Source organism: Streptomyces sp. MspMP-M5 (genome assembly GCF_000373585.1).
Taxonomy (GTDB): Bacteria; Actinomycetota; Actinomycetes; order Streptomycetales; family Streptomycetaceae; genus Streptomyces.
On the sequence record NZ_KB891907.1, the window covers coordinates 280,314 to 327,590 of the forward strand.

Below are 47,277 nucleotides of genomic sequence, written 5' to 3' on the forward strand. Positions count from 1 at the left end.
GGGGCCCGGCGAACTCGCCGCGCTGGTCGAGCAGTCCCGGGCGCGCGCCGTGGTCACCGACCCGACCTTCGCTGGGCGGGCCGCCGACGCGGCCGGCCGCAGCATCCACAACCCCGTACTGCTCAGCCTCGGGCCCTGTGAGCAGCAGTGCCCGGACCTGCTGGCCCTGGCCGCCGACTGCCCGGACGTGCGCCCGGAGGGCGTGCCCGCCCCGGGAGCGGACGAGGCCATCACCGTCCTCTACACCGGCGGCACCCTGGGCCGACCCAAGCTGGCCGCGCACAGCCACCGGCTCTACAACATGCTGGTGGACATGGTGGATGACGCCCAGCAGGACTCCGGCTCAACGTTCTTCCCGGCCATGGACCAGGGTACGGACAGGGTGCTCGCCGCCACACTGCTCACGCACGGCAGCGGTCACCTCACGTCGCTCCAGGCTCTGGTGACTGGCTCCGCCCTCGTCGTGCTGCCCGAGTTCGAAGCGGGCGCGGCGTTGGCGGTGCTGCGCGAGGAGCGCATCACCGCCACCATGTTCGTACCGCCCATGCTGTACGCGGTGCTCGACCACCCGGAGTGCAAGCCGGGTGCCCTGCCCGCGCTGCGGCGGATCGTTGTCGGCGGCGCGGCCACGTCGCCAAGTCGGCTGCAGCAGGCAGTCGAGGTGTTCGGGCCCGTGGTCAGCCAGGGCTACGGGCAGTCGGAGGCGCTCGGAATCACCGCGTTCGGTGCGGAGGATCTCGCCTCGGAGGGAGCCCGGCGTCCCGAACTCTGGCGCAGCTGCGGTCGCGCGATATCCGACGTCGAGATCGAGATCCGTGGTGAAGACAGCACGGAGGCACTGCCCGTCAGGCAGGTCGGCGAAGTGTGCGTCCATGGGGAGCCGGTGATGCTCGGCTACTACGAGGACCCGGAGCGGACCGCGGCGGCACTGCAGGATGGCTGGCTGCGCACGGGGGACATGGGTTATCTCGATGCCGAGGGGTACCTCTACCTCGTCGACCGGGCCAAGGACATCATCGTCACCGGCAGCACCAGCGACAACGTGTACTCGAGGGTGCTGGAGGACTTCCTCCTCACGCTGCCCGGTGTGCGCAACGCGGCGGCGGTGGGGATGCCGGACGAGGAGTACGGGGAGGCCGTGCAGATCTTCCTGGCCACGGCCGAGGGCGCTGACGTCGACCCGGAGGCGGTCGGCGCGGCGGTGACCGCCGAGTTGGGCGAGCTGTACACGCCACGGGAGACAGTGCTGCTGGATCAGCTGCCGACAACCAAGGTGGGCAAGGTGGACAAGAAGGCGCTGCGCGCAGCGTGGACGAGCGGGGCCTTGAGCAAGCCGTAGGTCCACCTCGGCCTTCCGCCCTTTCACCGCGAAAGGGCGGAGGGCCGGCGCCGCTGTCCTGTGGTCTTGTCGGGAGGTCGCTCTTCACCGAGGACCTGTCGACGACTGGTTCCCGTCAAGGGGGCGTGGCTGACGACGTGGAGAGCGAGGGTGAGTGCTGCGCTGGTGGCCGGCGGGAGTTGGCCGCGGAGGGCCTCTGCGGCCGACAACTCGTTTGCGGGGCCGTCCGTCTGAACACGGCGTAGAAGACGGACCCGTGCCGTGAACGGGATCGGCGAGCTGGGCGATGGGCTCTCTGCCCTTAGCCTCTTGCCGTGCTTGGCCGTCACACACGAGGTGGACGAGGCACGATGCGGCGTGACTTCGCGCTTCGACTTGCGCCCTCGCCTGCGACAGGATGGGTGCCATGACCGAGATTCGCACCCCCCGTCTCCTCCTCCGCCGCTGGTGTGACAACGACCTGGCCCCTATGGCGGAGATCCATGCGGACCCGCAGGTCATGCGCTGGATCGGCGACGGTTCGGTTCGCGATCTGGAGCGCACGGCGGAGGACATCGAGCGGTGGGAGGAGGAGTGGGATGAGGAGGGGTTCGGCCTCTTCGCCGTCGAGCTGCTGGCCTCGGGTGAGCTGGCAGGCTTCGCGGGTCTTTCCGTGCCCACATTCCTGCCTGAGGTGCTGCCTGCCGTGGAGATCGGCTGGCGGCTCGGTCGGCAGTTCTGGGGCCAGGGGTACGCGTCCGAAGCCGCTCACGCGGCACTGGAGTTCGCGCTCCAGGACCGCGGCCTCGACGGCGTCATCAGCATCGCCCGAGTGGGCAACGACGCTTCCGAGAACGTGATGCGCAAGCTTGGCATGGTGCCGGAGCGCGAAACCAAGCACCCGGTGTACGGCCACCCGCTGCGCGTTCACACCATCGATCTCTCCGAGTATCACGCGTGAGCTGATCGGGCCGCCCCAGCCGCCGTCGTCCTGGCGTGGTGCAGGCGGCATGGTTAAACGCGGTAGGAATCTGCCGAGTCCGCGGGGGCAGAACGGGGTGCTATCTGACAGACGGGTCGGCGGGCGCGGGCGAGCGAGTGCAGCGTGTCAATGGTGCTCTGCGTCACGGAAACGATGATGCACGGACCCACTGACAACAGGTTGTCGAAAGCGTCTTCTCATGTCCACGGTCTGGGTCGGGGCCGCTTGTGCAGGTGGGGGCCTTGCAGTTCAAGCGCCTCGACGGTGTTGGTGAGACGCCCGTGAGAGATAGTGACAGGTGAGGCACCTCCTGGGCACCCTCGCCGGCCGGCTCAGGGGAGCTGACCGCCGACCGGCTTGCACGGTTGCGTATTTGAAGGTTCAGAGGGGGCGCCGTCCCAAGGCTCCGCCGGGTCCGACGCCGTCGGCTGCCTCCAGCGGGTGGACCCGGTTGCGGGCCGAGCCGGACTGCTCCTTGGCGTCGGACAGCGGGTCGGATGTCATGGCGTTCCCTGGGCCGGCCCGGCCTCAGGGCGTGGCATGGACTTCGGCTTCGGCCAGTGCCGGGTAGTCCGTGTAGCCGCGGTGGTCACCGCCGTAGAAGGTCGTGTGGTCGGCCGGGGCGACGGGGCTGCCGTTGCGGAGCCGTGCCACCAGGTCGGGGTTGGAGATGTACAGGGTGCCGAAGGCCAGGATGTCGGCCAGGCCGTCCTCGATCAGGTGCAGGTCGTCCGGCCCGGAGGGCCAGGAGTCCGGTGTCTCGTGCGGGTTGAGCATGAAGGCCGAGGGCCAGGCGGTGCGCAGGCGGCCGGTGAGCGCGCGGCGCCCGGGGAACTCGAAGACGTGGAGGTAGGCCAGGTCGCCCCGCAGCTCGGACACCAGGGCCGCGTACAGGTCGTCGACGTCGGTCTCGGTGAGACCGTGGGCGGGGCAGCCGGGTGAGATCCGCAGGGCCAGGCGCTGCGGGCCGATCCGGGCGGCCACGGCGTCCACCAGTTCCAGCACGAAGCGGATGCGACCCGCGCGGGAGCCGCCGTAGCGGTCGGTGCGGCGATTGGCGTTGTCGGACAGGAACTGCTGGATCAAGTAACCGTAGGCGCCGTGCAGTTCGACGCCGTTGAAGCCGGCCCGTATGGCGTTGTGCGCGGCCTGCGCGAAGTCTTCGATGGTCTCCTGGATCTGCGTGACGCTCAGTTGGTGTGGCACGGGGAAGGGCTTGCGGACGGCGGGTTCGGCGCCGCTGACGCGCACGACACCCTCGGCTGCCACGGGCGAGGGGGCGACGGGATGCAGTCCGTCGCCGAGGAGTTGGGGGTGACTGTTGCGCCCGGCGTGCATGAGCTGGGCGTAGATCCGGCCGCCCGCCGCGTGCACCGCGTCGGTGACCGGGCGCCAGGACCGTACCTGCCGCTCGTCGTGCAGGCCGGGGGTGTCGGTGTATCCCTGGCCCACCCGGCTGGGCTGTATCGCTTCGGCGACGATCAGGCCCGCGGTGCTGCGCTGCGCGTAGTACTCGGCCATCGACGCCGTGGCGGACAGGCCCTCGCCGTAGGCGCGGCGGCGGGTCAGTGGTGCCATGGCGATGCGGTTGGGCAGTGTCATCGAGCCCACGGAGATGGGGTCGAAGGCGGTGGGCATAGCGCGGGTTCCTTCCCTGGGGGAGTCGGTGTGGACGTCGCCAACCCTGGCCAACGCCCTCCCTCAAAGCCAGTTGACCTGGTACTTCCGGCGATATCCGACGGCGGGCCCGGCACCCTGGCGATTTCTTCCGCACTGTGTGAGACGGGCGTCGATCAGACAGGCAAGGAGGGAGCACCCGGACGCCCCTTCAGGCGATCCGAGCAGCTCAGCGTCGCCGGCCCGGTGTACGCCGGACCGGAACGCCTTGCTGCGGACGGCCGTTCTGTTTGACGGTCCGTGTCACCGGCGCGGTCTCCACCGACCGGATGCCGGGAGCTGCGCCACCGGGCCGGTCAGGTAGGCGTACAGCGCTTGGGCGTCGCGGCATTGCACGCTCGCGTACAGGTTGGTCGGACCGGTCGTCGCGGCGGCGAAGCTCACTTCCGGATGGCCGGCCAGGGCCTCGCCTGCGGCGGACAGCGCGCCCGGTGACACCGACAGCCACAACGAGGCCATCGACCGCAGGCCCGGCAACTCCGCGTCGAAGTCGACGTCGAAGTACACCACCGAGGTGCGACGCGGCTCGGTGAGCCGCCGTCGCACCGAGGTCTGCGACCAGCCCGTGACGGACGCCAGGGCCTGGTAGCCGACGCGGCCGTCCTCTGCGAGCGATTCCAGCAGCGCATGATCCTGGTCCGACAACGTCACGTGCTCGCCGTCCGAGTCGGCCTCCGGCGGCTGCAGCGCGGCGCACTGTGCGACGGTGAGCGGACCGTGTTTCACCAGCGGACCCTAGCCAGCAGTGAGGAGTTCAGCCCGCTCTGGGCCACCCGCGGCGTGACCACCCGCCCCACGGGAGGAGCCGAACTCGCGCACCACCTGTGGCAGGGCCTTGAGGACCGTCGTGGAGTGGTCGAACTGCCCGACATCGCTGAGCTGCTGGTCGGCCCCGTGGGAAGCCGGCTGACGTTGGCAGTACAGGGAATTCGTAAAGGAGACATCCTTGTCGCCCCTGGCGTGAAAGAGGCGCACCGGGACTGCGGGCCGCCAGTCACAGGTGGTATCCATTGCCGCTGCGGCAGGTGGTCCCCGGCGGCGTCACCATCGATGACTTCCGCATCAACCCAGCCGCCGGCACCGCGACCTGCCCCGGCCGGACGCACCGCCAACCTCGGCCAGGTCAAAGGGGATGGCGCCCGCACCGCCCAGTTCAAGCGTCTCTGTGCCGACTGCCCCCTGCGCGGGCGTTGCACCCTCGACCTCCGCCGACTGATCAACCTCGGACTCGCCCAAACCGGCACCACCTGGCACCTCACCCCGGCCACCGCATAGCGAAAAGGGGCCGCCCGGCCCACGGCCGGACAGCCCCAACAACAAGATTTCAGCAGTTTTCTAGGCGGACTTGGCCGTCGCGCGGACACCGAAGTGGACGTACCGGCTACTGTCGGCGAGGGCGTAGAACACGACGGGTATCCAGGCGTCCTTCTCGTTGCGGCGGCCGGCGAACACCGTCTTCACCGGTGTGTGCGAGACCGGGGTCAGGTGCCAGACCAGCGGGTCGAAGGTGCCCGCCAGGCCGTCCGCGCCCTCGTACCTCAGCCGCAGGGTGCCCGGGCCGCCGTCGCCGTCGGTGATGGTCATCAGGAAGCCCTCGCGCTTATAGCTGCCGAGGAACGGCTCCGTCTCCACCGCCACGGGTTCGGAGGCCGGCGCGAACGCGGGCATGGTGACCCCGGCGAGTTCGGCGCACAGCTCGCGGCAGAGTGCCTCGAAGACCTTGGGTGCAGCCCCGCCGCCGTTGGTCAACAGGGCGATGGCGAGGCCCTTCTCCGGGATGGCGCGCAGGTAGGCGAGCTGGCCGAAGGTACTGCCGTCGTGGCCGAAGCCGCGCACGCCGTCCCACTCGTAGGCCGACGGTCTGCGCGCCCTCGATGTAGCGGGCCAGGCAGTCGTCGCCGCGGCCGGTGTCGTTGACGTAGTCACCCTCGATGCCGCTTGTGTGGTTGAGCAGTTGGCGCGGCGTGATCGTCTCGGTGGCCCCGGCGTCGGCGACCGCGAAGTCCGGTAGGACGTCCGCGACGGGCGCGTCGAGCTCCAGCTTCCCGGCGTCGGCGAGCAGCACCACCATGGCGGCGGTGTAGCCCTTGCTGACGGAGCCGATCGGGAACACGGAGTCCGGGGTCACCGCGACGCCGGTGCCGGTGTGCAGGATGCCGGCGGCCACCTCGTGGATCTCGCCGTCGGCGAGGACGGCGAGGGCGCCGCCGGGGATGTGGTGGGCGGCGAGGAGCTCGCCGAGCCGGGTCTGTCAGCGGGCGGTGTCGAACGCCGGGGTGCCGTCGCTCACGCCCAGCGCGCGGTCGACCGTACGGGCCACGTCACGGTCGGTCTGTTCCAGGATCCTGGCCACCTCCTGGTCGACGAGGTTCGGCACCTCCCGGCGCAGGTTTTCCGACATGCTGTCTCCCTCATGGTCACGGTGGACGGGGCGCGGGCGGGGGCCGGCCGGCTAGCCGGCGCTGCGGGACCGTCGGCCGATGAGCCCGGTCAGCGAGGCGAGCGTCGTGCGCGGCGGCTGCCGGAGGTCGCGGTCCGGGTGCAGGACGGTGCGGAATGCCGCCCAGGTGAGTGCGCCGAGGGCGAAGCCGTAGCAGGAGACCAGCCCGTGCCCGTTCTCCTGCGCGAACCACATCGCCAGCCCGAGCACCGGCACGCCGAGCGCCAGCAGCCGGTTCTTGCGGACGGCCTTGCCGCGACGCGTGCCCTCGTCGTCGGAGCCCTCCCCGGCGGCCTTGCCGGAGTTCTCGTCGGCACCGCCGCGCAGCAGCAGGGCCGCGGCCAGCGTCGCGCCCAGGAAGTAGGTGGCACCGGAACTGCCGGCGAAGTTGCGGGGGTCGGTGCTGTGGGTGGTCTGGCCCCACAGTTTGTCGATCTGCTCCGGGAGCAGGATGCCTGCGGCGAACAGGCCGAGCGTCAGCGGCGCACCCCAGAACCAGTCGGCGAAGGCCGCGACGGCGGCGAGGGTGGCGATGTTCCAGGCCGCTCCGCCGAGGCCGCCGTTCTGCATGAAGACCGAGGTGACCACGCGCCACCAGCCGGACTTCGACGGGTCCGCGTCGAGCGCGCCCATCGCCCCCGACCAGCAGAGCTGGAGGGCCACCCCGGCGAGCGCGAGCCCGGTCAGGCCGACGCCGGCCCAGGGGATCCGCCGTCGGCCCAGTGTGTTCTGGCCGACCAGGGCCAGACCGCCGTTGAACATCAGCACCATCAGTGCCGCCGTGGTCACGTTGAACAGCAGGATGTCCATCGTCACCACCCCCCTCCAAGCCGGTGTTCGATTTCGCTGATCACGACATTAGCGCGACCCGGGGCTTTTTCAAACACTGTTTGAAAGCTGGGCGCGGCTCGCTAGACTGCGACCGTGAAGCTGACCGCAGACCTGATCATCGACGCAGGGATGGCGGTGTTCGCCCAGACCGGCTACCACGGATTCTCCGTGCGCCGGGTCGCGGACCGCCTCGACGTGCACGCCGGCAGCCTCTACTACCACGTGCCCAGCAAGGCCGCACTGCTCCAGCTGATGGCCGACCGGGTGGCCGGGCAGGCATACGAGGCCGGTACCGCCGCCCTGGCCGGGCTGCCCGCGCAGGCAGGCTGGCCGGCGCGGATCACGGCGCAGGCCGTCGCCCTGCGGCAGAGCATCCGGCAGCACCCCGGCGGGGCGATCATGCTCGCCGGCAGCCCGAAAACCCTCAGCCCCGGCGCGCTCTCGCTGATGGAACGGCTGCTCGCCACCCTCGCCGAGGCCGGCGTGCCCCCGGAGCACTGCGGCACCGCCGCCGACACCGTGCTCAGCCACGTCACCGGTTACGTGCTCCAGGAGCAGAGCGAGCCACCCGCGGTGCCGGTCACCACCGAGGACGTCGCCGCCCTCCACCGGAACTTCCCCCGGACGGCGACCGCCGCGACCGCGCACGGGCCGGACGAGAAGTTCACCCGCAGCCTGGACCTGCTCTGCGCCGGCATCGGGTCGCTCATCCGGCCACCGTCCGAGGGGCAGCCGCCCGAAGGAACGCCGTCCGAAGAACCGGACGGCAAGAGTGAGTTGGCGGATGCTTGGACCACGTCGACTCGTCGCTGGTGACCTGGTCGGCCGGCGGTGGCCTTCCGTTCGGCCGGCCGATGGCCGCCGGCATCACGGGCGCCAGGCCAGTGGGAACGACGAAGAGGGTGCAGCGCGTCGCCGTCATCCGCAACAGCGACTCCCGCACACTCGCGGAATGTGCCGAAAAGCGCCTGGTCGTACCAGGTGTCGGGACGTGAGGATGCCACGGTGAATGGTGATCACCGTCGTGCCACGAACCGTCGCCGGGCTCTCCGGACCGGTGTGGCCACCCTCAGCATGTTGTCCTTGCTCTCCGCACTGCCCGCAGCCGCGCAGTCGCCCGATTCTCCGCCCCCGACGTCCCGTTCGGCCCGTCCGCCGCAGACCGCGGCCGAAGCGCACACCGCCGCGTACCTGGAGACCATCCGCCAGGATCCGGCCAGGCTGCGCGACTTCTTCCGGCAGCTGCCCAAGGGCGGTGATCTGCACAACCACCTCTCCGGCGCGGTCCCGACCGAGTATCTGGTCACCCTCGCCGCCGAGGACGGACTCTGCATCGACGAGAAGACGATGACGGCGGTTGCGCCGCCGTGCGGGCCCGGCAAGCGGCCCGCCGCGGACGCCCGCACCGACCGGGCGTTCCATGACGCGCTGGTGCGCGCCTGGTCCATGGCGGACTTCCCGGCCGGCCAGTCCGGCCACGACCACTTCTTCGACGCGTTCGGCAAGTTCGGCGCGGTGACGTGGCGGCACCGCGGCAAGCTGCTCGCGAAGGTCGCCGACGGCATCGCCGAAAAGAACCAGTTCTACCTGGAGACGCTGGTCACCCCCGCCTCGGAGCAGGCCAAGAAGGTCGCCGACGAGACCGGCTGGAACGGCGACTTCGACCGTATGCACCAGGCGCTGGTCGCCGACGGCAAGCTCGACCGCCTGGTCGCCGCCGCCCGCAAGGAAGCCGACGACACGGACGCCGAGTTCCGCCAGGTCTCCCACTGCGGCACGTCCCACGCCGCCCCCGGGTGCCGGCTGACGGTGCGGTGGAACTCCCAGGTGTCCCGGGGCAGCACCCCCGAGCGGGTCTTCACACAGATGGAACTCGCCATGCGCCTGGCCGAGCGGGACCCGCGGTTCACCGCGGTCAACCTCGTCCAGCCCGAGGACGGCGAGAGCGCCCTGCGCGACTACTCCCTCCAGATGCGGATGCTCGGCTATCTGCACCGCGTCTATCCGCGGGCCCACATCACCCTGCACGCGGGTGAGTTGTGGCCGGGCCTGGTGAAGCCGGAAGACCTGAAGTTCCACATCAACGAGGCGGTCGACGTCGCCCACGCCGAGCGCATAGGCCACGGTGTGGACCTCGTCCACGAGGACGACTGGCGGCGACTGGCCCGGACCATGGCCGCCCGCCAGGTGGCCGTCGAGGTGCCGTTCAGCAGCAACGCCCAGATCCTCGGGGTGAAGGGCGCCGCCCACCCCTTCACCACCTACCGGGCGTACGGGGTGCCGATCGTGCTGGCCACCGACGACCCCGGCATCTCCCGCGTCGACATCAGCCACGAGTACCAGTACGCGGCCACGACGTACCACCTCGGCTACGGCGACCTGAAGGACCTGGCCCGCGCCTCCCTGCAGTACTCCTTCCTCCCCGGCCGCAGCCTGTGGCAGGGCAACCCGACCCGGAACGGCTACCACCCGGTCGCCGACTGCCGCGGCCGGCTCCCCGGCAGCGGATCGCCTGCCGCCGCGTGCCGGCGCCTGCTCGCGTCCAGCCCCAAGGCGGCCGTCGAGTGGAAGCAGGAGGCCGCCTTCACCTCCTTCGAGCGGGACTTCGGCCACGGCCGCTGACCGCCTACCGGTCCGGCGCACCGGACTGCGAAAGGTCCCTTTCCCGCCGGGGAGAGGGACCTTTCCCTTTCCCGTTCCCGTTCACTGCACTTCGCGTCGGCCCCCGCGCTCCGACGTCTGCGCGCGGAAGTCCAGCATGTAGAAGACCTTGTCCCAACGGCGTTCGCCGATGGCGACGAAGCCGGGGAGGCGGCCGTACTCCCGGAAGCCCAGCGACCGGTACAGCCGCAGGGCGCGCGCGTTGTCGGCGCGGGCGTCGAGGGTGAGGACCTCGATGCCGGCCGCCCGGGCGTCGGCGATCAGCGCGGCGGCCAGCGCCCGGCCGGTGCCGCGGCGGTGGGCGGTGCCGGCCACCGCGAGCTTCTCCAGGTCGGCGTGCGGGCGGTTGGTCGGCCGGGCGTAGCGCAGCCAGTAGCCCAGGCCGATCAGGGTGCGCCCGGCGTACGCGGCCCGCAGCGCCCCGTCGCCGGCCGCGGCGGCGGTCAGCACCCGCTCGACCAGCCCGGCCACCTCGTCCCGCCCCGGCGGATCGACCCAGCCGAGCGGCGCACCCCGGCCGACCAGGTCGGCGAGTATCCGGTGCACCGACTCGGCGAACTCCGCGGCCAGTTCGGGGTCGGCCGTCACCCCGTGGGCATCCAGGAGGACGGTCCCATGGCCGCCACCGGGCTCGTTGATCATGAGGGGTCGCATGGGCGGCAGCCTAGATCGTGACCGCCGCGGCGAACAGGGCCGGCGGGACGGGTCGAGTTGATCGGCCTGGTCGTAGTGACGCCCCATGGCTGCCGGGCCGAACCGTCATTCCGCGGGCAGCTTTCGGACCGCGGTCGTGAGGGAACTGACGATCCGTCGGACGTCGTCGGGGGTGGTGCGCCAGTTGCTGAAGGCGGCGCGGAGGGCCGGGCGGCCGGCGTAGACGGTGGGTGTCAGGAAGACCTCGGTGGCCAGGGCGTCGGCCAGGGCGGCGAGGCGTTCGGCGGTGGGGGAGTGGGCGAGGGTGAAGCAGACGACGTTGAGGCGGACGGGGGCGAGCAGTTCCAGGCCGTCGAGGGCGGCGACCGCCTCGCCCAGGGTGCGGGCGCAGTCGACACAGCGGTCCACGATCTCGCGGTGGCCCTCGCGCCCGTACGCGCGCAGGGTGAACCACGTGGGCAGGGCGCGCAGCCGGTGGGAGTTCTCCGGGGTGAGATGGACCAGGTCGGGGGTGTCGCCCAGCGGGCCCAGGTAGGCGGCGGCGTTCTGGAACACCCGGGTCTGGAGGTCGCGGCGGCGGGTGAACTGGACGGCGCTGTCGTAGGGGACGTTCAGCCACTTGTGCAGATCGATGCAGAGCGAGTCGGCGAGGTCGAGGCCGTCGGTCAGGTGCGCGTGGTGCGGGGAGAGCGCGGCGAAGGCGCCGAACGCGGCGTCGATGTGCAGCCAGCAGCCGTAGCGGTCGCGGAGCGCGGCGAGGGCGCGGAGGTCGTCGAAGTCGACGGTGTTGACGGTGCCGGCGTTGGCCACGATGACGCAGGGGCCGCCGGTCTCCTGGAGGGCGCGTTCCAGTGCCGCCGGGTCCACCGCCTCGCGGCCGGGGAGGGTGGGGACGGTGACCAGCGCGGAGCGGCCGAGGCCGAGCATCGACAGGCCCTTGGCCACGCTGGAGTGCGGGGCGCCGGACAGGACGCGCACCGGGCCGAGGGCGGCCACTCCGTTCTCGGCAGGGGAGACGCCGCGCCGCTCGCCCAGCCATTCGCGGGCGATCGCCAGTCCGACCGTGTTGGACATGGTGGCGCCGCTGACCAACGTGCCCTCATGGGCGTCGGACAGCCCGAAGAGCGTGCGCAGCCAGTCGACCGTCTGACGCTCCAGGTGCTGTCCGGTGGGGTCCAGGGACGAGTTGGAGTTCTGGTCCGCGGCGGCGGTCAGCCAGTCGCCCGCGAGGGCCGCCGGGGTCACACCGCCGGTGACGAAGCCGAGGTAGCGCGGGCCCGCGCTGGCCGAGAGACCGGGCTGCCAGCGCACGGCGAAGTCCCGTAGCGCGTCCTGGAGGCCGGTGCCGCGCTCCGGCAGCGGCCGCGGCTCCGGCGCCGGCCGGGCCGGGACGACGGGCGCCTCCGCGAGGCCGTCGAGGTAGGCCGCGGCCCGCTGCCGGGTCGCCTCCAACAGGTCGGGCAGCGCGGCGAGATCGGCGGCGAGCTGGGGGTGCACGGTGCGCTCCGTTCGTCGGTTCGGTGGTGCCTCGGTTCCGGGACCTTGATCGAAACGACGCTAACGGGGGGCGGGCCCCCGCTTCCTGGTCCAATTCGGGGAAAGTGGACCGGAATCGGGGGCCGGGCACCTACGCCCGCGCGGGGCCCGCCGCCCGGCCCGGGGCGCCGACCGCGTCCGGCACCGCAGACCTCCCACACATCCCGGACGCTGCTTCTGCTTCTGCCTCCGCGGCCCGCCGCTCGTCCAGGAACCGGCTGATCAGGGCCGTGAATCCGGCCGGGTCCTCGGCCGGGGCCCCGTGTCCGGCGTCGATTTCCGCGTAACGGGTGTGCGGGATGCCGGACAGCAGCGCCTGCTGCTGATCGGCGCCCATGATCCGGTCGTGGGCGCTGGCCAGCACCAGCGTCGGCGCCGTGACCCGGCCGAGCAGCGGCCGCAGGTCCACCGAGAGGTCCACCTCGGTCTGCCGGGCGATGCCGGGCGCCAGCGTCGTGGCTAGTGCCCGCACCAGTTCCTCGTTCGCCGCGGTGTCGGTGCGCTCCCAGTACCGGGGGCCGAACGCCATCAGCGGCAGCATCCGGGCGAAGTTCGCGGTGCCGTGCTCGGCGTCGGCCCGCAACAGGTCCAGCCAGTAGGTGAATTCGGCCCGCAGCCGGGTGTCGGTGTGGGCCCACCCGGCGTGCAGGACCAGCGAGCGGACCCGGTCGGGGTGGTGGGCGGCGAGGTGGGTGGCGATCGCGGCGCCGAGGGAGTGGCCGACGAGGTGGAAACGGTCCAGCCCGGCGTGGTCGGCGGCGGCCAGCACCTCGTCGGCGAGGTCGGCGAGGGTGAGCGGGCCGCCGTGGTCCGTGGTGCCGCCGGAGCCGGAGTAGTCGGGTGCGACGACCGTGAAGCGGTCGCCGACCGCTTCGGTCAGCGGCAGCCACTGTTCGCGGGTGGCGCCGGTGCCGTGCACCAGCACCAGTCCCGGGCCGGTCCCGGTGCGGTCGTACTCGACGTGGGCCGTACCACCGCTGAGCGATACCTGGGTGACGGGCATGGGGACTCCTTCGAGGGGGTGGGGAGGGCTGTTCAGGCGTGGGCGTGGGCGGCGGCGGCCGCCGCGATGCGGGTGAGCGCGGCGCGCAGTGCGGCGTTGAACGCGTCGGGGCGTTCCTGGTGCGGCATGTGGCCGGCGCCGGGGATGACGGTCAGCTCGGCGCCGGGGGTGAGGGCGGCGCAGGTACGGGACACCTCCACCGGGATGGAGGTGTCCAGTTCACCGTGGATGTAGTGGATCGGCATCTGGAGTCCCGGGAGGATCGGCCGCGGGTCGTAGGTGCTGGCCACGGCGAAGTGCTCGTCGATGTAGACACTGGAGTCCAGGATCTGCCGGATCGTCCAGTCGATGAGCGCGGGCGAGGTGTCCGGCGCGTACCACCCGGGGACCCAGCCGGCGACGGTGCCGGCCCGGTCCAGGCGCAGGCGCTCCATCAGCTCGGTGATCGGCATTCCCGTGGACGGCCAGTACGCCGGCCCGTCCACCGAGACCACCCCGCGGATCAACTCGGGCCGCCGGACGCCCAGTTCGGTGGCGAAGGCCGCGCCCACCGACGAGCCGACGACCACCGGCCGGTCCAGCCGCAGCGCCCCGATCAGCGCTACCAGGTCGTTGACGACCCCGGCGGTGGTGTTGCCCCGGACGGGACGGGCCGACCGCCCGCAGCCCCGCCAGTCCAGCGTGACCACCCGGTGGTCCCGGGTGAAGTCGGGCAGCTGGGCGCCCCAGGTGCGGCCGCTGGTGCCCCAGCCGTGCAGGAACAGCAGCGCGGGGCCGGTCCCCTCGTCCTCGTAGTAGAGGGTGGTGTCGTTGACGTCCAGGTGGGGCATGGCGGTCTCCTCCGGCCTAGGGGCCCCTGCGGGCCCGCGGTGCGTGATGACCTCAGCCAACCGCGATCACGCCCGCCGACCAATGGGCGATCCGCGCCTACACTGATCGCGAATGGTGATCAGTGTGTGGTCACGACGAACGGGGGGCCATGGAGATCCGACAGCTGCGCTACTTCCTCACGGTGGCCGAGGAGCTGCACTTCGGCCGCGCCGCCGAGCGACTGCACATCGTGCAGTCGGCGGTCAGCCAGCAGCTCCGCCGGCTCGAACGCGAGCTGGGCACCGAGCTCTTCGCCCGCTCCACCCGCGTCGTCCGCCTCACCGAGGCCGGCGACCGGCTCCTGCCGTACGCCAGGGAGATGCTCGCCCTCCAGGCGCGCGCCCGGGAGGCCATCGACGAACTCCGCGCCGAGCAGGCCGCGACGGTGCGGCTGGGCACCAGCTCCGGACTGGGCGAGCGGCTGGACACCCTGCTCGCCACGTTCGCCCGGCTCACGGACCAGGCCCAGCTGGAACTCGTCACCGGTACCACCGAGGAACGCCTGGCGAAGGTGCGCGCCGGCGACCTGGACGCCACCCTGCTGCGCGGCGAACGCACCGACCCCGGGCTGGAGTTCCTGCCGCTGTGGCAGGACGCGCTGATGGCGGCCCTGCCTGCGCGCCACGAACTCGCCGCGCGGGAGACCGTCGAACTGTCCGGGCTCGCCGGGCTGCCGCTGCGCCTCTCCCCGCACTCCCGCAACCCCGCCCTCCACGACCTGGTCCTGCACTCCTGCCGGGAGGCCGGCTACGAGCCCGTCTGGGGGCCGGAGTTCACCAACGCCCAGGACACCCTCGCCGCCATCGGCTACGGCAAACCGTCCTGGACGGTCTTCTACGCGGCGCACGCCGACCAACTCCCCGTCCCGGGCGTGGTGTTCCGCCCGCTGACCCGTCCCACGCCCCTCATGCGCGCCTACCTCGCGGTGCGCCCCGGCCCGCCGCGCCCCGCCCTGCGCGCCCTCATCGAGGCGTGCTACGCGGCGGGCGCCGACGAAGCCGAGGCGCCCTGACCGCCCTGGCCGCCGTACGCGCAGCTCATATCCGCTCGTAGCCGCTCATATCCGCCAGGTACGCAGGCGTTCGGCCGCGTGGAAAACGGTGATTCTCCCTGCCCGGACATCGCGGACGAGCTCGACCAGGGCGCCGTGCGGCGGATCGATGCCTTCGCCGGAGGCGTGCATATAGGCGACGGTGACCTGGCAGGCGTACAGCGCATTGCGGTGCGGCAGGGGTTGCAGTCGCACCAGGGTGTCCAACAGCGCCGCGGCGCGCCAGGCGGCGTCGGGCTCGGCGGCACTGGCGCGCGGGATACGGGTCCGGTGCCGGGCGACGGCCGCTGTCAGTGCGGAGTAGTCGGCCACCGAGACATCCTCGGGTACGGCCTGCTCCTGGACGTCGAGAAGCCAGGCAACGTCGATGTGCAGAATCATCGGGCAGCGCGGACCTCGTTCATGCCGTCGTCCGTCAACGCCACACTCACCGCAGGCATAGCGGCAAGGTACCTGATTGGTACCTTGCTGTGCATCCCCGCCGTCTCCGCAAGTGCGTGACGAAGAGGGCGCTGGGCGCGCCTAGCTCGCCCGGGTCCAGGTGTAGCGGTGCTCTGGACGGCCGGTGTCGCCGTATTTGAGGGTGAGGTTGATGTGGCCAGTGCGTTCCAGGTGTTTGAGGTAGCGCTGGGCGGTGGAGCGGCTGACACCGGCGCGTTCGGCCACCTGGTGGGCGGAGAGGGGGAGTCCGGCCTCGTCGAGGGTGCGGCGGATCAGGTCGACGGTCGCGGCCGAGTGGCCCTTGGGGAGTTCGGTGCGGGGGGAGTCCGGGGTGCGGAGGGCGGCGAAGATCCGGTCGACCTGTTCCTGGCCGGCCTCGCCGCGGCCGCCGACGCCCTCGACGGTGCGGCGGAGGGCCGCGTAGGCGTCCAGCTTGGTGCGGAGCCCGGCGAAGCCGAAGGGTTTGACCAGGTATTGGAGTGCGCCGTAGCGCATGGCCGCCTGCACGGTGGCGACGTCGCGGGCCGCGGTCACCATGATCACGTCGGAGTGGTGGCCCATCTGGCGCATCCGCCGTACCAGGGTCAGGCCCGTCTCGTCGGGCAGGTAGTGGTCGAGCAGCACCAGGTCGATGTGCCGGCGCTCCAGTGTGGCCAGTGCCTGGGCCGCGGTGTGGGCGCGGCCGGCGACCCGGAATCCGGGCACCTGGGACACATACGCGGCGTTGATCTCGGCGACGCGGAAGTCGTCGTCCACGACGAGGACATCGATCACGGGGAGTCTCCTGTGGCCGTGAGGTGAAGGGCTTCGGGCAGGACGACGGTGAAGAGCGCGCCGCCGCCCGCGCGGGCGGTGACCCGGGCCATCCCGCCGTAGCGCTCGGCCAGCCGGCGCACCAGCGCCAGGCCGATGCCCCGGCCGCGGGAGGCGGCGGTGGCGCTCTTGGTGGACCAGCCCTCGGCGAAGATCCGGTCGCGCAGTTCGGGCCGCACACCGGGTCCGGTGTCGCCGACCCGGACGACCGCGGTGGTGCCCTCGGCGCGCAGCTCCACCTCGACGAATGGTTCGGCGGCGCGGCGTTCGGCGGTGGCGTCCAGCGCGTTGTCGAGGAGGTTGCCCAGGACGGTGACCAGGTCGCGCGGGTCCACCACCGCGTCCGGCAGCAGCGTGGTGTCCGAGATCCGCAGGGAGACGCCGCGCTCGGCGGCGATCGCCGCCTTGCCGACCAGCAGTGCGGACAGCAGCGGGTCGTGCACCCGCTCGGCGATCTGCTCCGCGGAGGCCCGGTGGGCGCTGGCGACCTCGGCGACGAACTCCACCGCCATGTCGTAGCGGCCCAGTTCGAGCAGTCCGCGCACGGTGTGCAGCTGGTTGGCGTGCTCGTGGTCCTGGGCGCGCAGCGCATCCAACAGGCCCTGGGTGCTGTCCAGTTCGCGACCCAGCAGCTCCAGTTCGGTGCGGTCCCGCAGGGTCACCACCGCGCCGCCGTCCCGGGTCGGGACGCGGTTGGCCACCAGCACCCGGCCGCCACTGATCGCCAGCAGGTCGCCGCCGGCCACCCGGCCGGCCAGTACGTCGGTGGTGCGGCCCGGCGGCAGGACGTCGTCCAGGTCCCGGCCGGCGGCGTCCGCGCCGAGGCTCAGCAGCCGCTGCGCCTCGTCGTTCACCAGCCGGATCCGGCCCCGCGGGTCGAAGGCCACCACGCCCTCCCGGATGCCGTGCAGCATCGCCTCCCGCTCGTCCAGCAGCGCCGAGATGTCGGCGGTGGCCACGCCGTGGGTGCGGCGGCGCAGGCTCCGGGCGACCACCACCGCGGCCAGTACGCCGGCCGCCAGCGCCGCGCCCGCGTACCGCAGCAGTCCCGGGATGGTGCCGAGCAGCAGCCCGTGCACGCTGTCGTAGGCGATACCGACCGAGACCGCGCCGACGATGGTGCCGCCGGCGTCCCGCAGCGGCACCTTCGCGCGGGCCGAGCGGCCCAGCGTGCCGGTGTCGATCTGGCGGACCTCCTGGCCGGCCAGCGTCCGGCTGGGGTCGGTGGAGACGTGGTGGCCGATCTCGGCGGCGTTGGTGTGCGACCAGCGGACCCCGCGGGTGTCCATCACGACGACGTACAGCGCGCCGGTGGCCCGCCGGATCCGTTCCGCGGCGGACTGGACCGGGCCGCGCGGGCCCGGGGTGGTGGCCTGCACGTCGTGGGACAGTTCCGGGTCGGCGGCCGCGGTCTGGGCGATGGCCAGCGCCCGGCGCATCGCCTGGTCGTCCAGGGCGTGGCCGAGCGGGGCCAGGAACAGGCCGGTGGCCAGCACCATCACGCCGGTGGTGATGGCCAGTTGGGTGGTCAGGACCTGTGCGAAGACGCGACGGGGCCAATGGATCCGCATGCGGTGGTGGTCCCCCTTGTCTCGGCCGCCCTCCGCACGTTGCGGAATCGACCTTTCCGGTTGATCTCGTGTCAACGCAACGTATGCCGCCGTGGCCACGCTGCCCAGCCCCCGCCGGACTTCTGTTGTTCTAGCGTGAGCAAAATGGGCACAACAGGGTTTGCGCACAGAAAGGCAGCTTGCGCCCACAAGGCTGCCGCCGTGGCCCGGCTCACTCCTAGCCTCCCGGTCCATGAACAGCCACACGAGCCCCGCCATCGAGCTACGGGGAGCGAGCAAGACCTTCCGCACCCCCTCGGGAGGTCTGCACACCGCCGTCCGGGACCTGGACCTGACCGTCGGCCGCGGTGAGTTCGTCGCCGTGGTCGGGCCCACCGGATGCGGTAAGTCCACCACCCTGACGCTGGTCAGCGGCCTGGAGGAGCCCACCGAGGGCGAGGTGCTGGTGGCCGGCGAGCCGGTCCGCGGCATCGGCGACAAGGTCGGCTTCGTCTTCCAGCAGGACGCCGTCTTCCCCTGGCGCACCGTGCTCTCCAACGTCATGGCCGGTCCCCGCTTCCGCGGCGCCCCCAAGGCCGAGGCCAGGGAGCGGGCCCGCGAGTGGCTCGCCCGGGTCGGCCTCGCCGCCTTCGAGGACCGCTATCCGCACCAGCTCTCCGGTGGCCAGCGCAAGCGCGTCGCGCTCGCCGCGACCTTCGTCAACGACCCCGAGATCCTGCTGATGGACGAGCCGTTCTCGGCGCTCGACGTGCAGACCCGGGCCCTGATGTCGGACGAGCTCCTCGACCTGTGGTCCGGCACCGGCGCCTCCGTCGTCTTCGTCACCCACGACCTGGAGGAGTCCATCGCGCTGGCCGACAAGGTCGTGGTGATGACCGCCGGCCCCGCCACCGTCAAGGAGGTCTTCGCCATCGACCTGCCGCGGCCCCGCCGGGTCGAGGCGGTGCGGCTGGAGCCGCGCTTCGTCGAGATCTACCGGGAGATCTGGTCCTCGCTCGGCGAAGAGGTCCGCATCACCCGCGAAAGGGGTGCCGCCCATGTCGCCTGAGACCGTCACCGCACCGGCAGCCGCCAACGGCCTCGCGGGCGGGCGCAGCCAGGCCCGCGCCCGCGCCGCCCGCAACCACCGGCTCGTGGTCCACGGCACCCGGGTCGCCCTCCTGGTCGGTCTGCTCGGTCTGTGGGAGTGGCTGGCCCGCGCCGCCGTCATCGACCCGTTCTACTTCTCCATGCCCTCGAAGATCTGGGGCCAGATCACCCAGTGGGCGGTCAACGGAACCCCGCAGGGCCCCCTGTGGGAGCAGGTCTGGTACACGCTCTACGAGGCGCTGCTCGGCTGGGTCCTGGGCGTCATCGGCGGTGTCGTGCTGGGCATCGCGCTCGGCCGGATCCGCTTCCTGGCCGATGTGCTCGGCCCGTACATCAAGGTCCTCAACGCGCTGCCGCGGATCGTGCTGGCCCCGATCTTCCTCATCTGGTTCGGCCTCGGACCGGCCTCCAAGGTGGCCTCCGCCGTCGTGCTGGTCTTCTTTCCGGTCTTCTTCAACGCCTTCCAGGGCGCCCGCGAGGTCGACCGCAACCTGGTGGCCAACTCCCGCATCCTGGGCGCGAGCAACCGCCAGGTCACCTTCCAGGTCGTCATCCCCGCCGCCACCTCCTGGATCTTCACCAGCCTGCACGTCAGCTTCGGCTTCGCGCTGATCGGCGCCATCGTCGGCGAGTACATCGGCGCGACCAAGGGCCTGGGCCTGCTGGTCTCGGCCTCCCAGGGCACCTTCAACGCTCCCGGTGTCTACGCGGCCATGGTCATCCTCGCCGCCATCGCCCTGCTCGCCGAGGGACTGCTGGCCTTCCTGGAGAAGCGGCTCTTCCGCTGGAAGCCGGCCGACGCCGGCGACGGCCGCTGACCCCGCTGCCCCGCTCGCCCCATCCGCTTCCGCACCGCCCACCTCACAAGGACGTGACCATGCGCACTCCGCTCAAGATCTCGGCCGCGGTCGCCGCCACCGTGCTCGCCCTCACCGGCCTCACCGCCTGCGGCGGCCCCTCCGGCGGCGCGTCCGCCGGCGGCGACGACGGGCGCCTGCAGATCATGGTGGGCGGCCTGGACAAGGTCATCTACCTGCCGGCCCGACTCACCGAGCAGCTCGGCTACTTCAAGGCCGAGGGCCTCCACGTCACCCTGCTCACCGAGCCCGCCGGCGTCCAGGCCACCACCTCCCTGCTCTCCGGCGACGTCCAGGGCGTCGTCGGCTTCTACGACCACACCCTCGACCTCCAGGCCAAGAACAAGCAGGTCGAGTCGGTGGTGCAACTCGCCCACGCGCCCGGCGAGGTGGAGGTGGTCGCCGACAAGGCCGCCTCGGACATCACCTCCGCCAAGGACTTCAAGGGCAAGAAGCTGGGCGTCACGGGTCTGGGCTCGTCCACCGACTTCCTCACCAAGTACCTGGCGGTCAAGAACGGGGTGCAGCCCGAGGAGATCACCCCGGTCGCGGTCGGCGCCGGCCAGACCTTCCTCTCCGCCCTGCAGCAGGGCTCGATCCAGGCCGGGATGACGACCGACCCGACCGTCGCCCAGGTCGTCGACAAGAACATCGGCAAGGTGCTCGTCGACATGCGCACCCCCGAGGGCTCCCGGCAGGCGCTCGGCGGCCTCTACCCGTCGTCCAGCCTCTACATGAGCACCGACTGGGTCAACGGCCACAAGGGCACCGTCCGCAAGCTGGCCAACGCCTTCGTCAGGACCCTCAAGTGGATGTCCACCCACACCGCCGAGGAGATCGCCGCGAAGATGCCCTCGGACTACGCGCAGGGCGGCAAGGAGCTCTACGTCAAGGCCATCAAGGACACCCTGCCGATGTTCACCAAGGACGGGGTGATGCCGGCCGACGGCCCCGCCACCGTGGAGCGGGTCCTCAAGGCGTTCAACCCCAACCTCAAGAACGCCACGATCGATCTGAAGAAGACCTACACCACGGAGTTCGTGCAGAAGTGACGGTGCGTCAGGGGTCGTCGGAGACGTCGGCGGCTTGAGGCCGGCCCGCCGGGATCAGGTGCGGAAGCCCAGGTGCACATGGTCCCGGTGGGTGGCGTCCGAGAAGAACTGGCCGGCCGTTCCGCCCGAGAGCAGGAACGGCCCGCCGACGTTGTAGGAACCGGCCGCGGCCGCCGCCCGCATCACCGACTCCACCAACTGCCGCGGCGTCGCCGGATCGACCACCGGATGCCCGTCGATCCGCCAGACGTCGACCGCCCGCCCGCGCGGATGATCACTGGGCCGGTCGGTCCCGAACACCTTCAGCGGATGCCCGGACCGCACCACGCTCACCGCCAGCCGGTGCTTGCGCGCCAGCTCCGACAGCGCCTCCAGCACACTGGTGTGCACCGCACCGCTGCGTACGTCCGCGGCCGCCGCCGGCGGCAGTTCGATCGCCGGGCCCGCGGCCAGCACCCGCCGCGCCGCCTCGCTCGGCGCCGCCGCCGGGGCCCCGGGTGCCGCCGGGTGCAGCGCGGTCACCGTCCACCGCGGGTTCGCCCGGCGCAGCCGGACGTCCACCGTCGTCCCACCCGCCAGCACCGTGCCGTCGGCCCGCCGCACCCACTGCCGGCACACCACCAGCACGCTGGCCGCATCCGCCAGGATGCCCCCGTACTGCGCGTCCACCACCTCCAGCACCGCCTCGGTGCCGCCGGGCCGGAGCGCGTCCGCCTGGTCGACGAGGGCCGGTGGCAGCCCCAGTGCCCCGACCCGCGCCATCGCCGCGTCCCGCTCGCCGGTGGGCCACGCCCCGATCGCCCGGACCAGCTCCACGGCCCGCGTCTTCACCTCGGGCCGCACCTCGCCCGGACTCGGCCGCCAGGCACTGACGGTGGGCAGTTGCCGGGCCGTCTGCGACGCGCTCGGCCGGGCCGACGACGGTGCCTTCGCCGGCTCCCCGTCCGCACACCCGGCGACGCCCAACAGGGCCACGGGCGCCGCCTTGAGCAGGGCCCGCCGCCGGAGCCGGCCGCCGGCCGGCACCCGCTGTGCCCCCTCCGCACCCTCCGCTTCCTCACGCAGCAGACTCATACGAAGTTGACCTCCCCCCGCACCAGCAGCGGATCCTCCACCAACTGCCACAACGGCACGGCGTAGTTGCCCAGGCCGTACCGGCCGCCGAAGTGCAGGCCGAGGACGCGGTGGTCGGTGAGGTCGATGACCGGGGAGCCGCTGTTGCCCCCCAGGGTCGAGCAGTCGTGGCGCATCACATTCCCTTCCGCCTCCAGGCCCGTGGTCGTACCCGGCTGGAGGCGCTTGACGTTGTAGACGTCCATGAAGATCCGGCGCATGGACTCGGGTTCGTTGCGGCGGCCGTCCCAGGCCGGATAGCCGACGCAGTAGACGGGGCGGCCCGGCAGGTCCGCGGGCGCGTCCGCGGCGACCGCCAGGGGAGTGGGCAGCGCGCTGCCGCCGAGGTACGGGGCGATCCTCAACAGGGCCAGATCGGCGTCCTCGTGGATGCCCAGGACCCCGGTGACCTCGTAGGACGAGCCGCCGTCGACGGGCTCCGGGCCGGTGTCGTACTCCTCGCCCACGTCCAGCGCGGCGCCCAGCCCCTGCTGGAACACCCAGCCCTCGCCGGCGCTGCGGGCGAACTCCACCGCCACATGGCGGTTGGTCATCACCGTCTCCGGACCGACCAGGAAGCCCGTCCCCAGCCAGTCCAGGCTGAGGTGCCCGGAGACCTCCACCCGGCCGACCCGGGCCAGCGAGTCCCGGATCGCCGCCCGGTGGGCGTCCAGCACCGCCCAGTCGCCCTGCTGCGTGGGGAAGTCGTGATGCCGGACGAGGATGGCCGGGCGCCCCTCCAGCAGGACGATCGCCTCCATCCCGAAGGACTCGTCGTCGCTGATCTCGTCCGCCCGGCCCTCGGCGAGCTTCTCCAGACCGCCGGCGCCGGCCGCCAGCACCCGGGTGCGCTCCTGTCGGGCGTACTGCGAGATCTGCCCGGCCGGCTGTTCCTCGGCGGGCAGCTCGACGGCGGATTCGGGCTCCTCCCAGGACAGTTGGTCCCGCACCCGCGCCGCCACCGCGCGCAGATCGGAGAAGACCCGCTCGGGCCCGGTCGCCACCGGGGATCGGCTCCGCTTTTCCATCTCGTCCTCCTCGGTCGGGTCGGCCGGGCCGCGGCGCCGGTCGGCCGGGCTCAGCCCCGTCCGTCGCCCTGCGCCGCGGTGATCTCGGCGTGGACGTCCGGGGCATGGGTCTCCAGGTGGCGCAGCACGCTGGTCATCTGGGTGCCGACGTTGACGAACGCGGTCGTCCGCCCCTGGAACAGCACGTTCTCCACCCGCCGGGCCCCTCGGTGCAGCGCCACCACCCGCCAGTCGTCGGTCAGGACGGGGGAGCCGGAGGAGCCGCCGCGGGTGTCGGTGAAGTAGCGGACGTCCTGCTCGTCCGCCTCGTAGACCAGGTTGTTGCGCAGCGCCACCCGCTTCGACCGGCCGCCGGGGTGCTGGATGATGTTGACCGCCACACAGTCGCCGTCGGCGACCAGCAGCGGCCGCCGGGCCAGCTTCAGCACCGGGCGGTCGGGCGGGGCGGACAGCCGCAGCACCGCGTAGTCCAGTTCCGGGTCGGCGGCGGCGAGTTCGGCCACCTCGGCCACCTCGGCGGCGGAGTCGGCGGTGTCGTCGAGGTAGCCGGATTCGCTGTCGTAGCCGAAGCGGGCGAGGGTGTGCCGGGCCTGGAGCCGCAGGTCCTCGGGGGCGGCCAGGGGGCGGTCGGCGCCGGTTCCGGTACGGGCGTTGACCACATGGTGGTTGGTCATCAGCAGGGTGGGGCCGATCAGCCAGCCGGTGCCGGCGTGCGGGAAGCCGTTGGGCTGTAGCGGCGCGCCGTCCTGGTACGGCGGCACCTTCAGCCGGGCGACCGCGGTGCCGGCCAGGTCGCCGCCGCGCAGAAAGCCGATCGGGACGGTGTCGTCGCGGTGGACGATCTGCTCCTTGAGCTCGGGCGCCGGGCGGTCGGCCAGCACGTCGGGTTCGCCGCCGGCGCGCCGGGCCACCTCGTCCAGGGCGTGCTGGAGGACCTTCAGCGGCTCGGCCTCGGTGGTCTGCGCCACCGCGTTGCGCAGCCAGATCTCCAGCGGGACCGAGCCGTCCACCAGCCGTTCGACGGCGTTCATCCGGGCCAAGTCGGAGTGGAGTTGGTGCATCGGGGCGGGCAGCATCGGCAGGGTCGCGTGGTACTTGCGCATGATGCCGTCGAACAGCAGCGGGCGGACGGTGGGGTCGGCCAGCCCGCACTCCAGCGCGGCGTCCAGCAGCCGGCGCAGCTCGTCCTGGGAGAGGTAGGCGGTCATCGGCGCTCCGGCCCGGGCGGGCCGCTCCCTTCGTCCGGCCCCCGGTGCCCGCTCCGCGGTGTCGTACGGGCATGGGTCCCGACGCCCATCGCCGCGGCCACCCCTGCCGTGATCTCACCGCTGTGGTCGGGGACGGCCAGCAGGCGGTGGGCGAGCGTGTCGAGGGTGCCGCGGTCCCGCGCCAGGCGCAGGATGCCGGCGATGCCGGAGGGGCGGGCGGACGGACTCGCGGCGGGCGCCGGGACCCGGCGGGCACGGCTCACGGCCCCGACCCCGTCTGCGGCCCCGCCCCCGGCTTCTTCGCGGCGTGCCGGTGCCGGCGGGCCCGCGGGCGCGGCGGCCGACGGAGCCGGCGGCGGTCCCGGAGGCAGGCCGGCGCGCGTCGGCGGCGGCACCGGGACGGGCTCCGGCTCCGGCGGGCCCGGCATCACCGGTGCGGCCCAGGCCGGCCGCCCGGCCGGTCGCGCGGCCTCGTCCAGGATGCCCAGCACCGCCCCCAGCAGCGCCGGCTGCCGGCGGGTCGCCCGGCGCATCGCCGTCCCCAGGGTGTCCAGCGTCGCATCGTCCGTCGGCAGCCCGACCACGTCGAGGGCGTGCGTCAGCGCCCCGGGGTCCTGACCGTAGATCTGCGCCGCGACCGCGCGCACCAGCACCGGCTGGTCGGCCAGCACCTCGTCCGGCAAATCCCGTAGCTGAGTGGCGAGTTGGCGACCGGCCTGGGCGCCGGAGAACGCGGTGCCGCCGGTGGCGGGCAGCCGCGCCCGGGCCAGTCGTGCGCCCATCGCCTCCAGGTCCTGCTCGAGGCCGACCGCGACGTCCTCCGCCACCCGCAACTGCCGGTCTGCGTCCGGCAGGTCGCCGGCCTCCTCGGCCAGCCGGGCGCCCAGCAGCAGCAACTCCAGCCGCCGCTCGGCACATCCGGCCCGCTCCGTCTGCCCGATCGCCTCCGCCGTGGCCTGCCGGGCCTCGTCGCACCGCCCGAGCCGGTTCAGGGCCTGCGCGCACAGGACGTGCAGCGGGCTGCACGGCGTCCACGGCCGCCGCTGCCCCAGCCGGGACAGGGCCGCCTCGGCGAACCCCTGGGCCAGCAGGCCCTCCGCCTCGCGGGCCGCGATCCGCTCCCAGTCCTCCTGGTCGGCGTCGGCCGTCACCCGGTCCGGCGCGTTGCCGCCGAGCCGCGCCGTCAGCAGCCCCGCGGCCCGCGGCGGCACTTCCTTCTGGGCGTCGGCCAGGAAGCGCTCGACGCCGGGCAGCCAGCGCTCCTCCACCGCCCGCGGGTCCTCGTCCAGCCGCAGCCGGTGGTAGATCTCCTCGGCACGCGCCGCCACCCCCTCGCGCGCCGCGTAGTAGGCCACCGCCCGCCGCTCGATCCGGCGCATCACCTCGGTACGGTCCCCGCCGGGCAGCCGCAGCATGATCGTGCGGACGTCGGGCCGGTAGCGCACCGTCTCCGGGCCGATCGGCTCCACCATGTCCAGCCGGCGCAGCTCGTCGAACAGCCGGCGCGCCGCCCGCTCGTCGGCCACCTCCAGACCGCACGGCCCGGCCAGCACCTCCTGGACGATCCCGGGCGTGATCACCCGCAGCACCAGCCCGGGATGGGCCAGCCGCCGCACGTCCTCGTCGGCGATATGGCTGAGGATCCGGTCGTAGAGGATGCCCTGCACCAGCATCTCGTCGACGCGGCGGAAGACCTCCCGGCGGCGCTCGGGCAGATCGCGGATCAGCTCGCCGGTCCGCTCGCTCCCGCTGCCGGCGACCGCGGCGGCCCGGGCGGCCAGCCGCAGGCTGAGCGGATGCCCGCCGACCCGCTCGGCCAGCGCCCCGGCCACCTCGGGGTCGTCGACGCCCAGGGAACGCAGCATCGCCACGGCGGCCGGCCGGTCCAGCTCCCGCAGCTCGATCTCGCTCGGCGCCACCTTGTAGGACGGATGGCCGACCGGCGCCCGCCCGGCGATCAGCATCCGGAAGTGCGGATAGCCGCTCTGCAACGCGGTGCAGATCGCCCACATGCGGCCCAGCACCGGGGAGCCGCGGTACTGCGCCTCCTCGAAGGTGTCGACGGCCAGCACGAACGGCGCACCCGGCCGGCCGGCCGCGGCCACCGCGCGCCCCAGGACCTCCGCGACCCGCCGGACGAGCCCGGTCTCCCGCGCGGTGGCCACCCGTTGGAACTCCTCCGACGAATCGCTGCCCAGCACCCGGGTGGTGGCCAGCTGGTGCAGCTGGGTGACCCGTTCCTGCTCCTCGCGCTGGGTGGCAGCCGCCCGCTGGCACTCGTCCGCCAGTGCCTCCAGCTCGGTGCCGAACTCCGGGTATTGCACGGCCAGTTGGCGCGCCATTTCGGCGATCAGGGTGACCGGCTCCCGGATGGAGAGGGTGGGCCGCCCGAAGTCGATGTACGCGAACGGGAACGCGGCCACGCTGCCGTCGGCCGACCCGGCCAGGCCGTCCAGCAGGAACTTGGCCATCAGCGTGCTCTTGCCCATGCCGCCCGGCCCGTGGATGACCAGTGGCGGTACGAAGGCCGGAGGGGCGCCGGAGCCGGTCGGCGCGGAGTCCCGGCCGGCTCCGGAACCGCAGACATAGGCGCGCAGGCGCGCCAACTCCTCGGCGCGGCCCTGGAACTGCGGCGCGGCCAGGTGCCGGAGCGGCTCCAGCAGCCTGGCGCGGGCCAGCGCGGTCCGGAGTTCGGCCGGGTCCGGGAGGCCGCCGACGCCGGGGATCTCGGACAGCCACAGCACCGCCTGGAGCGCGTCGCCCAGTTCCTCGGCCGACCAGCGGGCCCGGCGGTCCGCCGACCCCGGCAGATTGCCCTGGAGCAGGGCCAGGCAGAGGGCCTCCGGTCCGCCGGGTTCGGCGGGGAACTGCGCCCGGTTGGCCTCCAGGGCCGCCCGGGCAGCGTCCGGCCCGGCCAGACCGCGCAGCGCGGCCTCCCTGGCCTCGGGCTTGAGCACCCAGCGGGCCGACCCCGCCTGCCCCAGGGTGGTGCAGTCGTCGAGCAGCGCGAGGACCGCGCCGCCGGCCGGCCGGTCCTCGCCCGGCAGCTTCAGGGTCCGCGGGTCGAAGCCGGAGAGCAGGCAGGCCGCTTCGCGGTAGGCCCGCCGGACATCCGGGACGGCGCCGGCATCCGACTCCGGCTCCTCGGCACGCAGTTCCTCCCGCAGCCGGGCGGCGAACTCCTCGCGCAGCCGGGAGCGGACGGGACGGGCGGGGTCAGAGGGAGCGATAGACATGGATCGCCTTCTCCGTCGCCCTGCGCACCCTGCGCATGTAGTTCTCGCCGTCGTCGTCCGGGGACCGGGCGGCGTACAGCACCTGAGCCACCGCCTCGTCGACGAGGCCGTCGATCTCCGCGGGGTCGGCGTCGTCGAGGCGGGCCGGCGGCGCCTCGCGGAAGCACTGGTCGAAGAAGCGGCGCAGCTCGGGCGGGTCGATGATCCGGGCGGTGTCCCAGCACAGGATCCCCTGCAGCTCATCGGGCAGTTGGTGCATCGTGCGGCCGTAGCCGAGCAGCACCAGCCGGGGCGCCCGCTCGTGGTCGGCGTACTCGTAGATGGCCTTGGCCAGCTCGTTGATGACCTCCCAGACGTCGGAGAGCGGATCGAGCGTGTCGCAGTCGTCGAGGACCAGCCAGTAGCGGATCTCGGCGGTGGCGGCCAGGGTGATCACCCGGCGGGCGACCTCGGCCAGGGTCGGCGGACCGTCGCCGGGCAGGGTGGGGCCGAGCCACTGCGCCCCGGCACGCGGATCGACGACGTACTCGGCCAGCCGCCGGAGCACCTGCCCCCCGGTGTAGGTGTCCGACAGGGTGACCCGGGCCGGGCGGAATCCCTTGTGCGACCCGAGGTGGCGCAGGAACTGGTAGGTGTACGACCGCCCGCTGCCCGGTACGCCGTCCACCAGCAGCACCGACTTCCCCCGGGCCGTGACGAAGCCGCGCAGTGTCTCCCTGAGGTCCTCGCGACCGATGAAGGCCCCGGTGTCCTGCTGGAGGACGCAGGTGCGGAAGACGTCCTGTTCGTTGTGGACCCGAAGGTCCTCGCGCAGGCGGGCCAGAAAGTCCCGCGCGTCATCGATGGCCGGGAGGGCGCGGAGGTCGTCGAGCTGGTTGACCGCGTCGAGGAGCTGCACCTCCCACTCCAGGGTCCGACGCGAGACGCGCACCAGCGTACGGGCGTTCTGCGCGATGACGTTGGTGAGCGGGACGACCTTCAGGAACTCGTGGGGGAAGTACAGGGCGAGGCGGGCGTACGGGTCGGCGACGTTGAGGAGGTACTTCTCCAGCCACTCCGTGACGAGTTCCCAGTCCTGCTCGCGCAACGACATGCCGCACCTGCCCGGCCGGCCCGCGGGGGAACGCCCGGCCGACCCCAGTCCGTCCTCCTGTTTGTCATGCTTGCACCCGCTTCGGGCCTCTGCAAGACGCCGGCCGGGCACCGGAAATCCCTGCTCAGGCGAGCTGACCGACGAGCCGCTGCACCGGCTCCCGGACCGCGGCCTGGGCCAGGTACTGGCTGATTCCGTGGTGGTTGCCGCTGTTGTTGGTGACCAGCGCATCGGTGATCAGCTCCGCCGGGGCGTACTCCGGGCGCAGGGTGTGCCCCAGCGCGACGAGATCCCGCAGGTCGGAAACGTTGCGCCAGGCCCGCACGCCCGACGGCACCGCGGGCGGCCGCGCCAGCTGGCCCCGCACCTCGTTGATCGCCAGCGGCGACCCCAGCGTCACCAGCAGCTCCACCTCCTGGCCGCGCTCCCGCAGCACCTCGTAGGCGGCCACCGACCCCAGGCTGTGGCCGACGACCACCAACGGCCCGTCCGCCGGCGGCAGCGCCTCCGCGACCACCTGCCGGATCGCCGGCCCCCTGCCCCCGAAGAAGTACGCGTGGAGGTCCCGGAACGTGCGCCCCACCAGCTCCCGGAAGCGCGCCGTCCGCAGCGGCCGGGGCAGCGGCAGCACCTCCAGCGGCAGCGCCGCACCGTCGCCCGGCTCCTCGTTGCCGGCCTCCGCCTCGCCCAGGGTCTCCGCCAGGTACGTCATCTCGCGCAGCCAGCCGACCAGCGCACCCTCCACCGGCACCGCGTCCGGGCCCCCGGACGCCCGGCCCTCCAGCCCCGCGGCCCCCGACTCGTGCCACGCTTCCGCGACGGTCCGCGCCACGAACTCCTCCGGCGAGTCGAACACCCCCGACTCGGCCGCGGCCGCCGGGCCGCCGTCCAGCGCGTCCACCCGGAAGTCCGGCAGCGGATGCGCGTACTGGAGCGGCGCCCAGTAGGCCATGCGGGACAGCTCCGCCATGTCCCGGCCGAAAAGCGCCTGGTCCCACTGCGACTTGAGCAGGTCCGGACGGACCTTGTTCCCGTTGCCGTGGACATAGACCACGGTGGGCCGCATGCGGTGCATTCCGCCTCCTGCCGCCGTTCCTCCGCCGCAGCTCCTTCCCGGCGGCGCGCACGGCCCACCGGCGCCCGGCCGTAAGCCACTCCAACGGCCGGGCGCCGGACCGTGCCGGGGTTCACTGCGAGGGGTAGATGTCCCCGGCCCGCATGGCGCTCTCCTGCTCGCTCCTGCTTTGCAGCCGGCGGGACTTCTCCTGGAGCCGCTTCCGCTCCTTGGGATCGCTGGTGTGCTCCGCGGCGTCGGCCAGCTGCCTGGCCTTCTCCCGCATCTGCTGAAGGCGTTCGCGTGTCTCGTCCGCTCCCATGACCGTTCCTTCTCGTCCCGTGTCGGTACCCGGCGCCGCCGGGCGGGCGCCGTGGCCGGTGTCCGCCCGGGAAGCCGCTGCTACCAGCGAATCAGGACCCGCGGCCGACGGCACCTCGAAGCCTCACGCTGCGGCGCTGACCAGGCACGGAAACGAAGAAGGGGCGGCCGGCCGACCCCGAGAGCAGCCGGCTTCGGAAGCGCATAATGGGGGCCAGTAGGGAACCAACCTGTCCGGAGGTGGATCCCGATGGCCCGCCTGTTCCTCGTCCCGGTCGCCGGCCCGCGGGCCGGCCTCCTCCGCTCGTCCGGCCCCTGTCGCCGGTGGGCCCGCTGCCCCGGTGGGTAGGCGGATTCCGATGCCCGCCACCAAAATCCGCAGCGCCACCGCGGCCCTCGGCGGCGCGCCGTGCTGGGTGAGCCTGATGACCCACGACCTGCGCGGCGCGCAGGACTTCTACGGGAAGGTCCTCGGCTGGCAGTTCCGGCCCGGCGCCGTGGGGAGCGCGTTCGCCGTCGCCCTGTCCGGGGGCCAGCCCGTCGCCGGGATCGGCAACCTGGCGCCCGAGTGGCACGTCGCCGTCGCCTGGACCCCGTACTTCGCCGTGGAGAGCGCCAACGACGTCGCCGCCCGGATCCGCGAACGCGGCGCCACGGTCGCCGTCGGCCCGCTCGAAGTGGGCAAGGGGCGCGGGGCGCTCGCCGCCGACCGGGACGGCGCGGTGTTCGGCCTCTGGGAGGGCCAGACGCTCTCCTGGGCGGTCGGGCAGGGTGAGGCGCCGATGTGCCTGGAACTGCGCACCCGCGACGCCTTCGAGGCGGCGATCTTCTACGGCGAGGTCTTCGGCTGGTCCCCCGACCGCCCCGGCGGCTGCGACATCACCTACGAGCACGACGAGGTCGTGGTGCGGGACGAAGGCGGGCACACCGTGGCCGCGCTGCGCGGCGGCGCCGTCGAGTCCGCCCCGGACCCGCATGTCCGCCCCCGCTGGCACGTCTACTTCCCCGTGCACGACATCGAACAGGTCACCGCCGCCGCCGTGGCCGCGGGCGGCTTCGCGCTGCCGGTGACACCGATGGTGGACGGCGACGGCTGCGAGGCCGTGATCGGGGATCCGCAGGGCGGACTGTTCACCGTCGCCACCGCGCAGAGCTGACGCGGACCGGCCGACACGCCCGGTCGTTCTCCCGCCCGCGGCGTGTCTCCACCGGATGGCCCGCCAGCACTGGCGCCCGCGGCCAAAAGGGACGTTGGCTGAACGGAAACAGGTACGAACCAGTACGCACAACGCCCGATGGGCGCCGGCACCCCCGGTGCGGACGCTCTCACCTCGTTCAGTGGAGTCCCTACATGTCATCTGAACCAGCTCCTCGTGGGGGCCAAGCCGATCCGTCCCCGACCGACCACGGCGAACACGTTCCACCCAGCAGCCAAGAGAATGTCTCGTTCCGCACCCTGGTGTGGACGGCGGCCACCACGAGGCCGGTGGAGGAAGTCGCCGCCCTTGTGGATCTGCTCAAGCGCACCGGCGAAGACCCCAACCCGGGCGACGAAGCGCTGCGGGTGGCGGCGACGACCCGCCCGGTGAGCGAGGTCGGGCCGCTGCTCGCCCTGCTCGGCGAGTCCCCGCACACCGCGGAGGCGAGTTATGAGGCGCTGCGTGCGGCGGCAGTGGAGAGATCCGTCGACGAGGTCGTCCAGCTGATCAAGCTGTTCGACCGCGCCAAGGCGGGGCAGCTCCCCACCGGGGCGCCGTCCGACGGCGAGGGCTACCCGGACGGCTACTCCGACGGCCATCCCGACACCGCGGGCATGGGCACCACGGCCCTGCCCACCCTCAGCGACCCGTTCGCCGAGCCCTATCCCGACCCCTACGCCCACCAGGTGCCCGACCTCGCCTACCCGGGGCAGGGCCCGGGCGGCGCCCCCGGCCACGGCGACCCGGCGATGCGGGACGCCCCGCCGCGGCCGCAGCGCGCCCCGTGGCCGGCGGCCGGCGCACACGGCGGCCATGACTGGCAGGGGCCCGGGGCGCCCACGCCCGGCCAGGCGGTCGGCGGCGTCCTGCGGTCCGTCCTGCGCTGGCCCGCCGCGGTCGCCCTGGCCCTGTGCGGGCTGGGCCATCTGCCGGTGGGAACGGCGGTGACCCACAACCCCTCCTCGGACGCCATCTCGCTGATCATCGCCGTGGTGTACCTGCTGCTGGCCGGCTGCCTGGCGATGCGCGACACGGCCGCCATCTGGACGGCCAGCGCCGCGGCCGCGGTCACCGTGATCGTGCTGCACGCACTGTCCCGGGCCGGGGTCCTGGTCCCGCTGCGCAGCAGCCTGGGCGACGCCTCGATGTGGCCGGAGCTGCTGGCCGTCGGACTGGCGATCCTCAGCGCCGGACTCGCCGGCGCCGCGCTGCTGCTGCGTCCGCGCCGGGTGAGCCCCGCGCCGGCCGGTGCGTGAGCGGTGCGCGGATGCGGCGGCCGTCCCCGCGGGGCGGCCGCCGCAGCATGTGTCCCGACGTCACGCCACGCTGTCGGCCAGCTCCTTGACGCCGCGCATCCGCGCGCAGTGCGCGCAGCAGAAGAAGCGCTCGCCCTCCGCCTCCAGCCCGTGCCCGAGGATCCGGCACTGGCAGTTCTCGCAGGTCGGGGCGAGCAGATGGGCCGCGCACTCCACACAGTCGAAGGAGTGCACCGCGCCGTCGATGTGCACCTCGAAACCCCGCGGGTAGTCGTTCCCGCAGACCTCGCAGACCGTCATGGTGATCCCTCCATCCCTGCGAATCCGTCGACGGCGCCGGGCGTGCGGAGCCGCCCCGCCGGCTGCCCGGCGCGCCCCGCACCTTCCCTCCATCGTCGCACCGGCCCCGCCGCCCCGCAGTCCGCCCGGTCCGCGCCGTCCGCTGCTCAGTCCGTTCACTCCGACGACGAGTAGCGGCGCAGCACCCACGCCGGCAGGACGAACCAGCACCCCACGAACCACGCCACCAGGACCGCCACCACCCACGGCGCCGCCTCGGCGTTCAGCGCCAGCCGCAGGATGAGCAGCAGCGCGGAGGCGACCGTGGCCAGCAGCAGCACCACCCCGACCAGCGCCAGCCGCGCCGCCCACAGCACGGTCTGCGGTTTGAGCCGGTGCCCGGCCACCAGCCGGTGGAAGGTCACCGTCCCCACCAGCGCACCGGTGGTGGACGCCCCCAGCAGCAGGGTGATCACGTAGATGGTCCGGTCCGCCGTGCTGAGCGAGGCGAACCGCTGGGTGAAGACGACGGTGAGCAGAAAGCCGAACAGGATCTGCACCCCGGTCTGGATGACCCGCACTTCCTGCAGGAGTTCGGTCCAGCGCCGGTCGGCGCGCTCCTCCTCGGTCTCGTGGCGGCCCCGCGGCCAGATCAGCTCCGACTCGCTCCCGTCATCCGGCTGACCGTTCAGTTCGACTCCTCCCGGTCCCCGCGGCCGTGCCGCTCACCTGGTGTGCTCCGCCCGGTCGGCCTGGAAGGCCAGCGCGTCGTCGGCGACGTCCACCCGCACCCGGTCCCCGCTCGACAGCGCCCCGTCGAGCAGCATCCGCGACAGCCGGTTGTCGACCTCGCGCTGAATGGTCCGGCGCAGCGGCCGGGCCCCGTACTCGGGCTGGTGGCCGCGGCGGGTGAGCCAGTCCACGGCGGCGGGGGAGAAGTCGACGGCGATGTCCTGAGCGTGCAGCCGGCGGCGGGTGCCGTCCAGCAGCAGCCCGGTGATCTGGTGCAACTGCTCGTCGGTCAGCTGGCGGAAGACGATGATCTCGTCGAGCCGGTTGAGGAACTCCGGCCGGAAGTGCCCCCGCAGGGCACTCAGCGCCCGCTCCCGCGCGCCGTCGTCCGAACCCCCTTCGGCCGGCCCGAAGCCGAGCACCCCGCGACCGCCGCTGAGCGCCTCCGAACCGAGGTTGCTGGTCATCACGATCACGGTGTTCTTGAAGTCGATCGTGCGGCCCTGAGAGTCCGTCAGGTGCCCGTCGTCGAGCACCTGCAACAGCATGTTGAAGACGTCCGGGTGCGCCTTCTCCACCTCGTCGAGCAGCAGCAGCGAATACGGGTGGTGGCGGATCGCCTCGGTGAGCTGGCCGGCGTCCTCATGGCCGACGTACCCGGGCGGGGCGCCGATCAGCCGGCTGACCGTGTGCCGCTCCTGGTACTCGCTCATGTCCAGCCGCACCATCCGGTCCTCGCTGCCGAACAGCGCCTCGGCCAGCGCCCGCGCCAGCTCGGTCTTGCCCACCCCCGTCGGGCCGAGGAAGAGGAAGCTGCCGATCGGCCGGTTCGGGTCGGCCAGGCCGGCCCGGGACCGCAGCACCGCCTCCGACACCGCCGCCACCGCGTCGTTCTGCCCGATCACGCGGTTCTGCAGCCGCCCCTCCAGCCCCAGCAGCCGGTCCTTCTCCTCCTCCGTCAGACTACTCACCGGCACCCCGGTCTGCCGCGACACGATCTCCGCGACGTCCTCGGCCGTCACCTCCACGATCCGCCCGTCGCCCCCCATCGGCCGCTCGCCCGGCGTCTCCTGGACGGCCCTGATCTGCTCGGTGAGCGCCGCGATCCGGTCCCGCAGCTCGGTCGCCCGCTCGTACTGCTCCGAGGCGACCGCCTGGTCCTTGTCCCGCCCCAACTGCTCCACCTCGCGCTCCAGATCACGCACGTTGGGCGTCTTGGTGGCCGACCGCAGCCGGACCCGGGCCCCCGCCTGGTCCAGCAGGTCGATCGCCTTGTCCGGCAGGAACCGGTCGGTGATGTAGCGGTCCGACAGCTCCACCGCCGCCAGCACCGCCTCCTTGGTGTACCGCACCTGGTGGTGGGCCTCGTAGCGGTCCTGGAGCCCGCGCAGGATCTGCACCGTGTCGGGCACCGTCGGCTCGGGCACCAGGATCGGCTGGAAGCGGCGGGCCAGCGCGGCGTCCTTCTCGATGTACCGCCGGTACTCCTCCAGCGTGCTGGCCCCGATCACATGCAGCTCCCCGCGCGCCAGCGACGGCTTGATCATGTTGCTGGCCTCCAGCGCCCCGCCCTCCCCGGTGCCGCCGCCCGCCCCCACCACGGTGTGCAGCTCGTCGATGAAGACGATCAACGAGTCGGAGTGCGCCCGGACCTCCTCGATGATGTTGTTCATCCGCTCCTCGAAGTCGCCGCGGTAACGGGTGCCGGCCACCACCGCGGTCAGGTCCAGCGCCACGATCCGCCGCCCCGACAGCGTCTCCGGCACCTCCCCGTCGGCCAGCCGCTGCGCCAGCCCCTCCACGATCGCGGTCTTCCCCACGCCCGCGTCGCCGACCAGCACCGGATTGTTCTTCCCGCGCCGCGACAGCACCTCGATGGTCTGCTCGATCTGCTCCTCCCGCCCGATGACCGGATCGATCCGGCCGGCCCGGGCCAGGTCCGTCAGATCCCGGCTGTACTTGTCCAGCGTCGGCGTGTCGTGATGCGGTACGGGGCCGTGCTCGGCGCCCGACCCCGACGGCTGGTGCGCCCCGGCACCGCCGTGCCCGCCCGCCGTCGCCTGCGGATCGAAGTGCGCCAGGTGCAGGATGCGCCCCGCCGCCGAGTCCGGATTCGAGGCCAGCGCCTCCAGCACATGCTCCGGCCCGATGTACGACGCCCCCGTGCCCCGCGCCAGCTCGTGCGCCCCCAGCAGCGCCCGCTTGACCGCCGGGGTCACCGCGACGCTCTTCTGCAACGGCCCCGACCCGGCGTTCCGGTCGATCTCGGCCGCCAGCACATCCGGATCCGCCCCCGACTGCCGCATCAGGCTCCGGGTCGGCTCGGTGCTCAGCGCCGCCCGCAGCAGGTGCTCGGTGCCCAGCTCGGGACTGCCGTGCTCGGCGGCGTACGCGGCGGCGGAGGTCACCAGATCCCGGGCGGGCCCGCTCATCAGCCGGGCGATGTCGGCCTGCCGCGGCATGGCGGTGCCCCCCTCCTCACCCGGCGACTGCGCGGAACGCCCGAAGAAGCGCGCGAGAAAGTCACCAAACGAGTCCGGGCCATAACCCTCCGGACCCATGAATCCATCGGTCATGTGCGTCCGTTCCGCTGTCACGACGGTGCCGCGACACGCTGCCTAATCAGGTACGTACTGTGCCTTCCCGGTACTGTCGCCCGGTGCGTCGTCGCCGCGACGTGCGACTCCTCTGTTCAGGATCGGCGCCACCGGGACCGTTCGCACCTCCGGCACCCCCCACCCGGGCCCGCACCGCCCCGCCGACGCCACCCTCCTCCTCATCGAAGGGCACCCCGGCGCTGACCCTGGGACGCGCCCTGACTCTGCGTGGCACGGCTCCGCCGCCCCGACCGCCACGCATCCACAAGCCGCACGCACCGCCTCCCCGGCACCACCACCGTCTCCCCGCAATTCGCCCCTTCGGGTTGCGGCGGGTGAAAACGCACGCCACGACCCGGCCGGCCCGCTATCTTTGACGGCTTCACAACGCTGGAAAGGGAGGAAGGCATGAGCACCCTGCCATGGACCGTCGAGCGTATTCGTGAGGCGCTCGCCAGCCCGTCCCTCGCCCGGCGCTTCGACGACGAGATGGACCGGGCGCAGCCCGACGAACGGCCGGAGATCTTCGCCAAGTGGCAGCGGATCGCCGGCGGCCTACGGGCGGCCGGCGATCACTGAGGGCCACGGCCCCCGGACGGACGTCCCGCCGCCGACGCAGACGAGTTGACGACCTTACGCTTCAGGACGCGTGGCGTCCCCCGCCGCCCCGCCGCCGCACCGCGCACGGCCCGCAGCACCGGAATCGCGGTCGCGAGGACGAACACCCCGAAGAGCGTGATGGGGAGCAACCCGACCGGGCGCAGCAGCCAGGCCGGATCCGCCTGCAACTGCGGCCAGTTGACGATCCAGTTGGCGAACACATCCAGCGCTATCACGCCCGCGCCCAGCCGAACCCCCGCCGGCCGCACCAACCCCACCAGCACCACCACCAGCGGATCGAGCACGACCAGACTCACGAAGAGCACCTGCAACGGCAGCGGAGCGAAGGCCGCGTACACATGGATCCCGCCGCGCGCGAGATCCAGCACATGCCAGCACGCCCCCTCCACGAACCCGATCACATACACCACGAGCACCCAGCGCACCCACCGCGCCAACCCGCGCCACCGCTCCCGCGTCCCACCCCGCAGCTCATCTCTCATCAGGCCAACGTACGTCAGCTCGGGCACCAGGAGCCGGTCGGTGCCTGGGGGAGTGGCGGCCCTGCCACGATGCCTGGGGCTGGGCAAGTCCCGGCCCTCGGTGTTGCACTGGATGACGCAACGGATGACGCGGCCGGCGAACGGAGCGGTCGCCGTCGGGAGTCGATGTCCGGAGGTGCCGGTGGAATCCCCTGCAGCGGGTCGGCAGTCGGAAGAGGCGGCCGCGAGCATTCCCGGTCCCGAGCCCCGGCCGGACGGTGGGGCCGGAGCCATTGCGGCGGCCGGCGGGCTGCACACCTACCAGTTACAACTGCACGCCGCATACGGGCCCGTCGTACGGTTCCAACTGCCGGGTGTGGAATGGGCCGTGTCGGTCGCCGACCCCGTGCTGCTGGAGGCCACGGCGCGGCTCGACGAGCGTCCGGATGCGCTGTTCGCGTTCCTGGATCCGCTGTGCGAGGCGGGCAACATCCAGGTGATGCCGGCCGCCGAACACGCTCCCTGGCGGCGCCTGCTGCTGTCGGTGCTGGCCGGACGGCCGTCCCACGAGCGGCACTTCGCACGGTTCACCGCGCTGACGACGCAGCTCGCGGACCGCTGGGCGGAGCGGGCCGACCGCCGGCCCGTCGAGCTGCAGAAGGACCTGACCGCGCTGTCCCTGCGGATGATCTGCGCCTACGCACTGGGAAGCGAGATCGCGGACCCGGAGAGCGTGATCGCCGCGTTCGAGGAGGTGCTCACCGAACACCTGGGACGACTCTACGAGACACCGGGCGGCGACGCCCAGGAGGGCCGTGCCGAGCAGGCCGCGGGAGGTGTGAAGGCTGCGAAAGCCGCGAGGGCCCTCGCTCACCTGCGTGCGACGGTGGACCAGGTCGTGACCGCGCACCGTACGGTCGACCGCACCGGCGCCGGCACCGGCAATGGCACCGACCGCACCGACAGGAGCGATCTCATCGGGGTGCTGCTGGCGGCCGGTGAACGGCCCGCGCGGATCCGCGACACCGTCATGATGACGATGCTGGCCGCCCACCACACGACCGGCGTGGCCGTCTCCTGGACCCTGTATCTGCTCGGGCGCCACCCCGAGGTGGCCGCACGCGTCGCCGACGAGCTGGACCGCGTACTGGGCGACCGCGCGGCGCCCGATTACCCCGACCTGCGACGCCTCACCTACCTGGAGATGACCCTCAAGGAAGCGATGCGGCTCTACCCGCCCGGCCCGTACGGCGCGCGGGAGGCCGTCGAACCCCTCCTGCTGGGCGGCCACCTGATCCCGGCCGGGGCCACGGTCTTCTATCCGATCTGGGCCGTCCACATGAACCCCGACTACTGGCCCCAGCCCGAGAAGTTCCTGCCCGAGCGGTTCGCCCCGGACGAGGTGGCCAAGCGGCCGCGGCTGGCCCATATCCCCTTCGGCTTCGGGCCACGCAGCTGCGAGGGCGCCGGACTGGCCATGATCGAGGCCGAGTTGGTCCTGGCCGTCCTGCTCAAGCGCTTCCGCTTCCGGCCCGCCCCGGGGCACCAGGTGACCCCGATCGAACGCTTCGTGCTCTGGGCGGCCGACGACATCCGGATGAACGTGAGCCGCAGGAGCCCCGGGTAGCCCGCCGCCCGCCCATCGCCCCCTCTATCGGCCACCGGCCACCGGCCACCGGCCACCGGCCACCGGCCACCGGCTATCGGCCGTCGGCTTTCGGGCCGGGCTGCACCACCCGGTGCCGTACCCACACATTCGGCTCGACGTAGACGGCGTGGTCCTGCGCGATGTCGCAGTGCACCGGCACGAGGGCGCCCGGGACCTCGATCCGGCCGTCGCGATCGAACGGCAGGCCGGTCCACCGCCGCCACTGGCCCAGCGAACCACTGACCGTCATCGAGGCCGGCGCGATCCTCTCGACGGTGCCGCCGGCCTTGACGTGCACCCGCAGCCACGGATCGGCCGGCAGGCCGTCGGCGCGCCGCCGACGGACGTACTCGGCCATGGGGACGCGCGGTTCGAGGTGCTTGGCCGTCGGCCGCACTGGCGCGAGCAGCGTGTCGTGACCCTGCCGGCCGACGGCGTCACGCAGCCCGGCCAGCATGCGGGAGGAGAGCCCACGCGAGGTCAGAACACGACCCCACCCCCGCTCCGGCATCTCCTCGCGACCCTCGGCACCGGTATCGAACGGCACGCTCAGCCCGCGGGCCACGACGCGCTCGCCATCGGTCGCCACCACGCAGTAGTGGGGGGGGGAAGTCCTCCGGGACGCGGCCCAAGAAGGCGGCCGCGACCGGGTCGTGCGGGATGAACGCCGGCCAGGTCTCGTCGATGTCGTAGATCCGCGCGACCAGCGACGGCCGCTCGGCGAGCGTGGTGATGGCGATGCTGTCGGCGCTGTCGGTGTTGTCTGTCACGGCCGGTCACCCTGCCAGCGGTGAACGATCCCGGCCGGCGCTTTTGCCGGAGCCCCGCGACGTACGTGGCCCTGCGGTCACAAACCGAGCAGCTCCGCGAGAGTGCCGCCCAGGACGCGATCGCGCAACTCCCCTGGTGAGGTGACGCGTTCGACCGTGGCACGGGCCCGGTGGGCCGGTGCCTCACGGCGCTCCGCCGCCCGCCTTGGGCACCCGGCCGCACGGCCTGTGAAATTTCCCGTCCGGGCCGGCCCCGCACTCAACCGACGGCAACAGGCTGCTCCTTTTCCCGCCGCCCCCGTTCACACCCGGCCACCGGATTCACATCCCCGACCTCCTCGGCGTCGACCCATCGATGCACCGGGCGATCCGTGCCATCGTTGCCTGGCACCACAACTGGCCATGACCATGCCAGCAGTGCAACCAGCCACCCACCGACTCCCCACCAACCCCCCCACCCTCCAGGAGAAGTTACGTGCGTCTGCCCGTCCTCCCCCCACCCGCCATACGTCGCCGCCGGAGAGTGATCCCCACCATCATCGGCGCCTGCGCCCTGACCCTCCCCCTCGCGCTCGCAAGCCCCTCCGGCCCGGCCGCGGCCGCCCCCGCCCCCACTCCCGCCCCGCAAGCCCGCGTGGAAGTCCCCGGCCCCGCCGGCGGTGCGGCCGGATCCGGCTACCGCTCCGTCCTCCGTACGTTCCCCCACGCCCCGAAGTCCGTCCTGACGGCCGCCGGCCGGGCCGCGGACGGGCAGGTCACCAAGGTGATCGACAACGGCGACAGCAAGGACCGCCTCGACGTCGTCGTCATCGGCGACGGCTACACCGCGGACCAGCTCGACCAGTTCCACCAGGACGTCAAGAACAAGTGGAACGACTTCCTGGGCGTCGAGCCCTACCGCACGTACCAGAAACTCTTCAACGTCTGGAGCGTGGACGCCGTCTCCACAGAGAGCGGAGTCAGCGGCGACCCCGACAAGGGCGTCGTCCGCAACACCGCCCTCGGCGCGCACTTCTGGTGCGACGGCACCGAACGGCTGCTCTGCCTCGACCAGCAGAAGGTCGACGCCTACGTCGCCAAGGCCCCGCAGGCCGACCTGGTGATCGTGCTCGCCAACAGCGCCAAGTACGGCGGCGCCGGCTACAACGAGCCCAGCCAGACCCTCGGTTACGAAGGCATCGCCACCGTCTCCGCCCACAACGAGGCGGCCAGTCAGGTCGCCGTCCACGAGACCGGCCACTCCCTCGGCAAGCTCGCCGACGAGTACTCCTACCCAGGCGTCCCGGAATACGAGCAGTACACCGGGCCCGAGAAGCCGGAACCCAACTCGTCCGTACTGACCGCCGACGCCATGGCCGCCGCCCGCACCAAGTGGTACCGCTGGCTGGGCGCGACCTCGCCGGACGGCGGGCCGGTCGGCGCCTACGAGGGCGGCAACTACTACGTCAAGGGGCTGTACCGCCCCACCGAGAACTCCCTGATGCGCACCCTGGGCAAGCCGTTCAACAGCCCCGGCGCCGAAGCCATGATCGCCGGGTTCTACCGACACGCCACCCCCGCCGCCCCGGCCGACCACGCCCGGACCTGGAGCACCACGGCGCGCCTCGCCCTGCCCCGCCCGAACGACGCCGCGCACGGCAAGGTGGCGACCCGCTGGTACCTCGACGGGCACGAACTGCGCCGCTACCGGGACCGCGACCACGTGGCACTACGCCAACTCGCGCCGGGCCGCGGCACCCACCGCCTCACGGCGACCGTCACCGACGCCACCTCCGCGGTACGCGACCCCGCCGTCCGCGCCGCCCTGACGCGCTCCACCACCTGGACCGTGCAACACGGCCGCGGCACCGTCCCGGACCCCACCGCCCCACTCGTGGCGCGACCGGACCAGCGGCCCGGTGGCCGCCCCTGACCACCCGCCACCGAACTCTCGGCGCCGCCCCACCTCACGGAATCGGCGAGAAGTCCGTCGGCGCGAGGATCCGGTTCTCGATGTTCAGCAGCAGGCCCTCCTGCTTCATCTCGGCGACGTACGCCTGCCAATCCGGGTCGGCGTACAGGGCGGTCCGACGACGTTCCCGGTCGGCCTGATCCTCGTAGGCCCACAGGTGGACGACCTGGTCGAGTCGCCCCTCCACCGGGACATACCAGCCCACACACCGTCCGAGATACCGCTCCTGCAGCGGATAGCCCTTCTCCCGGTAGAGCGCCACCCAGTCCGCCACCCGGGTCGGCTGGATGGTGTAGACACGGTGATCGACGATCATGACTCTCCCTCGCATCGTGCGCAGACTCCAACGTCGTCCGCCAACGTCGTCCTCCGACATCGTCCTTCGACGTCCGCATCCAACGTCCGCGCCCCTGTTGCGTGACCCTACCTCCAATATTCGATATTCGTCGATTATCGATGAACTACTCAAGTCTGCCTACACTGACGCCATGCGCTCTCTCGACCATCCGGAGCTCTCCGCGGTGTCACTGTCCGACGCCCTGGCGGCGCTGGCCGATCCGACCCGCCGCGCGATCGTGCGCGTACTCAACGACGGCCAGGAGCACCTCGCCGGCGACTTCACCCTCGGCGTCGCACAGTCCACGCTCAGCCACCACATGAAAAAGCTCCGGAGCGGCGGTATCGCGCGCAGCCGCCCGGAAGGCACCCGCTGCTGGGTCTCGCTACGCCTCGAATTCAACGAGCGATTCCCCGGCCTCCTGCAAACCGTGCTCAACCTCGACACGGACACCTGACCCCACACGCCAACCCGGAATCACGGCATGAGGGCCCCCGCCAGGTTCGGTGGGGGCCCTTTGTGTCGTCAGGCCGCGTCGGCCGCCGGTGGCCGGTCGTCGATGATGATGCGGGTGACGGGTGGGCACTCCTTGCCGGATTGGTAGTGAGCGGAGGATTTGTCGGTATCGACATTGCGTAGGGCGATGCCGATGCGGGCGTAGATCTCGCGGGCGAGTTGTTGGGTTCCGGGGGTGGCGGCGAGGTCCTGCTGGGTGGTGCGTAGGGCGTCGAGTACGGCGATGAGGGCGCGGCCGGAGATCTCGGCTTGGATGAGCCCGTTGGCCTCCTTGACGCCGGCCGGAAGTCGGAAGTGCTGGCCGCGACTGGACTGGCCGACGAGGAAGTCCCAGTGGTCTCGGTGGCAGATGATCTGCGCGTATGCGATGCCGGCGGCAAGGGTGAGGAAGTCGTCGAAGTCGTCCGGCTCACTGGGGCGTTGTTGTTGCTCCTTGGTGACCGGATTTGTGGCCGTTTCAGGTGCCTTGGCGGCTGTGAGATCGGCGCGTAGCCCCTCGACGGTGGTGCGGAGTTCGGTGAGCTGGGTGAGGATCTGTTGATCGCGATGCGGGTGTGGGGGTGCGGCGGGTTGCAGGCGTTGGGTGTCGTTGCGGATGCCTTGGAGTTCGCTGTGAATGGCGTCCGCTCTTGCCTGTGCGCCGACTGCTGCGTCGCGTGCGTTCTGGGCTGCGGTCATCGTCGCTTCTACGGTGCTCCGCATGCCGGCAAAGCTTCGGTCCAGCGCCGCGGTGATCGCTTGCTGTGCCTGGGCGATTGTTGTGACGAGTTCTCCGATGCTTCGTCCGATGCCGAATGTCACATGCCCCCCTGGTGTTGGTGGCCGGTGTTGCAGCGGGAGGCTCCCCGCTGATTGCCGGGGTGACGCGGCGAGTTTTGGACGCGGTGATCGCTGGGGCGTGTTGGCGCACGGGGCGTTGCGTGAGGAGCCTTCCTGGTGTGCCTGGGCGGTGCCCACGCCGTTTCCCTGCGCTGCCCCGCGCTGCGCTGCACCTCCGCGCGACCCAGCTGAATTCCGGGTACCGAGAGTGAACCTTGGCCATGGGTTCATGTCATGATCCCGGATGGGCCAATCCCTCTCCGACAGGACCCGTGCATGCGAACCATCAGCGTCATCACCGCCGTACACGAAGGTGGCCACCACTTCATCGGTGACACCTATGAATCCCTGCGCGAACAAAAGCTCCCGGCTGACTGGCAATGGGAGTGGTGCGTGCAGGAAGACGGCACCTCGGGCATTCCGGCCAAAAGCCTCCCAAATGACCCCAGGATCACCCTCGGGTCAGGACAGCGAGCGCGCATAGCGGTCACCCGCACCCACGCCCTCGCACGTGCGACGGGAGATCTGGTTCGCACGTTGGACGCGGACGATGTACTGCTGCCGGGCGCGCTGGAGCGGGACATCGAGACCCTGGAACGTGTTCCTTGGTGCGTATCCGCCTGCGTCGACCTGCACGAGGACGGGAGCACGGCGCCAGGCCCGTGCGACCCTGCCGGTGGCCCCGTGGAGCCCGCGCGCTTCTATCGCGAGGTCCTGGAGCAGCGCCTGTCCGTTCAGGCCACCACATTCGCCGCACACCGTCGCCTGGTACTGGCGCTCGGCGGCTGGCAGGCACTCTCCGGAGCCGAGACAGTTGCGCTGCTCCTTGCCGCGGAGGCGGTGGCACCCGGTGAGTTCATAGCCGAGCCGAGCGTCCTCTACCGCAAGCATCCCCACCAGACGACCGCATCCGACCACTACTGGGAACCGGCCGAGGCGGCCACCCGGATCGACGCGCTGGTGCAGCGCGCCACCGCCCTGCGGGAGTCAGGCTGGAAGTGGAAATAGATACCGTCGGAGCCACGGCTCACCCCAGGCGGCGGTGAGGTGAGCGGGCGCGAGCTCGTATCAGGCGGCGTGCGGCGTGAGGTCGGGCGCTCTCCTCACTGATCGGAACGGGCAGGGAGCAGACCGTCCGTGACCAGCCCCGCGAGGACCGCCTCGCCCAGGGCCTGGACGGCGGACTGCGGCCGGACCATCACCGTGAACTCCTTGACGCGACCGTCGTCGTCGAAGTGCAGCAGGTCGATGCCGTGGATCTGCCGGCCGTTCACGGTCGCCCGGAACACCAGGATCGCCGAGGGGGACTCGGTCCCGTCGGCGGTCGTCTGCGAGGCGCCGTCGTACTGCCCGATGTAACGGAAGTCCTCGAAGGTGCGCAGGAGGACGCCGAAGAGGCCCATCACCATGGGCTTGCCCTCGAAGGGCGTGAACTTCACTGGGCTGTAGAGCCGGATGTCCTCCGTGAACAGCTCGTCGAGGGCGGCGAGGTCACGGTCGTCGACGGCGGCGCGGAAGCGGTCTGCTGTGGTCATGGCTTCTGGCTTCTCCCTCGTAATCACGGATGAGATTAGTCATTTTCTTGAGTACCATGAGCGACGCCCCTGCGGGAAGAGCGGAAAGAGTCGGGGAGGGCGGACCGGGGGGCACGAGAGGTGACAAGGTGCAGCAAAGTGCAACAAGGGGCAAGCAGAGGAGGGCGATTCGATGGCCTTGCGTCATGCCGTGCTGGCGGCGCTGCTCGATGAGGAGCTGAGTGGGTATCAGCTGGCCAAGGCTTTCGACCTGGGCGTGGCGAACTTCTGGTACGCCCAACCACAGCAGGTGTACACCGAGTTGGCCAGGCTGGAAAAGGACGGGCTGATCACGGGCCGCGAAGTGGTCCAGGACACCCGGCCCAACAAACGCCTGTTCCAGGTCACCGACGCCGGCCTGGCGGAACTGGAACGCTTCACGGCCACCGCCACCAAACCCTCGTTCATCCGCGACGACTTGGCCGTCAAGGTGCAGGCGGCCGACCACGTCGACACCGAGGCGCTGATTGCGCAGCTCACCGAGCGCGCCGCCTTCGCCCAGGCCAAGACCGACCTGTTCGGCCGGCTGCTGCACACGATGCGCGGAGAGCGCAGCGAAGAGGAGTTCCTGCGCCACGGCGAGCGCATCGGCCCGTATCTGACGTGCCTGCGCGGCCTGGCTTTCGAGCAGGGCAACCGCGACTGGTGCGAACGCACCGTCGCGATCCTGCGGGCCAGGCAGGTGGCCCGTGCCAGGCACTGACCCGACCCATACCCGCTACGTCGCCTTGGGCGACAGCCAGACCGAGGGCCTCGGCGACGGCGACGACACGGTCGGCCTGCGTGGCTGGGCCGACCGGCTCGCCGAACACCTCGCACAGCACGACTCCGGTCTGCGCTACGCCAACCTGGCCGTACGCGGCCGGCTCGCCGGACAGGTACGCGCCGAACAGCTCGCCCCGGCCCTGGCCCTGCAACCCGACCTGGCCACCGTGGTCGCTGGTGTCAACGACCTCCTGCGTCCGCGATTCGACGCCGACGAGGTCGCCGGCCACCTGGCGGCGATGTTCGCCGCGCTCACCGCCCAGGGCGCCAGGGTCGCCACCCTCACCTTCCCCGACATCGCCCGCATCACCCCACTCGCCCGGCCGCTCAGCTCCCGCGTCACCGCACTCAACGACCGCATCCGTCAGGCGGCCCGTCGCCATGGAGTCACCGTCGCCGAGACCAGTCACCACGCCGTGGTCACCGACCCCCGCCTGTGGAGCCCGGACCGGCTGCACGCCAGCCCCCTCGGCCACCAGCGGATCGCCGCCGCCGTGGCCCATGCTCTCGCCCTGCCCGACAGCGACGACACCTGGACCCATCCGCTGCCTCCGCCGCAAGACACCTGCCCCCGTCGGATGGCGCGCGGCCACGCACGAACTGCGCTGGGCCGCGGCCTTCCTCGGCCCCTGGCTGGGCAGACGCCTACGGGGCCGCTCGACCGGCGACGCTCGCACCGCCAAACGCCCCCACCTCGCCCCCGTACAGACACCTATGGCGTGACATACGGCTGTTGGGGAACCTGGAAAGTCCAGTCCCTTGCGGCGAACGGCTGGTGTCGGACCGGCGTCGGACGGTCCGCGCGCCCGCGCGCCCGGTGGGGCGAGGGCCCACCGGGCGCGTGCGGGGTATGGCGTGTGGCGTGTGGCGCGGAGATGCAGCCGCATGCCGGCGCTTACGGGTGGTACTTCTCCTCGACGGTCTCGGCAGCGCCGGACTTCGGGTTCATGGTGACGCGGACGGTCACACTGCTGGTCTTGGCGGCCTTCTCCAACTGCTCCACGGTGCACTTGGAGGTGCCGTAGCCGTCCTTGCCGACGGTCACGGTACCGTCGTCGACCGAGCAGATCGCGGCCGCGCCGAGGATCCGTGTGGCGTTGGAGATCAGGAACGCCTGCTCCATACCGCCGCCCTGCGGCTTGACGGTCAGCTTGCCGGGGGCGAGGTACGTCAGCGTACCGATGATCGTGCGGTGGTTCCCCGCGTGGGCGACGCCGCTCCCGGTGCCGCGGCCGGCCCCGGCGTGCGTGCCGGAGCCCGAGCCTCGGGCAGCGGACGGTGCCGTACCGGTCTTGCCGCCGTTGTGGCCCTGCGAGCCGGAGTTGTCCGAGGAGGCGCCGCTCGTGGACTGGGGCGGATTCGAGGCGTTCTGAGAGTCGGCCGCGGCCGACGGGCTCGACGAGCCGGCGGGGCGCGCGGCCCCGGAACCCTGACCACAGGCCGTGACCCCCAACCCCAGTGCAGCGGCGGTGACTACGGCGGCGGCGATGCGGCGTCCGGCGCGTCCGCGGAAGCGGCTGGTGGTGGCGGTGTTCATGGTGGTTCCCTAAGAATGTGAGGCGGTCCGGGAGGACCGGGTGTGGCTGATGGTGGGTTGCCCTTGAGGGCTCGAGAGGAATGGCCGCCCGGTCCTCCGGGACGCTCCGACCACTGATTGAGAACTGCGGTCATCGCTGGTTAGGGACCTGTCGGCGGAGTGTTCTACGGACCACGGGAGTGTTGGTCACGGTGGAACGGAGCAACGCGGTTGAGCACGCGGCAGGAGCGGATATGGGTCGGCATCGACGCCGGTAAGGGGCACCACTGGGCGGTGGCCCTCGACGCCGACGGCGAGACGCTGTTCTCGACGAAGG

At 72.2% G+C, this 47,277-nt stretch carries 46 protein-coding genes and 2 pseudogenes (1 of these 48 cut by a window edge); 18 read left to right on the top strand and 30 right to left on the bottom strand.

What is annotated here, in order from left to right; translation table 11 throughout:
- Window positions 1-1,339: the 3' portion of a class I adenylate-forming enzyme family protein gene (locus B073_RS0126090; protein WP_234025166.1), read on the top strand. The gene continues 287 nt to the left of window position 1, outside the view; the window shows 1,339 of its 1,626 coding nt (coding positions 288-1,626); its start codon lies off the left edge, out of view; the stop codon is at window positions 1,337-1,339.
- Between the two features lie 406 nt (window positions 1,340-1,745).
- Window positions 1,746-2,279 carry a GNAT family N-acetyltransferase gene (locus B073_RS0126095; RefSeq protein ID WP_018541040.1) on the top strand — a complete coding sequence of 178 codons (534 nt, stop codon included), beginning with the start codon at window positions 1,746-1,748 and terminating at the stop codon, window positions 2,277-2,279.
- 402 nt (window positions 2,280-2,681) lie between these two features.
- On the opposite strand, the gene B073_RS48835 is transcribed toward B073_RS0126095, so the two are convergent.
- The 3 genes from B073_RS48835 to B073_RS41205 all read right to left on the bottom strand — a co-directional run bounded on the left by B073_RS48835 (window position 2,682) and on the right by B073_RS41205 (window position 4,703).
- The gene (locus B073_RS48835; RefSeq protein WP_018541041.1) at window positions 2,682-2,804 is read right to left on the bottom strand and encodes a hypothetical protein; all 123 of its coding nucleotides are present in this window, start codon (window positions 2,802-2,804) and stop codon (window positions 2,682-2,684) included.
- Between the two features lie 24 nt (window positions 2,805-2,828).
- Window positions 2,829-3,938 (bottom strand): alkene reductase, encoded by a 1,110-nt coding sequence (locus B073_RS0126105; RefSeq protein ID WP_018541042.1) that lies wholly within the window; start codon window positions 3,936-3,938, stop codon window positions 2,829-2,831.
- 282 nt (window positions 3,939-4,220) lie between these two features.
- Window positions 4,221-4,703 (bottom strand): Lrp/AsnC family transcriptional regulator, encoded by a 483-nt coding sequence (locus B073_RS41205; RefSeq protein WP_051094194.1) that lies wholly within the window; start codon window positions 4,701-4,703, stop codon window positions 4,221-4,223.
- Window positions 4,704-5,027: 324 nt separating this feature from the next.
- Here B073_RS41205 and B073_RS46675 point away from each other — a divergent pair, with 324 nt between their 5' ends.
- The gene (locus tag B073_RS46675) at window positions 5,028-5,252 is read left to right on the top strand and encodes a hypothetical protein (RefSeq protein WP_018541044.1); all 225 of its coding nucleotides are present in this window, start codon (window positions 5,028-5,030) and stop codon (window positions 5,250-5,252) included.
- A gap of 60 nt (window positions 5,253-5,312) precedes the next feature.
- Here B073_RS46675 and B073_RS48195 read toward each other — a convergent pair whose 3' ends face one another.
- The 4 genes and pseudogenes from B073_RS48195 to B073_RS42985 form a co-directional block, all read right to left on the bottom strand.
- Window positions 5,313-5,903, bottom strand: a complete 591-nt coding sequence (locus B073_RS48195; RefSeq protein ID WP_234025167.1) for a hypothetical protein — start codon at window positions 5,901-5,903, stop codon at window positions 5,313-5,315.
- 13 nt (window positions 5,904-5,916) lie between these two features.
- Window positions 5,917-6,192, bottom strand: a pseudogene (locus B073_RS48200) (serine hydrolase domain-containing protein); the annotation flags it as partial.
- 36 nt (window positions 6,193-6,228) lie between these two features.
- Window positions 6,229-6,378, bottom strand: coding sequence for a hypothetical protein (locus tag B073_RS48205; RefSeq protein ID WP_018541047.1), 150 nt, complete (start codon window positions 6,376-6,378; stop codon window positions 6,229-6,231).
- Window positions 6,379-6,429: 51 nt separating this feature from the next.
- Window positions 6,430-7,227, bottom strand: coding sequence for a hypothetical protein (locus B073_RS42985; RefSeq protein WP_018541048.1), 798 nt, complete (start codon window positions 7,225-7,227; stop codon window positions 6,430-6,432).
- A 114-nt stretch (window positions 7,228-7,341) separates the two neighbouring features.
- On the opposite strand from B073_RS42985, the gene B073_RS0126140 reads away from it, so the two are divergent.
- Window positions 7,342-8,064 carry a TetR/AcrR family transcriptional regulator gene (locus tag B073_RS0126140; protein ID WP_018541049.1) on the top strand — a complete coding sequence of 241 codons (723 nt, stop codon included), beginning with the start codon at window positions 7,342-7,344 and terminating at the stop codon, window positions 8,062-8,064.
- Window positions 8,065-8,322: 258 nt separating this feature from the next.
- Window positions 8,323-9,870, top strand: coding sequence for an adenosine deaminase family protein (locus B073_RS0126145; protein ID WP_078508193.1), 1,548 nt, complete (start codon window positions 8,323-8,325; stop codon window positions 9,868-9,870).
- A gap of 81 nt (window positions 9,871-9,951) precedes the next feature.
- Here B073_RS0126145 and B073_RS0126150 read toward each other — a convergent pair whose 3' ends face one another.
- The 4 genes from B073_RS0126150 to B073_RS0126165 form a co-directional block, all read right to left on the bottom strand.
- On the bottom strand, window positions 9,952-10,563 hold the full coding sequence (locus B073_RS0126150) for a GNAT family N-acetyltransferase (RefSeq protein ID WP_106731956.1): 612 nt from the start codon (window positions 10,561-10,563) through the stop codon (window positions 9,952-9,954).
- Between the two features lie 105 nt (window positions 10,564-10,668).
- A complete protein-coding gene (locus B073_RS0126155; protein ID WP_018541052.1) occupies window positions 10,669-12,060 on the bottom strand; it encodes a pyridoxal phosphate-dependent decarboxylase family protein in 1,392 nt (463 codons plus the stop codon).
- A gap of 130 nt (window positions 12,061-12,190) precedes the next feature.
- Window positions 12,191-13,102, bottom strand: coding sequence for an alpha/beta fold hydrolase (locus B073_RS0126160; protein ID WP_018541053.1), 912 nt, complete (start codon window positions 13,100-13,102; stop codon window positions 12,191-12,193).
- Window positions 13,103-13,134: 32 nt separating this feature from the next.
- Entirely contained in the window at window positions 13,135-13,932 is a 798-nt protein-coding gene (locus B073_RS0126165) for an alpha/beta fold hydrolase (protein WP_018541054.1), read from the bottom strand.
- Window positions 13,933-14,081: 149 nt separating this feature from the next.
- On the opposite strand from B073_RS0126165, the gene B073_RS41215 reads away from it, so the two are divergent.
- A complete protein-coding gene (locus B073_RS41215) occupies window positions 14,082-14,984 on the top strand; it encodes a LysR family transcriptional regulator (RefSeq protein WP_018541055.1) in 903 nt (300 codons plus the stop codon).
- Between the two features lie 45 nt (window positions 14,985-15,029).
- Here B073_RS41215 and B073_RS0126175 read toward each other — a convergent pair whose 3' ends face one another.
- The 3 genes from B073_RS0126175 to B073_RS41220 form a co-directional block, all read right to left on the bottom strand.
- Window positions 15,030-15,404 (bottom strand): hypothetical protein, encoded by a 375-nt coding sequence (locus tag B073_RS0126175; RefSeq protein WP_018541056.1) that lies wholly within the window; start codon window positions 15,402-15,404, stop codon window positions 15,030-15,032.
- Between the two features lie 141 nt (window positions 15,405-15,545).
- Complete coding sequence (locus B073_RS0126180) at window positions 15,546-16,238, bottom strand: response regulator (protein ID WP_018541057.1); 693 nt, start codon at window positions 16,236-16,238, stop codon at window positions 15,546-15,548.
- On the bottom strand, window positions 16,235-17,848 hold the full coding sequence (locus tag B073_RS41220; RefSeq protein WP_018541058.1) for a sensor histidine kinase: 1,614 nt from the start codon (window positions 17,846-17,848) through the stop codon (window positions 16,235-16,237). The genes B073_RS0126180 and B073_RS41220 overlap by 4 nt, the downstream gene beginning before the upstream one ends.
- Before the next feature lie 232 nt (window positions 17,849-18,080).
- On the opposite strand from B073_RS41220, the gene B073_RS0126190 reads away from it, so the two are divergent.
- The 3 genes from B073_RS0126190 to B073_RS0126200 are packed head-to-tail and all read left to right on the top strand — an operon-like array spanning window position 18,081 to window position 20,846.
- The gene (locus B073_RS0126190) at window positions 18,081-18,896 is read left to right on the top strand and encodes an ABC transporter ATP-binding protein (protein ID WP_018541059.1); all 816 of its coding nucleotides are present in this window, start codon (window positions 18,081-18,083) and stop codon (window positions 18,894-18,896) included.
- Entirely contained in the window at window positions 18,886-19,755 is an 870-nt protein-coding gene (locus B073_RS0126195) for an ABC transporter permease (protein WP_018541060.1), read from the top strand. The genes B073_RS0126190 and B073_RS0126195 overlap by 11 nt, the downstream gene beginning before the upstream one ends.
- Window positions 19,756-19,814: 59 nt before the next feature.
- Window positions 19,815-20,846, top strand: coding sequence for an ABC transporter substrate-binding protein (locus B073_RS0126200; RefSeq protein WP_018541061.1), 1,032 nt, complete (start codon window positions 19,815-19,817; stop codon window positions 20,844-20,846).
- Window positions 20,847-20,900: 54 nt separating this feature from the next.
- Here B073_RS0126200 and B073_RS0126205 read toward each other — a convergent pair whose 3' ends face one another.
- The 7 genes from B073_RS0126205 to B073_RS0126235 all read right to left on the bottom strand — a co-directional run bounded on the left by B073_RS0126205 (window position 20,901) and on the right by B073_RS0126235 (window position 29,900).
- A complete protein-coding gene (locus B073_RS0126205; protein WP_018541062.1) occupies window positions 20,901-21,920 on the bottom strand; it encodes a hypothetical protein in 1,020 nt (339 codons plus the stop codon).
- Entirely contained in the window at window positions 21,917-22,987 is a 1,071-nt protein-coding gene (locus B073_RS0126210; protein WP_018541063.1) for a trypsin-like serine peptidase, read from the bottom strand. Before B073_RS0126210 ends, B073_RS0126205 begins: the two co-directional genes overlap by 4 nt.
- 50 nt (window positions 22,988-23,037) lie before the next feature.
- Window positions 23,038-24,195, bottom strand: coding sequence for a trypsin-like peptidase domain-containing protein (locus tag B073_RS0126215; protein ID WP_018541064.1), 1,158 nt, complete (start codon window positions 24,193-24,195; stop codon window positions 23,038-23,040).
- On the bottom strand, window positions 24,192-27,431 hold the full coding sequence (locus tag B073_RS41225) for an ATP-binding protein (RefSeq protein ID WP_051094196.1): 3,240 nt from the start codon (window positions 27,429-27,431) through the stop codon (window positions 24,192-24,194). Before B073_RS41225 ends, B073_RS0126215 begins: the two co-directional genes overlap by 4 nt.
- Window positions 27,412-28,524 (bottom strand): ATP-binding protein, encoded by a 1,113-nt coding sequence (locus tag B073_RS42990; protein WP_018541065.1) that lies wholly within the window; start codon window positions 28,522-28,524, stop codon window positions 27,412-27,414. The genes B073_RS41225 and B073_RS42990 overlap by 20 nt, the downstream gene beginning before the upstream one ends.
- 124 nt (window positions 28,525-28,648) lie before the next feature.
- Window positions 28,649-29,599 carry a hypothetical protein gene (locus B073_RS0126230; RefSeq protein ID WP_018541066.1) on the bottom strand — a complete coding sequence of 317 codons (951 nt, stop codon included), beginning with the start codon at window positions 29,597-29,599 and terminating at the stop codon, window positions 28,649-28,651.
- Between the two features lie 112 nt (window positions 29,600-29,711).
- Window positions 29,712-29,900 (bottom strand): DUF6381 family protein, encoded by a 189-nt coding sequence (locus B073_RS0126235; RefSeq protein WP_018541067.1) that lies wholly within the window; start codon window positions 29,898-29,900, stop codon window positions 29,712-29,714.
- 358 nt (window positions 29,901-30,258) lie between these two features.
- On the opposite strand from B073_RS0126235, the gene B073_RS0126240 reads away from it, so the two are divergent.
- Both B073_RS0126240 and B073_RS0126245 read left to right on the top strand, forming a co-directional pair.
- On the top strand, window positions 30,259-31,056 hold the full coding sequence (locus B073_RS0126240; RefSeq protein WP_018541068.1) for a VOC family protein: 798 nt from the start codon (window positions 30,259-30,261) through the stop codon (window positions 31,054-31,056).
- A gap of 194 nt (window positions 31,057-31,250) precedes the next feature.
- Window positions 31,251-32,354, top strand: a complete 1,104-nt coding sequence (locus B073_RS0126245) for a hypothetical protein (protein ID WP_026247741.1) — start codon at window positions 31,251-31,253, stop codon at window positions 32,352-32,354.
- A 60-nt stretch (window positions 32,355-32,414) separates the two neighbouring features.
- Here B073_RS0126245 and B073_RS0126250 read toward each other — a convergent pair whose 3' ends face one another.
- The 3 genes from B073_RS0126250 to B073_RS0126260 form a co-directional block, all read right to left on the bottom strand.
- A complete protein-coding gene (locus tag B073_RS0126250; RefSeq protein WP_018541070.1) occupies window positions 32,415-32,654 on the bottom strand; it encodes a hypothetical protein in 240 nt (79 codons plus the stop codon).
- A gap of 155 nt (window positions 32,655-32,809) precedes the next feature.
- Window positions 32,810-33,325: a DUF6328 family protein gene (locus B073_RS0126255; protein ID WP_051094198.1), complete on the bottom strand. Its 516-nt coding sequence runs from the start codon at window positions 33,323-33,325 to the stop codon at window positions 32,810-32,812.
- A 33-nt stretch (window positions 33,326-33,358) separates the two neighbouring features.
- Window positions 33,359-35,941 (bottom strand): ATP-dependent Clp protease ATP-binding subunit, encoded by a 2,583-nt coding sequence (locus B073_RS0126260; protein WP_026247743.1) that lies wholly within the window; start codon window positions 35,939-35,941, stop codon window positions 33,359-33,361.
- Window positions 35,942-36,370: 429 nt separating this feature from the next.
- Here B073_RS0126260 and B073_RS47305 point away from each other — a divergent pair, with 429 nt between their 5' ends.
- Window positions 36,371-36,541, top strand: coding sequence for a hypothetical protein (locus B073_RS47305; protein WP_018541073.1), 171 nt, complete (start codon window positions 36,371-36,373; stop codon window positions 36,539-36,541).
- On the opposite strand, the gene B073_RS0126270 is transcribed toward B073_RS47305, so the two are convergent.
- Window positions 36,535-37,065, bottom strand: a complete 531-nt coding sequence (locus B073_RS0126270) for a hypothetical protein (RefSeq protein ID WP_037812808.1) — start codon at window positions 37,063-37,065, stop codon at window positions 36,535-36,537. The two genes, B073_RS47305 and B073_RS0126270, sit on opposite strands and share 7 nt — an antisense overlap.
- A 181-nt stretch (window positions 37,066-37,246) precedes the next feature.
- Here B073_RS0126270 and B073_RS0126275 point away from each other — a divergent pair, with 181 nt between their 5' ends.
- Window positions 37,247-38,671: a cytochrome P450 gene (locus tag B073_RS0126275; RefSeq protein ID WP_234025168.1), complete on the top strand. Its 1,425-nt coding sequence runs from the start codon at window positions 37,247-37,249 to the stop codon at window positions 38,669-38,671.
- Window positions 38,672-38,744: 73 nt separating this feature from the next.
- On the opposite strand, the gene B073_RS41230 is transcribed toward B073_RS0126275, so the two are convergent.
- The gene (locus tag B073_RS41230; RefSeq protein ID WP_420706458.1) at window positions 38,745-39,281 is read right to left on the bottom strand and encodes a hypothetical protein; all 537 of its coding nucleotides are present in this window, start codon (window positions 39,279-39,281) and stop codon (window positions 38,745-38,747) included.
- 656 nt (window positions 39,282-39,937) lie between these two features.
- Here B073_RS41230 and B073_RS0126285 point away from each other — a divergent pair.
- Window positions 39,938-41,374, top strand: a complete 1,437-nt coding sequence (locus tag B073_RS0126285) for a M64 family metallopeptidase (protein ID WP_234025169.1) — start codon at window positions 39,938-39,940, stop codon at window positions 41,372-41,374.
- Window positions 41,375-41,408: 34 nt separating this feature from the next.
- Here the strand turns inward: B073_RS0126285 and B073_RS0126290 are convergent, their stop codons facing one another.
- Complete coding sequence (locus B073_RS0126290) at window positions 41,409-41,729, bottom strand: NIPSNAP family protein (RefSeq protein WP_018541078.1); 321 nt, start codon at window positions 41,727-41,729, stop codon at window positions 41,409-41,411.
- A 172-nt stretch (window positions 41,730-41,901) separates the two neighbouring features.
- Between B073_RS0126290 and B073_RS0126295 the strand changes: the two genes are divergently transcribed.
- A complete protein-coding gene (locus B073_RS0126295; protein WP_018541079.1) occupies window positions 41,902-42,207 on the top strand; it encodes an ArsR/SmtB family transcription factor in 306 nt (101 codons plus the stop codon).
- Between the two features lie 68 nt (window positions 42,208-42,275).
- On the opposite strand, the gene B073_RS0126300 is transcribed toward B073_RS0126295, so the two are convergent.
- Window positions 42,276-43,067: a hypothetical protein gene (locus B073_RS0126300; protein WP_037812691.1), complete on the bottom strand. Its 792-nt coding sequence runs from the start codon at window positions 43,065-43,067 to the stop codon at window positions 42,276-42,278.
- Between the two features lie 294 nt (window positions 43,068-43,361).
- On the opposite strand from B073_RS0126300, the gene B073_RS0126305 reads away from it, so the two are divergent.
- Window positions 43,362-44,093 (top strand): glycosyltransferase family 2 protein, encoded by a 732-nt coding sequence (locus B073_RS0126305; protein WP_026247746.1) that lies wholly within the window; start codon window positions 43,362-43,364, stop codon window positions 44,091-44,093.
- A gap of 95 nt (window positions 44,094-44,188) precedes the next feature.
- On the opposite strand, the gene B073_RS0126310 is transcribed toward B073_RS0126305, so the two are convergent.
- Window positions 44,189-44,620: a nuclear transport factor 2 family protein gene (locus tag B073_RS0126310; RefSeq protein WP_018541082.1), complete on the bottom strand. Its 432-nt coding sequence runs from the start codon at window positions 44,618-44,620 to the stop codon at window positions 44,189-44,191.
- A 172-nt stretch (window positions 44,621-44,792) separates the two neighbouring features.
- Here B073_RS0126310 and B073_RS0126315 point away from each other — a divergent pair, with 172 nt between their 5' ends.
- Both B073_RS0126315 and B073_RS44455 read left to right on the top strand, forming a co-directional pair.
- Window positions 44,793-45,362, top strand: a complete 570-nt coding sequence (locus B073_RS0126315) for a PadR family transcriptional regulator (RefSeq protein WP_018541083.1) — start codon at window positions 44,793-44,795, stop codon at window positions 45,360-45,362.
- A pseudogene (locus B073_RS44455) lies at window positions 45,349-46,147 on the top strand (SGNH/GDSL hydrolase family protein). Before B073_RS0126315 ends, B073_RS44455 begins: the two are co-directional and overlap by 14 nt.
- A gap of 172 nt (window positions 46,148-46,319) precedes the next feature.
- Here the strand turns inward: B073_RS44455 and B073_RS0126325 are convergent.
- A complete protein-coding gene (locus tag B073_RS0126325) occupies window positions 46,320-46,961 on the bottom strand; it encodes a hypothetical protein (protein WP_018541084.1) in 642 nt (213 codons plus the stop codon).
- Window positions 46,962-47,277: the final 316 nt, after the last annotated feature.

Excerpts from the sequence above, each read along its gene's own strand:
- B073_RS47305 (WP_018541073.1), top strand. The coding sequence starts at position 36,371 with ATGAGCACCCTGCCATGGACCGTCGAGCGTATTCGTGAGGCGCTCGCC.
- B073_RS0126315 (WP_018541083.1), top strand. The coding sequence starts at position 44,793 with ATGGCCTTGCGTCATGCCGTGCTGGCGGCGCTGCTCGATGAGGAGCTG.
- B073_RS0126215 (WP_018541064.1), bottom strand. The coding sequence starts at position 24,195 with ATGACCGCCTACCTCTCCCAGGACGAGCTGCGCCGGCTGCTGGACGCC.
- B073_RS0126260 (WP_026247743.1), bottom strand. The coding sequence starts at position 35,941 with ATGACCGATGGATTCATGGGTCCGGAGGGTTATGGCCCGGACTCGTTT.
- B073_RS0126200 (WP_018541061.1), top strand. The coding sequence starts at position 19,815 with ATGCGCACTCCGCTCAAGATCTCGGCCGCGGTCGCCGCCACCGTGCTC.
- B073_RS0126295 (WP_018541079.1), top strand. The coding sequence starts at position 41,902 with ATGCGCTCTCTCGACCATCCGGAGCTCTCCGCGGTGTCACTGTCCGAC.
- B073_RS0126290 (WP_018541078.1), bottom strand. The coding sequence starts at position 41,729 with ATGATCGTCGATCACCGTGTCTACACCATCCAGCCGACCCGGGTGGCG.
- B073_RS41220 (WP_018541058.1), bottom strand. The coding sequence starts at position 17,848 with ATGCGGATCCATTGGCCCCGTCGCGTCTTCGCACAGGTCCTGACCACC.
- B073_RS0126250 (WP_018541070.1), bottom strand. The coding sequence starts at position 32,654 with ATGACGGTCTGCGAGGTCTGCGGGAACGACTACCCGCGGGGTTTCGAG.
- B073_RS48835 (WP_018541041.1), bottom strand. The coding sequence starts at position 2,804 with ATGACATCCGACCCGCTGTCCGACGCCAAGGAGCAGTCCGGCTCGGCC.
- B073_RS0126240 (WP_018541068.1), top strand. The coding sequence starts at position 30,259 with ATGCCCGCCACCAAAATCCGCAGCGCCACCGCGGCCCTCGGCGGCGCG.
- B073_RS0126095 (WP_018541040.1), top strand. The coding sequence starts at position 1,746 with ATGACCGAGATTCGCACCCCCCGTCTCCTCCTCCGCCGCTGGTGTGAC.
- B073_RS0126235 (WP_018541067.1), bottom strand. The coding sequence starts at position 29,900 with ATGGGAGCGGACGAGACACGCGAACGCCTTCAGCAGATGCGGGAGAAG.
- B073_RS48205 (WP_018541047.1), bottom strand. The coding sequence starts at position 6,378 with ATGTCGGAAAACCTGCGCCGGGAGGTGCCGAACCTCGTCGACCAGGAG.
- B073_RS0126165 (WP_018541054.1), bottom strand. The coding sequence starts at position 13,932 with ATGCCCCACCTGGACGTCAACGACACCACCCTCTACTACGAGGACGAG.
- B073_RS0126245 (WP_026247741.1), top strand. The coding sequence starts at position 31,251 with ATGTCATCTGAACCAGCTCCTCGTGGGGGCCAAGCCGATCCGTCCCCG.
- B073_RS0126210 (WP_018541063.1), bottom strand. The coding sequence starts at position 22,987 with ATGGAAAAGCGGAGCCGATCCCCGGTGGCGACCGGGCCCGAGCGGGTC.
- B073_RS0126205 (WP_018541062.1), bottom strand. The coding sequence starts at position 21,920 with ATGAGTCTGCTGCGTGAGGAAGCGGAGGGTGCGGAGGGGGCACAGCGG.
- B073_RS0126230 (WP_018541066.1), bottom strand. The coding sequence starts at position 29,599 with ATGCACCGCATGCGGCCCACCGTGGTCTATGTCCACGGCAACGGGAAC.
- B073_RS0126150 (WP_106731956.1), bottom strand. The coding sequence starts at position 10,563 with ATGCGACCCCTCATGATCAACGAGCCCGGTGGCGGCCATGGGACCGTC.
- B073_RS41215 (WP_018541055.1), top strand. The coding sequence starts at position 14,082 with ATGGAGATCCGACAGCTGCGCTACTTCCTCACGGTGGCCGAGGAGCTG.
- B073_RS46675 (WP_018541044.1), top strand. The coding sequence starts at position 5,028 with ATGACTTCCGCATCAACCCAGCCGCCGGCACCGCGACCTGCCCCGGCC.
- B073_RS42985 (WP_018541048.1), bottom strand. The coding sequence starts at position 7,227 with ATGGACATCCTGCTGTTCAACGTGACCACGGCGGCACTGATGGTGCTG.
- B073_RS42990 (WP_018541065.1), bottom strand. The coding sequence starts at position 28,524 with ATGTCGTTGCGCGAGCAGGACTGGGAACTCGTCACGGAGTGGCTGGAG.
- B073_RS0126105 (WP_018541042.1), bottom strand. The coding sequence starts at position 3,938 with ATGCCCACCGCCTTCGACCCCATCTCCGTGGGCTCGATGACACTGCCC.
- B073_RS0126270 (WP_037812808.1), bottom strand. The coding sequence starts at position 37,065 with ATGAGAGATGAGCTGCGGGGTGGGACGCGGGAGCGGTGGCGCGGGTTG.
- B073_RS0126325 (WP_018541084.1), bottom strand. The coding sequence starts at position 46,961 with ATGAACACCGCCACCACCAGCCGCTTCCGCGGACGCGCCGGACGCCGC.
- B073_RS0126175 (WP_018541056.1), bottom strand. The coding sequence starts at position 15,404 with ATGATTCTGCACATCGACGTTGCCTGGCTTCTCGACGTCCAGGAGCAG.
- B073_RS0126195 (WP_018541060.1), top strand. The coding sequence starts at position 18,886 with ATGTCGCCTGAGACCGTCACCGCACCGGCAGCCGCCAACGGCCTCGCG.
- B073_RS41225 (WP_051094196.1), bottom strand. The coding sequence starts at position 27,431 with ATGTCTATCGCTCCCTCTGACCCCGCCCGTCCCGTCCGCTCCCGGCTG.
- B073_RS0126310 (WP_018541082.1), bottom strand. The coding sequence starts at position 44,620 with ATGACCACAGCAGACCGCTTCCGCGCCGCCGTCGACGACCGTGACCTC.
- B073_RS0126190 (WP_018541059.1), top strand. The coding sequence starts at position 18,081 with ATGAACAGCCACACGAGCCCCGCCATCGAGCTACGGGGAGCGAGCAAG.
- B073_RS0126305 (WP_026247746.1), top strand. The coding sequence starts at position 43,362 with ATGCGAACCATCAGCGTCATCACCGCCGTACACGAAGGTGGCCACCAC.
- B073_RS0126145 (WP_078508193.1), top strand. The coding sequence starts at position 8,323 with ATGTTGTCCTTGCTCTCCGCACTGCCCGCAGCCGCGCAGTCGCCCGAT.
- B073_RS0126160 (WP_018541053.1), bottom strand. The coding sequence starts at position 13,102 with ATGCCCGTCACCCAGGTATCGCTCAGCGGTGGTACGGCCCACGTCGAG.